We start from the raw sequence: 57,671 nt of genomic DNA on the forward strand, positions 1-57,671 counted from the left end.
TTTAATTGCAATGTCATCAATTGCAGGAGATCAGTTAATTGGTCTTACCAGCCGTGTTAAAGGCAAGGATATGTTTAGTGATGGAGTTTACCTGCATTTTGGAATTGGTATGCCACGGCTTGACTATTTAGGACGAGGTAAAATATACCAAGGATTACAACCTTCTTTCGAGTTTGGAAGTCAATTTTTATTCTCTAAGAAAAATAAAGTTGCTATTGGTGCAAACTTTAGTTGGGTGACTATAGCGACCAGTATTTGCGATGGGGAAGATATTTTTGGCTGGGATGTAAACTTTGGCCTCATAAGATTTGGGCCAATGCTTTCAGTTAAACTGGATGAAAATACAGCATTTGATTTATTCTTTAACCTTAGTCCAACTGCTAAATTTAATTTTTTTAACTATGATGATCAGGGATATGTGTATTTATATTATGGGGCCCTTTGGGTTCCGGGTATTAAATTCAGATATAACAAATTTGTAGCAGGTGTTGAAGTTAATTTCGGTACTCTTTTTATTGATGATCTTGATAGAGATGAAGATCCGGTTCATGATAGAGCATCGTATTTTAATCCAAGAGCTTTTGTAGGATTAAAATTTTAAAGCTTTCTGATTGCACGGAAGTATAGATTTTTATGGAGCCATAATAAAAAAGAGAAGCCTGTAATACTATAGCTTCTCTTTTTTGACTTTAGTTTTTAAACTTTAAGCTTTTTGCATTCCGCTTTAAGCTTATTTCTTCTTTGCTTCAGTATATCTTCTGTTTACTTCGTCCCAGTTTACAATGTTCCAGAATGCTGTGATATAATCAGGCCTTTTGTTCTGATACTTCAGGTAATAAGCATGTTCCCATACATCAAGCGCGAGTACTGGAGTTCCTTTAACTTTTACAATATCCATCAAAGGATTGTCCTGATTTGGAGTCGTTGTGATTTTTAATTTCCCATCTTGACCCACAATCAGCCAGGCCCATCCTGATCCAAATCTTGTCTTTGCTGAATCGCTGAATTGAGCTTTGAAATTGTCAAATGAACCAAAAGTCTTGTTGATATCTTCAGAAAGAGCTCCTGCAGGCGCTCCACCTTTTGGAGAAAGAACTGTCCAGAACAAGCTATGGTTATAATGCCCACCTCCATTGTTTCTTACTGCTGTGTTATACTTGCTTACATTCTTGCAAATATCTTCAATTGTTTTTCCATTGAGAGAAGGATTGGCCGTTACTTCCTTGTTTAAGTTTTTTACATATGCATCATGATGTTTGTCGTGATGTATTTGCATTGTCTGTGTATCGAAGCTTGGTTCCAGTGCTTCATAAGCATAAGGCAATGCAGGAAGGGTAAATTGTGCGAATGTTAATGTAGAAACGAACAATACTAAAACGCTTAACAATATTTTTTTCATAGGGATTGAGTTAGGGTTATTATTGGCTAAAAATAATAAGTTTTAGATTTATTTATATAAACTTAATGATACTATGTTGTAATGGTTTGATAATTATATGATTATTGTAACTCTTTAATTTATGATTTTTAAAAAAGATCAAAAAGAAAAATAGATTTAGTATATTTGTCACAAGTTTTGGTTTCCGGGTGGTCTACACCTTCGGAATTAAAAGGGAATCAGGTGGAAATCCTGAACAGTTCCCGCTGCTGTAAGCTTTGTAAAAACGATTGACATCCTCGCCACTGTCCTTTATGGATGGGAAGGCCGTCAAAAGTAAAGTGAGTCAGAAGACCTGCCAGAATCTGTACATTCGTAGCTTTCGGAGAAAGGGCAAAGGATATATGCTTCATTGATAGGGATACCTGTATTCACTCAAGGCCGTATTTTCATTGTTACGAATGATTGTTTAAATAATGATCATCTTGTAATGAAGTTAGTTAAGTTATTATTTCTGTCACTATTCTGCATACTGAGTCAGGGTTTGTCCGCTCAGACTATTGCAGATACAGCATCGCATCTGCAGGAGATTGTGATAGAAGGTAACAGGCTGAATACTTTTACTGCAGGAAACAAAGTACAAAAAATTGATTCTGCAACTATACAAAGGTATAAGGCCGGCAATTTAGGAGATCTTCTGGCTTTCAACGCTCATCTGTTTATTAAGTCTTATGGAATTGGAAATATGGCTTCCATATCTTCCAGAGGTACAAATGCCAGTCAGACAGCAGTGTTGTGGAATGGCTTTAATATTCAATCACCTACTCTTGGTCAGGCCGACTTTTCTTATATTCCGGTATCTTTCACAGATAATATTGAAATACAATATGGTGGTGCAGGTGCGCTATTCGGTAGCGGCGCTACTGGTGGAGTTATAAGTCTTAACTCTTCTCCCGGATTTAACAAGGGATTAACTATTGGTGCCTCTTTTAATGGAGGAAGTTTTAATTCCTATCAACAATCGGCTAATGCTTGCTTTTCAAAAAACAGATTTGTAAGTGTACTTAAAGTATTTAATTACAAAGCTCAGAATGATTTTCCATTTTATGTAGGAGATTACAAAGTTCGACAGATCAACGCTGCAGTGCGTCAGAATGGATTGATGTCAGAGAACTTTTTCAGAATAAAAAAAGATCAGGAACTGAATGTCAGGATCTGGTTGCAGGATAATTATCGAGAGATTCCGCCATCCATGGCTTCCAGATCCGGCAATCAGCCTAAGCTCTTAGTTAATGAGACTCTTGGTTCAGATTTTTTTAGAGTTAGCTCTGAATGGAAGAAATCGGGAAAGGTAGCTTCTTATTTTGTACGGACCGCTTATTTCAATGAGCGTATGAGTTATGAAGATACACTTGCACACATGCGTTCTGTGACGAGGTTCCATACATCAATTTCAGAAGCTGAGAGCAATGTACGGTTAGGAAAAAATCATTTATTGAATATAGGGTTGAATAATACTTTTAATCAGGCTATTTCCAATGGATATCCTGATTCTCCTTCACAGAATAGAATAGCATTGTTCGGATCATATAAATTTTCTTTCCTGGATGATCATTGGAGGACTGTAGTGAGTCTACGTCAGGAGATGGTCCTGGGAAAGCTAATACCTCTTACACCTTCAGCAGGTATTGAAGGAAGGCTTATTAAATTTTTGTCTGTAAAAGCGAATGTTTCAAGAACATACAGGGTACCAACTTTTAATGACTTGTACTGGACCCCCGGTGGAAACAGAAACCTTAAACCTGAATCGGGGTGGAGCGAGGAGGTAAGTTTAATAGCTTCGCAAATCACGGGAAGCGGAAGTAAAAATTCTATCATGCTGACATTCTTCAATAGCAATGTTGAAAACTGTATCATGTGGCTGCCCTCTGGTGGTACATGGAATGCACAGAATGTTCAATCTGTTTGGTCCAGAGGTTTGGAGAGCAATGTTTCCTTTAACAAAGAAATCAGGGATTTTAAATTAAGACTCACTGTACTATATAACTATGTTGTTGCTACCAACCAGAAAGCAAGAATGGCTAATGATAATATTGTAGGTAAGCAATTGATCTATGTACCTGTATATTCCAGTCAGGCCACTCTGGAGCTTATATACAAAGGTTTTTATGTGAATTATATTCATTGCTATACTGGAAACAGATACTATACTACAGACAATTCAAAGGTGGTAGAAGCCTATCAGCTTGGGAATATTATAGCAGGAAAGAATTTTAAAATGGGTAATTCATTTTTGAATGTAAATGTTAGAGTGAATAATCTCTGGAATGAATCCTATCAGGTAGTTTTAAATCAGGCCATGCCAATGAGGTATTTTCAGGCAGGTCTTTCATATGCCTTTAATAAACCAAATAAACATATAAACTAGAATAATATGATGAAAAAAGATTACAGTAAAGGGAGTATGCGAGCTTATAAATTGCTACGTTACCTTATGGTATCAGTAATATTGTGCAGTTCATTTAGTTTGACACAGGCTCAGAAAGTTTCTGATTTTGAAGATCTGACACTTGAAGAAAATTCTTATTGGGATGGCTCTGATGGTTCGAATGGATTCACAAGTGGTGATGCCTATTTTAATAATAGTAATTCTTCTGGTTACTTTTCGAATTTCATATACTCAAATAAATTTGATACAATAACAGCCGGTTACAAGAATTCTGTTACTGCAATTACCGGAATGGGATATGGAGGAAATGGCAACTATGCTGTAGCATTTGCTTCCAATCCTTATATCAAGCTTCAGTCGGATTTAAAGGGAAAGACTGTAAGTGGTTTCTTTGTTACCAATACTACTTATTCAGCGCTTTCAATGAGGAATGGTGATCTTTTCTCAAAGAAATTCGGAGGAGAATCAGGGGATGATGAAGACTGGTTTAAATTGACTGTTAAAGGCTATCTCAATGGTGAAGCCAAAGTTAATAACGTGGATTTCTTCCTTGCAGATTATCGTTCTCCTGATAATCTATTTGATTATATCGTAAATACCTGGCAGTGGGTGGATCTTACTCCGCTTGGGAATGTTGATAGTCTTTCATTTGAACTCACTTCATCTGATGTGGGAGAGTGGGGTATGAATACTCCTGCTTATTTTGCAATGGATAATTTTAACAATCCTCAGTTTCCTGGTAAGCCTGGCGTGGCAGGAAGCTCTGCTATTCACAAGGATAGTGAATTGTTTAAGGTATGGGCTTCTGGGGGGGGGATTTCCAGAGGATTTCAGAATATTTCAAACCAGGACCTAGGCAAAGCATCAACAGGAGATTTAACTGGTGCTTATGGAAAAGCTGGCGGAGGGTTAGTAAGTCTTGGTGATAGCGGATATGCTACACTTACATTTGACCTGCCAATTATAAATGGTGTGGGTCCTGACTTTGCAGTTTTTGAATACAGTTTTGCTCAAGAGTTTAAAGAGTTGGCCTTTGTGGAAGTGAGTTCTGATGGAGAGCATTTTTTCCGTTTCCCTGCTACTTCATATACAGACCCTGTAACGCATCAAATTGATCAGGCAGGAACGAATGCCTATCTTGTTGAAAACCTTTTGAGTAACTTAGCAGGAAAGTATAACGGAGAATATGGCACACCTTTCGATCTTGAGGAATTAAAAGATGTAGAAGGCCTGAATATATATGCAGTGACTCATATACGTATAGTAGACGTTGTCGGAAGTATTAATCCATTGTACGCTAGCAAAGATGCTGAAGGTAGAAATGTAAATGATCCTTGGCCTACTCCATTTGCGTCCAGTGGTTTTGATCTGGATGCTGTTGGTGTGATTAATACTGGTGTTCCTGCTGGTATTACTAATGCAGGGGAAAATCGTATCAGTGTTTATCCTAACCCTTCGCAAAAAAATCAGTTCGTAAATGTTACCCTAAATGTTCCTGTTAATCAGGAGTATGAAGTTCAAGTATATGATTTTGCAGGTCAGCTAGTGAAATCGCAGAAGGCGGATTCACAACAGTTCACTATTTCAACTGAAGGCTTTATCGCTGGCATTTACGTAGTAAAAGTAGTTGAGGAAGGTGAAGTAATTACAAGAAAATTTGTTGTTAACTAATTTAAAAATGAAATATATCACAGGATTTGTTTGCCTTGGTATTTTGCTATTAAGTGCTTGTGTAAGTGACAAAGCCAAAGATGTGAAACCTGAAATACCGGTAGCAGCGAAACCTGCTACCGGTGTATATATTACCAATGAAGGAAACTTCACTTGGGGAAATGCTTCTGTGAGTTATTATAACTTCTCAGATCAACAGGTGACTGAAGATGCATTTAAAGCAGCCAATAATCGTCAACTCGGAGATGTTTGTCAATCTATGGCTGTTATCAATGGAAAGGCTTACATTGTTGTGAATAATTCATTTAAAATTGAAGTTGTCACTCCAGATAGTCTCAAATCGGTGGGGGTGATAAGCGGTCTAAGTTCTCCAAGGTATATAATAGCTGTTGGTGAGAATAAGGCTTATGTTACTGATTACAAAAGAAATGCTATATACGTTGTGGATCTTTCAACCAACAATGTGATTAAAGAGATTCCTTGTAAAGGCTGGACAGAAGAACTGGTGCTTGCAGGTAACAAGGTCTTTATAACGAATGTAAGAAAGCAGTATTTATATGTTGTTAATCCTGTAAGTGATATCATAGAAGATAGCATCAAAATTGGGCTGAATGCTTATTCGATTAAAACAGATAAGAATAATAAGGTCTGGGTACTTGCAGGAAAGAATGGCTCAGTTGCTGCAACCTTGCACAAAATAAACCCTGTTAATAATGCAATTGAACAAACTTTTACATTTAGTACCTCAGACACCCCTGGCTCATTAGAGATTAATGGTACAAAAGATACATTATATTATCTGAATAAAGGAGTATGTCAATTGTCGATTTCGGGTGTCTCATTACCTGGCACAGTATTAATCCCACAAGGCGATATGTTGTTTTATGGGTTAGGCATTGACCCGGTTTCAGGGGTTATTTATGTTTCGAACGCAATCGATTATGTTCAGCAGGGGATAGTATACCGCCATCTTTCAAACGGAACTTTATTAAATAGTTTTAAAGTAGGCACAACCCCAGGAGATTTCTGTTTTTATTAACTTGTTTATCCCCCAGGTAAGAAGAGTAAAAGGCCATCTATTTTCTGTAGATGGCCTTTTTTATGGTAAGTTATTAGTCTTGGCAAAGAATGTTTGGATTATTGCTGAATTTTTTCTTTATTTTTGTTATATAAACCTTTTGCTTATTGGAATATAAAGTCGTACATAATTTGATAATCCATTGTGTAAAATGTTTTATATTTTTTTAGATTAATGCTAGATCGGAAAGGAGAGATTAAGAAGAAGAGCTCTCTAATAAGTAATGAATAAATGATATCCAGGGGTATAAAATTCGAAAGAATTACAATATGATGAAATATTTCTCGACACTTTTATTAGTGGTAGCTTTCTGTCACTTTTCATATAGTCAAACGAGTGATAGAATCAAGGTGATGAAGATTAGTTCGTCAGACTCGGTTTTATTGGACAAAGCATTCAATCAGTTAATAGAGGCTATTGAGAAGAAAAATGTCCCAACAATAAGAAGTTTATCTTTAAGTCAGATTAATTGCGCCGTTTGCATATTCGATTATCATAATGAACCACCGGCAGACTATATAGTTCCAATCGATACATTTATAAATCAATCATCCAAAATAATTTTAGAAACTCCACTGGAGACAGCAATCCACAATAGAGGGTACAATGCTACTTTAAGACTTATCAGAAATTACAAATCCAGAAATTTACCTCTTGATTATCCAAAAGACTTGAAAATATATGAACTTTGGATTCAGACATACTTGCCCAATGAATTGGCGAAAGGACATGAAGGAGGGTCTCACGGATTTCAGTTTGTAAAGGTTGGTGAACAATTTAAATTTTACGGATTAACATCAGTTCCCTGAATAATCTTGGGTTATTCATTTTTTACAAATCTTTTTTCTTCTATTATTTTCCAATTTACCGTTACTTATTGAGAATTTCAGCTGCTTTATAGTTAATCGTTTAACTGTAATTTCTGACTAATTGATTATCTCTGACTTTTTTTTGATATTTAATCTATATTAATATCTGATTACTCCTAAAGTTTATTTTTAAGTACAAATCCGCAATTAATGAAAAATGCAACTAAAGCCCTCATGTTAGTAATTATGGTTATTAATTATTTAACAGTAAGTGGACAAGGTATCACGGAAAAGCTCACTAGTAAAAATGTTATTGGCACAGGTAATAATTTGTTCAATGCATTTGACGGCAAGCTCGAGACCGTATTTGGTACTAATCAAAATAGTGGAGGCTGGGTTGGCTTGGACTTGGGTGAAAAATATGTAATTGAGAAGATTGCATATTGTCCTCTAAAGTCCCAGTCTTCCAAATTACAACTTGGGGTATTTGAAGGTGCAAATAATCCTGATTTCGGTGATGCTTTGCCACTTTTCATTATAAAGGACGTACCTCCAGAAAATATGCTTACCGAACAGGTTGTTAATTGTTCCAAAGGATTTCGGTATGTAAGATATGTTGGCCCCTCCGGTGCATATTGCAACATTGCAGAGCTTGAATTTTATGGATACAAAGGAGAGGGCGATAATAACAAACTTTTTCAACTGACAAATTTGCCAACAGTTACAATTCATACTAAAGATGCTGCTGAAATAGTTTCAAAAGATAATTATATAAAGGGAATAGTAACTATAATTTCTGATAATGGCACTCAGCTATTTACTGATAGTCTTGAGATAAAAGGCAGAGGAAACGCCAGCTGGACTTTTCCAAAGAAACCATATAAGATGAAGCTTTATAATAAGGCATCATTATTGAAATTACCTGCTAAAGAGAAAAACTGGACACTTATAAATAACTATGGAGACAAAACTCTGATGAGAAACCTGTTGGCTTTTGATTTAAGCCAACGTTTGGATATGTCTTATACTCCGGCAGGAAAAGCAGTGGATGTTATTTTAAACGGAGAATACAAAGGTACCTATCAATTGTGTGATCAGATTGAAGTTGCTAAACAAAGAATTGATATAGAGAAAATGGCGACGGAAGATGTTTCTCTGCCCAATTTATCAGGAGGGTACTTATTAGAAATAGACGCATATGCTAATGAGGGAATTTCGTGGTTTGTATCCACTAGAACTTATACACCGGTAACTATCCAATATCCGAAAGACGATGAGATCGTACCGGCCCAGAAAAGTTATATAACTGCTTATTTCAATTCAATGGAAACTGCATTGTTTTCACCCGACTACAAAGACAATATAAATGGATACTCAAAGTACATAGATAAAGGAAGCTTTATACGTCAATTCTTAGTGGGTGAGTTTAGTGGCAATACTGACACATATTGGAGTACTTACTTATACAAGAAAAGGAATGATGATCTCTTTAGATTTGGTCCGGTGTGGGATTTTGATATAGCATATGAAAATGATTATCGTACTTATCCTATCAATAATAATCCCGAGTGGGTTTATGCCTCTAAAGGAAGTGCTGCGGGAGGAGCACGCTCAATAGTGAATAGGTTACTTTCCGATTCAAGTCTATATGCTGATTTAAAATCTGTATATGCCACATATCGGGATCATGGAATATTGAGTGAATCAACTTTGTTAAATGTTGTTAATGATTATGCAGTTGAATTAGAGCAATCTCAGCAGTTAAATTTTATTCGTTGGAATACACTCAATTCTCCGGTTCACATGAATCCGAGAACCTATGGGAGTTATGTTGCTGAAGTAAATAATGTAAAAGAGTATATCAAAAAAAGATTAGTCTGGATGGATAAAAAATTGGAGTACATTCCTGCAGTTGTTGCTTCTACCGATCATAGAAAGAACTCGAAACTCTGGATACAAACTGATGAAAATAGTATACAAATAAATAACCCTGTACAACCACAGCAAGTCGATATTGTAGATGTTTTGGGAAGAACAAAATTTTCCAAAGTATTAACAGATTATACTGTAATCAATATTGAAAAAGGTATTTACCTGATACATGTAACCAGCTTATCAGGAGAATCAGAAGTTATAAAATGCATGGTCCCTTAAGGAAATTAAAGTATATAATAATTTGCCGGTAATAGAGCGAATGCCTGAAACTAATATAGATATCAAAAAGAGAAATGAAAAGCACCTTTGAAAAAATCGAAAAGTGGTTGAAAGAAAATGCCGATAAAATTATTGAGTTTTCATTGCAAGAACCTGCAACCGAAGTTGAAATTCATGAACTGGAAAGGGTAATAAACAAGAGCCTTCCGAAAGACTTTAAAGAGCTTTACTTATGGCATAATGGCCTGGGTGATAATGGAAACTTTGGAAGTCTTTTCTTTGGAATGGATTTTTATCCGATAGATAGAATACTTGAGGAATATAATAGCAAAGGAAGGTACACCGCTGAAAACATCTCTTTAAAGAATGCAGATAAAGAAATAGACAAGACAAATATTTACAATTTGGATTGGGTGAAGTTTGCTTTTGATGGTTCACATACGAGTTTATATCTTGATCTCAAGCCAACTAATGAAGGTAAGTATGGACAAATAATTTTTATTGATGATGAATATGAAATGGGAATATTGGTGGCTGATTCAACATCAGAATTAGTAGAAAATTTTGCAAAGGATTTAGAAAGTAATCTATATCATCTTAACGAAGACGCATTAGAAGATGACAATCATTATCTGGAAACTGATCAAACCATTGATGTAGTTAACTGGCAATCGAGCGAAAGGTGGAAGCGATGAGTATAAATAAGGCGATCATGAAGAGAATTTCAAATAAAGGGTTCAATAAAGCCGATAAACTTTTGTCCATCCGATGTCCATCTAGCTCCATGTCCAGTAGATATACGAACTTCAAATACCAACTGATGCTTGAAATGATAATAGACATTCCACCAGGTGGCATGGTGTAAAATGTGTTCAATAAAACTTATAGCTTTTCTATTTTTAAACTCATTATCTCCTTCAATCTTTCCCCAAAAAGAATCTTGCGAACGATTAGTATGTTTGGTCCATTCTCGTGCAGCAACAGTTAATGTTTGATCAAAAATTTTAGAAGCAGATTCTATAAGGGTTATTTGAAGTGGTGGTATAACGTCAGTGACACTTCCGGGAGTCAATCTCTGCCCCATCAGCAGCAATATGTTTTCGATACCAGCAGCTTCTATTGACCTTGCAAACTCTTTTGCTAATAGACCATTTGCTTTAATTTCTTTTTTCCAGTCATTCATTGAATTCTCAAAGAAAATATATGCATCTTGTAATGAAGGCGTACATTCCTTGTCAAAAAATGGAAGCCTCTCTTTACTTGCCAAACCTTCGTTTTGATATTGTATCAGTTTTTGACAAAAAGTAGTTAAATGTTCTTCGTTAAAAAAAAGACGATAGGTTTTGTAAAATTGATCTGAAACTAAAAAAGAGCTTTCTTTTAAAAGAGCGAAAAGATTAGACATATGTATATTCACCCTATATCATATTTAGATATTCTATCTATTTACAATCAACTGATATTGCAGCAAAAAGTATAATGGTTTTAATATATGAAGGTTTAATTATTAAGTTACTTTGCAGATATTACTGCCAGTTAAAGCCTAAAAATAGAATTGTATTTCAAGTTATTTGTAGTGGAGATTTTTTTTGATTAAATCTTCAGATTCAAAATCAAGCAATAATTCTTTCCTCACCGTGGAAAAATTCTTGGTGTTTTTTAGAGTGCTTTTATAAGTGTCTAATAAACAGAGTAAAATAGATGTTTTTTTAATGCTATTTCGATGTTTACCTTTTAGATCTGGATGTGTAGAACCCAAAATTTCCTTTAATTTATCCTAATTCTAAATCCGTAAAGGCATGAAAATAAAACTACCTCAAATGTTGTCCCGTGTCGTCTTTTCATTTGTGATGTTATATATAACATCACATACGTATGCACAGACCGTAACCACAAATACGCAAAGTACCCATAATGGTTTTTTTTATTCTTTCTGGAATGATAATAGCCAAGGATCAGCATCCATGACTCTGGGGGCAGCAGGTAATTATAGTACAACATGGAACAATGTTGGAAACTTCACTGCTGGAAAAGGCTGGGCTGTGGGAAAACCGGATAGGGTAGTTTGTTTTTCGGGTTCCTTTAATGGTGGAAGCAACGGTTTTTTGGCTTTATATGGATGGACAAAAAATGCTTTAATTGAATATTATGTCTGTGAAAACCATGGACAATGGACACCTCCGGGAAATACAAGTGATATTCAAAAAAAAGGCACCTATACAAGTGATGGTGGTACATATACTATATATACGGCTACTCGTACTAATCAGCCTTCTATTATAGGTACAGCGACATTTCAGCAATTCTGGAGCGTTCGTTCCGAAACAAGATCAAGCGGAACCATCACCTTTGCCAACCACGTTGCTGCATGGAAAGCAGCAGGGATGAACATGGGCTCAACATGGGATTACCAAATCATGGAGTCAGAAGGGTATCATAGTTCAGGAAGCTCAAATATAACTGTGAGTGAATGCGTGTCTTGCTCAACTCCTGCGCCGACAACGACAGCTTCGTTTGATTATGAAGTAGGGGAAACGGCTAAACAATTAACAGCAACAGGTACTAATCTAAAATGGTATACTGCATCATCCGGTGGTACAGCGTTATCTTCTGCTCCCACACCAAGCACTGCTACAGCTGGTACTACGAAGTATTATGTAGGACAAACACTGAACGGATGTGAAGGACCGCGAGCTGAAGTTACTATTCGCGTGTCACAGAAATATAAGATTTATAAAGTGCCAACACCGATAGCCATTGATGGAGCAATTGAGTCCACTTGGACGAATGCAAGTGTGCTGCCTGCATCTGCAGCCAAATTACTTACAGGAACCGTCACGAATAGCACAGACCTCTCGGGCAATTTTAAAGCCTTGTGGGATGACACCTATTTATATGTGCTGGCAGATGTGACAGATGATAAAAAGGTAAATGAAAGTAGCAATGTGTTCGATGATGACGCTGTAGAAGTCTATGTAGATATTAATAATGAAAAGGCTACGACTTATGGAGCGAACGATGTACAATATTCTTTTGGGTGGAACGATGGAACAACGGTAGGAGTATTGCCTTCAGGGCGTTCAACAACTAATGTTACCTATAAAGTTGTTGACAAAACAGGAGGTTATATTGTGGAAGCTCGTATTCCATGGACTACTTTGCAAGGTACACCGGCCATTGGTCAGCTAGTGGGTATGGACTTTATGATCAACGATGATGACGATAATGGAACGCGCGATGGTAAATTGTCCTGGAATGCTAGTGAAGATGATGCCTGGGAAAATCCTTCTTTATTTGGTACTGCTATCTTACAAGGGTTATTGCCATGCACGACGCCTGCAGCACCAACTGTTGTTTCACCGGTTACATATTGTCAGAATGAAACAGCAACAGCATTAACCGCAACAGGTACAAACTTATTATGGTATGCATCTTCAACAGGAGGTACAGGAACATCCACCGCCACACCTGTTACAACTGCAGCAGGAGAAGTCACTTATTATGTAACGCAGAATGTCGGAGGATGTGAAAGTTCACGTGCTCAGATTAAAGTGACTGTAAATGCTTTACCTACAGCAACTATCACCCCAGGTTCTGCAACTACATTCTGCTCTGGCGGTTCAGTAACATTAACTGCAAGTTCTGGTTCTTCATATGTTTGGAAAAATGGAGCAACCCAGGTTGGTACAGGAGCAACATATTCAGCAACAACAGCTGGTTCTTATACCGTTGAAGTTACCAATTCAAATAACTGCAAAGCTACATCTGTTGCAACAACTGTAACAGTTAATGTAGCACCATCTGAGCCAACGGTTACCGCATCCGTGGCTTATTGTCAGAACGCACCTGCAACACCATTAACTGCAACAGGTACATCATTGAAATGGTATGCAGACAATACAACAACTACCGTATTGTCATCAGCTCCAACGCCTTCAACGGCATCAGCAGGTACGATAAACTATTTTGTTTCGCAAACAACAAACGGTTGTGAGAGTGCGAGGTCAAAAATTTCAGTCACAGTAAATGCTTTACCAGCAGCAGTGATCACCACGGCCGGTTCAACAACTATCCCTTCAGGAAGTTCTGTTACCTTGAATGCGAATACTGGTTCAGGTTTAACATACAAATGGTTCAATGGCTCGGTGCAGGTAGGAACAGGCGAATCCTATACAGCTTCTACTGCCGGTGGTTATGCTGTTGAAGTAACAAATGCATCTGGCTGTAAGTCTACATCTCAGGCAACAAATGTGAGTGTCGTGGCCAATCAGCCATCAGTGATTGCAATTACTTCACCAGCAGCGAATGAAACGATTGAAGGAACAATTACTATTTCAGCAAACGTTTCGGACCCGGATGGAAGTGTTACATTGGTTGAATACTTAGATGGAAATACAGTACTTGGCACAAGCGCATCACAGCCGTATAGCTTTGCGTGGACGAACGCTAGCATAGGTTCTCATGTGATTTCTGTTCGTGTAACAGACAGTAACGGAGGCGTTACAACTTCAAGTCCAGTAACAGTTAATGCCGGTATAACTACAGGAATATCATCAGGTAATAATGTGTTTGCGAATGTATATCCAGTGCCTGCCAGAGATGAAGTTGTAATTGAGACAGAATTGAATCTGATCAATGCGTCTGTTAAAATGACAAATGCTTTAGGAACGGAAGTTTCATTACCTGTAAATATTCAAGGTGGTAATGTCATGCTAAATGTAAGCGAATTAGCTGAAGGACCTTATATTTTGATGGTAAGACAGGATTCAAAGATTGTAACAAAAAAGATTATCGTAGCACACTAATTAAAAACACATACATCTATTATTTGCTTCCTAAAACTCCAGTTGATGTAAATCGACTGGAGTTTTGTTTTTTATGAGATTTTTTGTTTTTGCTAAGTTGAAGTTCTTATTATGACTTTTTTATAGATAAAGTAAAATCATTTGAAAAATGAAATTTCAGCGAATAAAGAAAAAATAGCAGATAACAAAAGGTTTTTATTATATATTCAATAAGTTACGTTTACAAGTTTGTGTCTTTTGCAATATTTTAAATTAATTTAGTAGAGGATATCTATCCGGAATATTTTCGGACATACAAAAGCTAGTGGCAATTCAATATGAAAACAATTTTTACAATTTTTACAATTATTATTACACTCTTTATTTTTCAAAACAATTTGTTTGGACAGAAAAGGATTGATAGCCTAGTTGGAGAATGGAAGTTGGAAAAATACTTTAGCCCTCAAAAGAATAGTGAGGTGAAAAATTCGGAAGACAATGGATGTGAGAATTTTCTAATAATTAAAGTGAATGAAAATAAAAGGCTTAAATTAATTTTCACTAACAATAAGGATAGTTTTGTATTTTCAGGCAAGATAGTATTTCTCAAAAATGGCACAATTAAGCTGAAAAATAATATCCATGAAATAGTATATTTAGATGAACTTGAAAAATGTATTACTCCTTCATTACGAATGGAGATACGTGGAATTTTATATAGGACATACCAGTATTCAATCAAGGAGAATCAATTACATTTAATTTTTAATCTTCCGGAAGATATCCATAGTGTCAAACAGATGGTATTCCAGCGAATAAATTAGGGATAAGGAGCCACTAATATCATGTTAAACCCATAGCAGCTAAATCGGAAAATTTAAGTGCTGTGCTTGGCGTACATTTCTTTTGGTTGAAATAACTCTATTAGGTTACCGGAAGGATCAATCAGTAAAATTTGTGAGCCAGCGGGTCCGGGTAATATCTCATTTCGGAAATGAAGACCGTTAGCTTTTAATTGCGCCACTTCTGAAGCCAGATCTTTTACAACCAGCTCAATGCGATTCCAGCCTCCGGGAAAAGGTAATGTTCCGTCAGGCATAGGGCTGCCTCCTGAACTCTTTCTTCCACTAAGTAACAATCGCAAGTTTCCTCTTGTCACATCTGCGAATGCTGGTGAAGCGTTGATTCCGAGTGTAAAGCCTAGATGTTTTGTATAAAATTCAATTGAGGCATCAACATCTTCAACAATATATCGAACATTTACTTGATCTGATTTCATAAACTTTGCCTTGGATTAATTTGTAAAATTGTCACCCTTTTTACTTGTAACATTCATTTGCTCATTTGTGTAAAACCTATCAGGAATCAGAAATGTTATAGAACCTGTAAAAGTCAGGGGATAGCTATGAAGGTTTATGAAAACTAAATGCTTTATTCTAAATTCAGGGCAACAGCATAACATTAACGACAAGTCTAGGCGAATACACCCCGAAAATAAATGCAGCAAGTTCCGGGTTTCCAGATAGCGCATACCTTCCAATCTTTGCATGAGAAATTTAAAGTGAAAAAACAATGCAAAGATTTAAAAACAAATTCGCACTTATCACAGGCGGAACCAATGGTATAGGCTTAGCCACAGCTCAGCAATTCATCAAAGAAGGTGGCAAAGTAATCATCACAGGACGGTCATCGGAAACAGTAAATAAAGCACTGATACAATTAGAAGACAATGCGTTTGGTATTGTGTCCAATGCAGGTAATATGAAAGATATATTGTCTTTACAAGAGCAGGTAAAGCGACTTACGGAAAACATTGACTTCCTTTTTGTTAATGCAGGTTATGGGAAATTTGCTTCTATTGAAAATGCTGATGAAGCTCATATCGACGAGTTGTTCAATATGTTGGTAAAAGGGACTTTTTTTACTGTTCAGCAAATTCTTCCTTTAATGAAAGGAGGAAGTGCAATAGTACTCAATACGTCAGTAGTCACAGAAATGGGAATGCAAAATTTCTCTGTTTATTCGGCAGCAAAAGCCGCAGTTCAATCATTTATCAAAACCTTTGCGGCAGAGCTTACAGTAAAAGACATTCGTGTAAATGGTATCAGTCCTGGTTATATCAAAACAAACGGTTTTAATAATACAGGTTTAGATGCCAAACAAATTGAAGGAGCTATTCAAAGCATTATTCCTACGATACCATTCAAAAGATTTGGTGAGCCTGTTGAAATTGCGAATGCTGTATTATTCCTTGCTTCTCAGGAAGCTTCATATATACATGGAACAGAATTAACTGTGGACGCAGGAGTTTCAGTCTTAAAGTAATGAAGCAAAGGTTACAAAATATAGATTGGCCCTTTGTTGCAGATGAAATGAATCAAAAGGGTTTCGCCATTATTCCCAAGTTCTTAATGGATGATGAATGTGAGATTTTAAAAGCTGGTTATAAGAACCCTAATGCTTACAGGAAAACGATAGTTATGGAACGCTATCGTTTTGGCTTAGGCGAATACAAGTATTTTAATTATCCGCTTCCCAATACCATTCAGCAGATACGAACTGAGGTTTATGAGCAACTTGCCCCAATAGCCAACATGTGGTTTAAGGTGTTGGCTATTGATAAACAATTTCCGCCTACACATCAGCAATTATTGGATCAATGCAAAGTTAACAATCAACAAAAGGCAACTGTTTTGATATTGAAATACGGCAAAGGCGGCTATAATACGCTTCATCAGGATTTATATGGAGATGTTTATTTCCCAATACAAACTGTTTTGTTTTTGAGCGAGCCCGGCAAGGATTTCACGGGCGGAGAATTTGTGTTGACGCAACAAATACCAAGAGCACAATCCAAAGCTATTGTCTTAAATCCCAAGAAGGGAGATATGCTGATTTTTACCACTAACTTCAAGCCTGAGAAAGGAGCGAAAGGTTATTTTCGTGTCAATATGAAGCACGGTGTCAGTGAAGTTCACAGTGGAGAGCGCTACACATTGGGTATTATTTTTCACGATGCAATAAGTTAAAAAAATGATACGGCATAATGATATAACTGATAAGGATTTACGTAGTAAAATTAAGCATCAGGAAATACGTTTTGGTGGAAATAGCAAATTGAAAATTTACGGAACTTTGTCTTGTGCTTCAGGCAAAAAGATGAAGAGAGAAATAAGAGTATTCTTTTTTGAGGAAACATTAGCTATAAACAAAGGTTTTCGCCCTTGCGGCCTTTGTATGAAAGAAGCATATAAAAAGTGGAAGAATGAAACTATTTGAGGATATAATTGACAAATCACGGAATTGGTTGCCCAAAGATGGGACAGTAAATTATTATGGTAAGTTATTCAACCAGGAAAAAGCTGATCATTATTTGAAAATATTGCTTAACACGATTGAATGGCGAAATGATGAAGCGGTTCTTTTCGGAAAGAAAATTATTACCAAACGAAAAGTGGCGTGGTATGGTGACAAACCTTTTGAATATACTTATTCAAATACAACCAAATACGCATTGTCTTGGACGAAAGAACTTTTGGAAATCAAAAACATCATTGAAATAGAATCAGGCGAAACATATAATTCTTGTTTACTTAATCTGTATCACAACGGAGAAGAAGGAATGGCGTGGCACAGCGATGGTGAAACCGACTTGAAGAAAGATGGGGCAATAGGTTCGTTGAGCTTAGGAGCAGAGCGGAAATTTGCCTTCAAAAACAAAGCAACGAAAGAAAAAGTAGAATTAATTTTGGAACACGGAAGCCTGTTAGTGATGAAGGACACAACGCAAACACATTGGCTTCATAGGCTACCTTTGAGTAAAAAAATAAAGATGCCCCGAGTAAACCTTACATTTCGGACTATTATTGATTAACCCGTATAGAAAGTAGTATTAGCAAAATTTGAAATAGCCTCTTAAATTATTTAATATTATCTAATTGAAAATCTGTATATAGGTTATGGTTGACAATTTATGTTGGCTATAAAGGATTGTATAAAATTTTCAACCCCACACGGGCAGAACCGTTTGTCCTAATTTTAATAACTAGAAATACTAACAGCTCCGATCTGAATTTTAATTGCTTATAAATTTTTTGAAAACAAATTTGCGAAACCAAATAGTTGCGTATATATTTGCAACCAATTGGTTTCGTTATACTAAAAAATAATAATTATGAAAAGGAAAATTCTTTTTGTTTTATGTCTGCTGGCTGGCCTGATGTTTATTAATTCAGGTTTGGATAAATTCTTTCACTATATGCCAATGCCTGAGAATATGCCTGAGAAAATGGTGAAAGTTGGGAAGGCATTTACAGAAATAGGCTGGCTCATGCCACTTGTTGGTTTCGCAGAGATTCTCGGCGGTTTGTTATTGATCTTCAACAGGACGAGAGCCCTTGGCGCAATTGTTATCTTACCTGTTTTGATAGGTATTTTACTTTCTACCATCAGCATTTCTCCAGAAGCTTTACCTATCGTTTTTGTACTGTTTGCAATCATCGGTTGGGTAATGATTGACAATAGAGAAAAGTACTTACCAATAATAAGAAACTAATTTAGTTGCTATAATGTCTCTGATTCTCCTAGGTATATATTCCCGGCGAATTGAACCAATTAGAATGAATCAATAATCAAAACAACATGCCAATGAGGAGAGATATTTTTCAAGCTATCGCAGACCCGACAAGAAGAGCTATTATTGCTTTAATCGCAATACAAGCAATGACCCCTAATGCTATTGCTGAGCATTTTGATACAACGCGACAAGCAGTTTCAAAGCATTTGAAAATATTGACTGAATGTGAGCTTGTAAAACAAGAGCATCAGGGCCGAGAAATTTATTATCAACTTGAGATTGATAAAATGAAAGAAATAGACAAATGGTTGGAACAATTCAGAAAGATTTGGGAAAGCCGTTTTGAACAACTTGACATACTTTTATCAACTATTAAAAAACAAAAAAAATGAAACATAATTTACAATTCGACTTTCTAGTAGACAAGAAAAAAAATACACTGACAATAAGACGGGAGTTTTTAGCCGATCGAGAATTAGTTTGGGACTGTTATACCAAGAGAGAGCTTCTTGATCAATGGTTTGCACCAAAGCCATTAACAACAAAGACAAAGTCAATGGACTTTCGTGAAGGCGGACATTGGCATTATGCAATGGTAGAACCTAATGGCACGGAATACTGGGGATGGACTGATTATCTAAAGATCAAACCAATTGATTATTATACTTCATTGGATGCTTTCTGTAATGCAGAAGGTGAAATTAATAAAGATTTACCTCGTGCAGAGTGGCTGGTAACTTTTACAGACAAAGGAGAAAATGCTTTAGTTGAAACTATAGTAACCTACAAATCTCTGGCAGATTTAGAAGCAGTGATACAAATGAATATGGAGCAAGGTATGATAGCAACCCTTGAGAAACTTGACGAATTGTTGTTAACATTAAACAAATAAGTTAATGTGTGTATATGGATATAATTCAATTTCCATATGAATAATTTTAACTTCAAAATTTAGGGAAATGAAAAATTTCAATAGTAAGGTAGATGATTACATCGCAAAATCGGCCGAATTTGCTCAACCAATTCTCACTTATTTAAGAGAACTTGTTCACAATACCTGTCCTGATGTAGAAGAAGATATTAAATGGGGAACTCCTCATTATTCTTACAAAGGCGATCATTTGTGTATGATGGCAGGTTTTAAAAATCATTGTTCTTTTAGCTTATATAAAGCTGAACTGATGAAAGACAAGGCCATTCAGGACAGCGTGCTGGCTGGTAAAAAATTTGGGTATATGGATAAGTTGAAAGACATATCTGAATTACCGGCAAAAAAGGTTTTAGTTGCTTACCTTAAAGAAGCTATGGAACTTAATGCAAGCGGAACTGCAAAACCAAAAGCTGTAAAAGAAAAATCAACGGAAGAAGTTGTTGCACCGCAGGCATTTATCGACGCATTAAAGAAAAATAAAAAAGCAAGCTCCATCTTTGAAAGTAAATCTGCATCGTTCCAGAAAGAATACGTCAAATGGATTGCCGAGGCCAAAACAGACGAGACGAGAGATAAAAGAATAGAGCAAGCACTTGAATGGATAGCAGAGGGTAAAGGTAGATTTTGGCAGTATGCAAAAAAGTGAATAACCTCTGATATGGGATTGCTGCTAGTTGGGTTGAGATAGTAAATCAAACCTCGCGTAGTTTTATTATCTGACCCTAGCTGGCAGCATTCATCTATTGATCGTGTTTCATTAATGAAGGATAAGCATTTTCAGTATGATAATAAATCGTTGCGTCCTTCATCTTCTTTATTTTCTTTAAAGGGTGTTGTTTTTTAAATTGGTTCTCACTTGTGTTAAGATAAAGCAGTCGCTCTCCATTGGTCCATTCCACAAAATAAAAATCTTTTCCTTGAGTGTCTTTGTAATCCATAGAATATGCTGTTGCGTTATTGATAAGGATAATGGGGATTGGATTATTAGAGATGATCAAATTTTTAGATAATTTACTTACTTCATTAAGAACCTCATTATTTTTCCAGTTCACTGTATTGTAGCCAACCCCCTTGTGCCATTGCAGAGCATTTTTGTATGTCCTGTATGCAGGATAGATAAGCCATAGACAAAGAACAGATATCAGGTATTTTTTATATTTAAAATTTTCAATTGTCCTATCGATTATAATAAAGGTAAAAATCATAACAGGGATATATACAGGAGAAAGATATCTGTCGTCGAAATCACATATATCCTTAATGGTATTGATAAGGATGAAAAATCCAAGATAAGCAAAGATGAAAGAGATAAGTGCATTGAAAGCCGGCGGTATATGTTTTCTTAGTTTCAAACTAAAAATAACACAAGCTAGAATTAGAATGCTGATGAATGCTAATTTAAATGATGAGCTTAATGTGTTTGGAATAAAGTATGTTGATATAATCTCCAATGCATCTGTAATGTTTCTGAAAATAGATTTGCTACCTTTATCGTATTTTATTGAGAGGCTTCCACTTACAATATAATTTCTTATAAGCCATAGGCCCAAAAAGAAGCCTGAGTATATTACATAAGAGATGATGTTTTTTATTTTTTCACCAAAACTAAAATTTTCTGAAACTATAAGTGCAATGACAGTACTGAAAATAAAGGTGATTCCAATGTATCGGACATAAAACCCAGCTACTGAATAAAGGACCAGTAAGAAAAGAGATATCCCATTTTTGTTTTCCAGAAATGCTATAAGTGTTGAAAGATATGCAACTGAGAAAACTATAAATAAGTGGTCCGACCAGAGAAATACTCCATTCTGGACTAATACTGTTGAAAGTCCTATAGATATAAAAGTTATAAGCCGGATGATAGGATTCTTAATTGCTTTTTTTAGAATGAATATTGAACTGATGAGTATGCATAAAAGAAATATCGCATTGCTCCACATGGCAAAGATAAGTATGTCTAACCCGGTGTATTGGTAAAAAGATAACCATAATGCATATCCCGGAGGATATAGGGTTAATCTGTTGCCATGAATATCAAGGAAGAGGTCTGAGTTGGTAAAAGACCTTGCAGCCTGCACGTAATAACCAGAATCATGAGTCAGTTCAATTCCATTTGATCCAGCAATCAAAGGGATAAGTGCTGTAAAAAATAATGTGAGTATAAAATAAATAGTAAAAGTTATTTTACTTGACATAGTTATTTAAATCTTAATTATTATGTGAAAGTAAATCACACATTAGTAAAAATAGAAAAAGCTGCCATAAAACACAGCAGCCTTTCCTGATCATGAAAATAAACTAATTACTGTTTATTAACTTTCAGCTTTGAGCTTTCCGCTTTAAACTTTCCGCTTTAAACTAATGTTAGTTCAACACTTCTTTTAATGAAGCTTGTAAGGTCATTACCTTTAAGCATTCCCTGAGAAAGCAATGCCAGGTCAAATGCTTGTTTTGCAATTCTTGATTTAGCCTCATCTCCATCAGCCTGAAGGATTTTCTGTATCGTTTTGTGGTTAGCATTAACGATTACATTGAATTGATCAGGAAATTCTCCAAAGCCAGTTCTTCCGCCCATTGCCATGTCTTTCATTCTTCTCATAAACTCAGGCATGGTCAGAGATACAGGAAGTTCATCAACAGGAAGCGACTCAACTGTTACAGTCATGTTTGGCTTGCTGATTACCTTTTCGAAAATCTCTTTAACTGATTTCTGCTGATCTTCGCTTAGTACACTTTCAAGCTTTTCATCTTTATCTATAAGCTTTTCAACAGTATCAGCATCGACTCTCTTCAGATGGAATTTTTCATTTTTTCTCTCTGCAAGACCAATGAAATGGCTGTCAATAAGAGTGTCTAGCAAAAGAACATCATAGCCTTTTCTTTCTGCAGACTGAATGTAAGCGTCCTGTTTACCAGGGTCAGAACTGTAAAGTGCAACAATGTCCTGATTCTTGTCCGTCTGACTATCCTTGATGCGTTCTTTGTATTCGTTTACTGTGAAGAATTCATTCTTAAGGTTTTTTAACAGACAGAAGTCTTTAGCTTTTTCATAGAATTTATCTTCACTGATCATTCCATATTTTATGAACACGCCAATGTCATTCCATTTTTCTTCAAAGCCTTTTCTGTCATTGTTAAATAGCTCTGATAGTTTGTCAGCTACTTTTTTAGTTATGTAAGTATTGATTTTCTTAACATTTCCATCTGCCTGAAGATAACTTCTTGATACGTTCAGAGGAATGTCCGGAGAATCAATAACACCATGAAGTAACATCAGAAATTCAGGAACAACATCTTTTACTTCGTCGGTAATGAATACCTGACGACTGTAAAGCTGAATTTTGTTCTTTTGTACTTCGAATTCACCTTTCAATTTAGGGAAATATAATATACCAGTTAGGTTGAAAGGATAATCAACATTCAGATGGATCCAGAATAATGGGTCTTCAGTGAATGGATAAAGTTCTTTATAGAAGTTAATGTAATCTTCGTCTTTCAGTTCAGAAGGTTGTTTGGTCCAGATAGGGTTTGGATTGTTTACAACCTTTGCATCAAACTCAATTTGAACTGGAAGGAATTTACAATACTTGTCGAGTATATTCTGAAGCCTGTATTTGTCAAGGAACTCCTTGCTGTCTTCAGCTACATGAAGGATGATGTCTGTACCTCTTGTAGCTTTATCTGCTGCTGAAATTTCGAACTCAGTGCTACCGTCACATATCCATCTCGCAGGTTCAGAACCTTCTCTGAATGATTTAGTAACGATTTCTACTTTTGAAGCTACCATGAAGGCGCTGTAAAAGCCTAATCCAAAGTGTCCGATGATTTGCTTGTCTTCACCTTTGTCTTTGTATTTTTCAAGAAATTCAGTCGCACCGGAAAAAGCTATCTGGTTGATGTATTTTTTGATTTCATCTGCTGTCATACCGATACCATTGTCGCTAATGGTAATGGTTTTAGCATTTTCGTCCAATGATACGGTAACTTTTAAGTCACCAACTTCTTCTTTGCATTCCCCGAATGATGCAAGTTTTTTTAATTTTTGGCTGGCGTCTACAGCGTTGGAAACCAGTTCTCTAAGAAAAATTTCATGGTCCGAATAAAGAAATTTCTTGATTATCGGGAAAATATTTTCGGTGTGAATGGATAAAGTACCTTTTTCTTCTGCCATTGTATTTTTATATTTAATTAATTTTCTGTTCGATAATTTTCAAAAACCATTCCATTGGAGGGAGAAACTGTCAAACTGACAGTAATTTAATGTAAACATTATCGTCAATACTTTTTTGTAGTTTAAATTATATCTATCAATTTTGACGTTTGATATTTTAGTATGGAATTATATCCTTTAAAATTTAACCCGATTTTTAAAGAAAAAATTTGGGGAGGGCAAAAGATTAAGACTATCCTTGGAAAAGATTTTAGTCCCTTACCAAACTGCGGAGAAACATGGGAGATTTCCGGTGTAAAAGGAAATGTATCCAAAGTAAGTGAAGGGTTACTAAAGGGCTGTGGCCTGGATGTGCTGATCGAAGAGTATAAGGGGAAACTTGTCGGGGAAAGAATTTATAAGGAATTCGGCAATGAATTTCCTTTGCTTGTAAAATTTATTGATGCCAATGAAGACTTGAGTATTCAGGTGCATCCTGATGATAAAATTGCGAAAGCTAAACATAGCTGTTTTGGAAAAACTGAAATGTGGTATGTTTTTCAGGCAGAGGAAGGGGCGAGACTCAATACTGGTTTTCAGAAAGGCGTAACGAAGGAGAAGTACCTTGAATACCTGGAAAATAAGAAACTTGAAGAGGTTTTGAATTTTGAAGAGGTAAAATCCGGAGATGTATTTTATCTCCCTGCCGGCAGGGTTCATTTTATCGGCAAAGGTATTCTGCTTGCTGAAATTCAGCAAACATCTGACATTACTTACCGTATTTACGATTTTGACAGGGTTGATGATAAGGGACAAAAAAGAGAATTGCATACGGAGCAGGCTCTCGATGTCATCGATTTTAACTATTATTCCGATTACAAAACCCGATATAGTGATAGGGTGAATACTCCGGTTCAGCTTGTTCAGAGTGTTTGCTTTACAACAAATTTGCTGCATGTAAACGGAGTAATCTCAAGATCTTATAAAGGTCTGGATTGTTTTGTGATCTATGTTTGCTTTGAAGGTGAGGCTGTTATTAAGTATGGAAAAGAATCGGTTGATATTCAGAAGGGAGATTCGGTTTTGATTCCGGCAACTATTGATGAGGTGACAGTGGAAAGCATTTCTGAAACCAAACTTTTGGAATCTTATATAGATTAAGTAAGAAATAGATATTTAAATTGGAATCCTTCTCTTCTTTAAAAGGGAGGGATTTTTTATTTTCAGCATCAAGGTAAATATGTTTTTTGTAGGGCAGGATTAGAAGAAAAAGGGGAACAAAATAAAAAAACAGGAATCGATGCAAAACCTCGCAAGCAATTCCTGGTAAAAGACAAACCTCAGCTTGCCATTTTTTGCTTTTGTACCGGCGACACTGCTTTGGGATTTATTTTTGCTGCCTGTACCGTTGTTCTTTTAATTTTATTCTTTGCTCCTGCTGTATTTCCTGATTTCCAGATGAGATAGTAAACAAATATTGACAATACGATAGTGCCAATAGAAGCAAGCATTGTTATTCTATAGGTGTTCACATCTTCAACAGCTTCAGCATGCGTAACAGGTATTACAAGTATATATGTTATAAGAATTAATAGAATCTTCTTCATATGTTGTTGGAGTAAATGTTCCTCTTATTTGAAGAACAGGAGCGAGAAATGATATGTTTGTGATAGCGCTAGAGGTATTGATTTTATTGGTGGTTTGGAGGAGTTGTAATTTTGTGAACAGTGGAAATGCCGGTTTGGTAGTCTGTACAGCTAATATGAGAAGTTAAAAAAAAGAGGCAACCTTGATGAGGTTGCCTCTGCATATTTGTAGTAACTATTACTAGGCCTTGTTGCTTTTATAGTAGTTGATCAATCCGTTGGTGGAAGCGTCATGTGATGTTACTTTGGCATCACCAGGAAGCTCAGCAAGGATCTTCTTTGCAAGTTGTTTTCCAAGTTCTACACCCCATTGATCATAAGGGTTAACGCCCCAGATCATCCCTTGTACAAAAATCTTGTGCTCATACATTGCCACAAGTGCACCAAGTGTTTCAGGTGTCAGTTTCTTGAAGAATATAGAGTTTGTTGGTCTGTTACCTGGAAATACTTTATGAGGAAGTAACTTTTCAAGAGCTTCTCCTTTTAATCCTTCTTTCTCCAATTCAGCTTTTGCTTCAGCTTCAGTTTTACCTTTCATCAAAGCTTCAGTCTGAGCGAAGAAGTTCGCCAGAAGTTTTTCATGATGATCGCTAACAGGATTCTGAGTTTGAACAGGAGCAAGGAAGTCAGAAGGGATAAGTTTTGTTCCCTGATGTATTAATTGGTAGAAAGCGTGTTGACCGTTAGTTCCAGGCTCTCCCCAAATGATAGGACCTGTCTGATAAGCACCTTCAATAACATCGCCATCTCTTGTAACTCTCTTACCGTTGCTTTCCATATCACCTTGCTGGAAGTATGCTGCAAAACGGTGCATGTACTGGTCGTATGGTAAGATTGCATGAGATTCAGCTCCATAGAAATTATTGTACCAAACACCTAGCAATGCTAATATAGCAGGGATGTTTTTCTCTAGAGGCTCATTTCTGAAATGGTTATCCATTGCATGAGCACCGGCAAGAAGCTTTTCGAAATTCTCAAATCCGATGTATACTGCAATGGACAAGCCTATTGCAGACCATAAAGAATATCTTCCTCCAACCCAATCCCAGAACTCGAACATGTTTTCAGTATCTATACCAAATGCAGAAACTTCTTTTGCATTCGTAGAAAGAGCCGCAAAGTGTTTAGCTACAGCCTTCTGATCCTTTGCTGTTGCAAGGAACCAGCTTTTTGCAGACTCAGCATTGGTAATAGTTTCTTGAGTAGTAAAAGTCTTAGATGCTATGATAAATAGTGTAGTCTCCGGATTTACTGCTTTAAGCGTTTCAGCTATATGAGTTCCGTCTACGTTGGAAACAAAGTGAACATTAAGACCTGCCTTTGCATATGGTTTTAAAGCTTCCGTAACCATATACGGGCCAAGGTCAGAGCCTCCGATACCGATGTTTACTACATCAGTGATAGATTTGCCAGTATATCCTTTCCATGCGCCGCTTCTAACCTGTTCACAGAATTTTTTCATTTTGTCAAGCACCTTGTTTACTTCAGGCATCACATCTTTGCCATCAACTATTACAGGAGTGTTTGATCTGTTTCTCAATGCCACGTGCAATACAGCTCTGCCTTCGGTGTTATTGATCTTTTCACCTTTGAACATCGCTTCAGTCCATCCTTTTACATCTCTTTCTTTTGCAAGATCAAAAAGGAGTTTTAGAGTTTCTTCCGTGATTCTGTTTTTTGAATAGTCAACAAGTATGTTATTAAACTTTAATGAAAACTTGTCAAAACGAGATGGATCTTTCTCAAACAAGTCGCGCATCTGCAGAGAACTGGTTTGGTCAAAATGCGTTTTTAGTTTCTGCCAGGAAGCAAGCTCTGTTAATTTTTTCATAAGTGTGTTTAATTCTGTTTTTCCCGATGAGAATCAATTTCCTCCATAACTAATGGCGGTAAATAGATTTTCACTATTTCGATTTTATTCGAAAAATCCGCCAAATATAAGAAAATGATAGAAAATATCGGGATTTTCCCAGATCCATTATGGTTGTCAACTACAAAATCTTGAACTCCGTACGCCTGTTCTTTTGCCTGCCTTCCTCTGTGGCATTGTCGGCAATTGGTTTTGCACTACCGTATCCTTTGTATATCAATCTGTTATTGGATATGCCGGAAGAAGAGAGGTATTCAGAGACTTTTTGAGCCCTGGTTTTGGATAGAGCGATGTTTGCGTCAGCATTTCCTGTGTTGTCAGTATGACCGGAAATTTCAATTTTTATGGAAGGGTTTTCTTGTAATAGTTTAACAAGTTTCTGTAATTCAATGGTTGACTCTGGTCTCAAGTCTGATTTACCAGAATCAAAAAAAATGTTTTTCAGAACCACTGTAGCACCCGATTTTGCGCTTTGAAGCTGAACATCATTTTTTAATTCTTTATATCCGTCTTTTTCTGAGAGGAAGACATTGTCAGAATAAAATAACTTCCCTTTTTTCTCAATGGTGATTCCGTAATTTTTTCCGGATGGAAGGGCAACCATATATTTTCCGTTTGCACTGTTAGAGGAGAATTTAGCAACTACCTCTCTGCTCGAGTTGTCAGTAATTGTAATATCAGCATCCAAAGGTTTTCCTGTTTCGTCTTTTACAGTTCCTTTAAGCAATGCAAGCTCTGGCTCTTCGCTTACCGGCATTCTTACCGAATATAGATCCTGCCTTCCTTGTCCGCCTTCTTTATCAGAAGAATAATAACCGATTTTACCATTAGCAGAAAGCACAAAATAAACATCTTCTCCCGCCGTGTTAAGAGGATATCCGAGGTTTACAGGAGCTGACCATCCGCCTGAAGCAGTTTTCTCAGATTTAAATATGTCAAATCCTCCCATAGTAGAGTGACCTTTGGAGCTGAAATAAAGGGTTTTTCCATCAGGGTGAATGAATGGAGCATCTTCATCAAACGGAGTATTGATACCTTCAAGCTTTTTGGGGACTGACCATTTACCGCCTAAAGTTCTTGAACAATAATAGATATCTCTGTTAGCCTGAAAGTTTTCAGCTCTTACAAAATACAAAGTCCGCTCATCAGGAGAAAGACATGCTGAGGTTTCGAAAAATGGAGTATTAATAGAGAGGGGTTCTGGTTTCGTCCATTGATTACCTTTCTTTTCAGACATATAGATATCCCCTCCATTGCTGCTTTTGTAAATGAACATTGTTTCCCCGGAAGGAGCTATGCCTATGCAGGCATCATGCAAATCCGAGTTTATAGGTGTGCCCATATTTTGAGGGGTATCCCATGCGCCACCCTTGTTCTGACTTACATAAATATCTTCAAAATAAAGACCGTCATATTCTTTTTTTCCACCTGTAGAACCTGTTCTGCGGGAAGTAAAATAAAGTTCAGATAAGTCAGGAGTGATGTAAGGAAGATATTCCTGGAACTGTGTATTTACAATAGGTCCGGCATTTGAAATTTTAAAATCCACAGGATTTTTTAAATACCCCTTTCCGTATTCGCACTCTGTAATTAGTTTGGAAATTGCTCTCTTATTTTTGTTACCTGGGTCTGATTTTTTGTAGTTTTCAATTGCCTTGTCAAAGTTGTGATTGAGCTGATAAGATTGAGCAAGAAGGAAATACATTTCACTGGTAGGAGCCTCTGAGTTTGCCACTGCGTCTGCTGCAAATTTCAGAGCCTTGGTTTTAGGAGACGTGAATAGGTAACACTGTGCAATCCTGAAATTAACGTACGGGTCTGTTTTCTTCTGTTCTAGGGCCTGCTCATATATTCCTAGCGCCTGAAAGAAATTTTTTTCTTCAAAAAACTTGTCTGCTTTTTTGATAAGCTTTTCGTCCTGACTAAAACTTTTTAAGGAGAAAAAAAGAAAGAAGGAAAGGATAAGTATGTTTCTTGTGAATTGCATAGGACTCCGGGATTTAGAGGGTTTTAATCGCAGTAGAAGTGTTTTACAATTTAGCATGGATTGCTGCGGCTTAAAAACAAAGAATGTCAGAAAACTTAAAATGCTCCCTGACATTCTTCTGATAAAGAAAACGAAAATGATTTTGAAATATTGAACTATCTCAGTCTGTCCACTGATCTTACAAGTTCTTCATCTTTTCTGATAAATCTGTTTGCAAGCATATTCAGGATAATACCAGCTATCGGTAAAAAGAAAGCAATGTCAAAGCTTTCCTCATAAAGAGTAAAGCCTATTTTTTTAACTTCGTGAATAGCATAAACATTAGCACCGATAAGCGCAGACATTAGCAGGGAATTAACCAGACCAAGTTTCATCTGGAACAGTCTGTTTTTGTATTTGAAAATGGAAATCAAAGCTGTAACTGCGGCCACTATGGCAATAGCTGCTATATAAGAGGAAGCGTATACCGCGTCGCCAGGGTTGGTCGTCTCATATGCCTTAAAGGAATTAACAATGATTTTTAGGCCAGTTTGTGGTTCCGTTTTCTCCCAAATAGGGAAAAACAAGGTAAGTACCATCACTACTGCCACAAAAAAGAGAAGGACTGATTGGATTCTTTGAATCATCTTAGGATCGTTTTTAAATTGCGAAAAGCAAAAATAATATCATTTTGTTTTAAATTACAACTTTCTTTGAGTGGAGGTAAAGTGAAACGTTATTTTCTAGAGGTTGCCTATAAAGGGACAAATTACAGTGGCTGGCAGATACAGAAAAATGCTGTTTCGGTGCAGGAAGAGTTAAATAAGGTACTAAAGGTACTATTCGGAGATAAAATAAATACCCTTGGAAGTGGTCGGACAGATACGGGAGTGCATGCAGAACAACAATTCGTACAAATAGATCTGGAGAAAGACCTTACAATTGATTATCTGTACAAAATCAACAGAATGCTTCCCGAAGATATTTCTGTAAGGGAATATTTTGTGGTGAATTCTGAATCGAATGCGCGATTCGATGCCATTTCAAGAAGATACGAATATAGAATTACTCGTGTAAAAAATCCTTTTTTGTTTGGACTAACCTACTTTTACCCTCGTCCTATGGATGTGGCTCTCTTAAACAATGCATCCGCTTTGTTGTATAATTATTTTGACTTTCAAAGTTTTAGTAAGGTTAAAACATCTGTAGAGAATTTCCTTTGCACCATTTACAGAGCTGAATGGGAAGAAAGAGGAGATCTTTTGATTTTTCATGTGGAAGCTAACAGGTTTTTAAGGGGAATGGTAAGAGCGCTGGTTGGTACTCTTATTGAGGTTGGCTTGGGTAAAATGTCTATCGAAGAATTTAAAGAAATTCTGGATAAAAAAGACCGTAAAGCTGCAGGGCGCGCAGCACCTCCGGAAGGGCTATTTCTTTGTGAAGTAAAATATCCCAAAGAAATCTTTTTCAAAGAATAATTTTAAAGAACAAAATTTTAATCAAAGCATTAGTAATTAGGTTCTTTAAGTGAATGAGGAAAAAATGGGATTTAACTTTCTTTCGCTCCTCTTAGTTTTTAGATTACTTTTGCTCAAAATAATTGAAGCATTGTGAAAGATAAGAAAACGATCAGCGGGAATTTATTTGATCTAAAGATCCTTAATAGACTTTTTCAATACCTGAAGCCTTACAAAGGATCCTTTCTGTTTTTGATTTTCCTTACTGTTCTCTCAGCCATTCTGGGACCAGCTAAGCCTTTGATCATCAAGTATACGCTCGATACTTATGTTCAAAGCAGTGATGCATTAGGACTTAGAAATATGGTCTTATTGCTTTTGGGGCTTCTGGCCTTGCATTCGGTTGTTGAATATTCTCACACATATATTGCCAGCTGGCTAGGACAAAGTGTAATCAAAGACATCAGAATAAAATTATTTTCTCACCTTGTCAGATTCCGTCTGAAGTTTTTTGACCGCACACCTATTGGTACGCTGGTGACGAGAAACGTGTCAGATGTGGAAACTCTATCCAACGTATTCAGCGAAGGTTTGGCTTCAATCGTTGCCGATTTATTGCAGCTTGCAACGATTCTTGGTGTAATGTTTTATATCAACTGGAGGCTTACTTTGTACAGTCTTTCAATGCTGCCTTTGTTGTTACTTTCTACCTATATTTTTAAAGAAAAAATAAAAAGTTCATTCAACGAAGTGCGAACTGCTGTGGCCCGCCTTAATGCTTTTGTACAAGAGCATATAACGGGTATGAGCATCGTTCAGATCTTTAACAGTGAGTCAAGAGAATTTGAGAAGTTTAAAAAGATCAACGAAGAGCATAAGGTTTCCAATTTAAAGTCTGTCCTTTATTATTCCATTTATATGCCCGTGGCTGAGATTATGGCAGCAATCGGAACTGGACTTTTGATATGGTATGGCGCCAATTCTGTCATGAAAGAAACGGTGAGTCTTGGGGATTTGGTAGCATTTATTTTGTATATCTCCATGTTTTTCCGTCCTATCAGAATGATCGCAGACCGTTTTAATACTCTGCAAATGGGTATTGTGAGTTCAGACAGGATATTCAAATTATTGGACAACGATGAAGATATTATTCCTAATGGTACATATAAAGCTCAAGAATTTAAAGGCGAAGTAAAGTTTGACAAAGTCTGGTTTGCCTATTCTGAAGAAGACTATGTTTTAAAAGATATTTCTTTTAATGTGAAAGCAGGAGAGAAGGTAGCCTTCGTCGGGGCTACAGGTGCGGGTAAATCATCAATCATTAATATTTTAAATAGATTTTATGACATCAACAAGGGAACGATCCTGGTCGATGGTGTTGATTTAAAAACATATGATTTAAATTATCTGAGATCTCAGATTTCAATGGTGTTGCAGGATGTATTTCTTTTCAGCGACAGCATCAGAAATAATATTACTTTGAGAAATGAAGCGATAAGTGACGCAAAAATTTGGGAAGCTGCCGAGTTGGTAGGTGCAAGGGGCTTTATTGAAAGACTTCCCGGAGGTCTGGATTATAACGTTCAGGAAAGGGGCGCAACACTTTCTGTTGGTCAGAGACAATTGATTTCCTTCATCCGCGCAATGGTTTATGATCCTAAAATTATAGTTTTGGATGAAGCGACTTCTTCTATAGACTCAGAAACGGAAGAGTTAATTCAAAAGGCAATAGAGAAGCTTATGTTGGGAAGAACATCCATCATAATAGCACACAGGCTTTCAACAATAAGAAATTCCGATAAAATTATAGTCATGGATAAAGGAGAAATTAAAGAAACCGGTAGACATGAAGAGTTGATTGCAAAAGGCGGGCTATACGCTCAACTTAACAAACTTCAATATAAAAATCTTTTGGAAGCATAATGAATAAAAAACTGTTAATCTGGATTGGTGTAATATTTTTTACAGCTGTACTTGGAAGCTTTGCATACCAAAAGCTTGGCGGATTTAACGAACCTGTTTATAAGGTAAAAGTAGCTCCTACTTTTTTTATGTTGGGTAAGCCATATCATGGCATACTTGCGGATAAAGCTTTTGGCCAGCTTTTTAATGATGCTGAGAATCTGAAATCCGGCAGGTTTAAAAATGGATTAGTGGCAGGTTACTTTTATAATGAAACAGAAAAGGGAACAGATACTATTAAAGCTTTCATAGGATTATTGTTTGAAGATTCTCTTACTCCTATCAAAGGTTATTCAGTATTAAGGATTGATCAGAGGAAGGTAATTGAGGCTACAGTAAATGCTCATTTTCTGGTAGCTCCAGCAAATATTTATGAAAAAATTAAAGCTTTTGGGAAAGATCAAAATCTAACAGTGAAAGCTTCTCCGGCACTGGAAATTTATCCAAAAGAAAGGCAGTTTGTAATACAGATTCCTGTCGTAGAATGATTTTTAAAAACTTAAAGCGAAACCTCGTTGAGACGCCATGCTGGCGTCTCCCTATCCACCTGAGCAGTTTTTTATTTTTGAATAATCTAGAGATTGATAAATAACAGTTTCGTTGCTATGTTTATATAAAATCCCAATTTTTAAATATTCATATTTTTATTTTTTTTTATCTTTATTTAATGGCTTTGTAGTCTACAATGCTTATATTTCTTTTTATTAGAATAAATTAAAGCCAATTAGGCGCTTCGAATAAAATTTCTATCAAATCAATTTTACATAAATTCATCTATTAACTCAAACCCATATGAAGATTTATACAAAACATCTTTCATTTTTAATTTTATCTCTGATGTTTGGGCATTTGCTCTACGCTCAGCCAGAATCGAATACAGAATATTATAAAGCTCCTAAAGCCGATACTGCTCCTGTTATTGATGGAAATGCTAATGATGCTGTATGGAATGATGCTGCGTGGGTTCCAATTAGCAATGTTTATATTGGCAATCCTGTGACCGCAGATGATTTCAGTGGCAGGTACAAAATCGTTTGGACTAGCGATAGGTTATATATCCTTGCTGAAATTACAGACGACATTTTAAGAGATGTTAATTCTCCTGCACTTACTAATTACTGGGATGATGATTGTCTGGAGTTGTTCCTGGATGAAAATAAATCGGGTGGGCCCCATGAGTTTAGTTATAATGCATTCGCCTATCATATGGCGATCAATAATATTGATGTTGCAGACAATGGGACAGATGGGAAGCCTCATTTATTTAATGATCACATCACTTCTGCTAAAATTCAGTCTGGGACAAAATACACCTGGGAAGTTTCAGTAAAGGTTTTCGGTGAAAATTTTGTTTATGGTCAAAACAATACTCCTTTAACTTTGAATGAGGGCAAGATTATGGGTTTTAACCTGGCTTACTGTGATAACGACAAAGCCCAAACAAGGGAAAATTTCATAGGGTCCCGCTATCTTGACAAATCTATTGCAAATAATGGATACATCAATGCAGATGTTTTTGCCAAGTTAGAGTTGGTTGCTGGTTCTGTTACAACTGGCATAGACGCATCAAATGATCAAAATGCTTTTTTGATTTACCCTAACCCTGCTGAAGAAGGTGTTATATATTTAAATCAAACCTCTAACATAGAGATCTATAATGCTCTTGGTAATCTTGTTTCTTCTGCAAAGGCTGTTTCAGTAGTAGATATATCTTCTTATTCTAAAGGACCTTATCTTCTGAAAACTGATAAGGGTGAAGTTTTAAGGTTTGTGAAGAAGTAAGTTATTAATGTATCTTTTTATAAGGTAAGGTATAGAGGATAAACTTATAAATGGAAGATAGTATAAAATAAAAAGAGCTAAGCATCTAAAATGCTTAGCTCTTTTTATGAAGTCTATCTGTCTGGATTATTAAACCTTACTTTCTTCTTCCAGCTGTTTGGTATATAAAGTCTTATAAATTCCGTCGAGTTTCATCAGGTTTTCATGATTTCCCCTTTCTGCGACTTCACCATTTTCCAGAACTATGATCTGGTCTGCCAGCTTCACTGAAGATGCCCTGTGAGAAATAATGATTGTTGTTCTGTCTTTCATTATTTTCTTAAGATTGTTAAGAATAGTGTTTTCTGTCTTCGTATCAACAGCAGAAAGGCAATCGTCAAGAATCAATATTTTAGGGGACCTTGAAATCGCTCTTGCAATGGACAATCGCTGCTTTTGCCCACCTGAAAGGGTGATTCCTCTTTCACCGAGGATAGTATCAAATTTATCAGGAAACTCTACTATGTTTTGGTACAGATCAGCATCTTTAGCAGCTTGCACGATCTGGTCTTCTCCTATAAATAGTGATCCAAATGCAATATTATTTCTAATGGAATCACTAAACAAAAAGACATCCTGAGGAACGTATCCGCATTGCGCTCTTAGTGACTGGATATCATAATCCCTGATTGCAACATTATCAACCTTGATAGTGCCTTGAGAAGTATCATAAAGTCTTACCATAAGATTTGCAATGGTAGATTTACCAGAGCCTGTGCCTCCTATGATGGCTAGAGATTCTCCCGCTTTTACTTTAAAAGAAACTCCATTAAGAGCTTTTATTCCTGTGTCAGGATAAACAAGGGAAACATTATCAAATTCAACTTCACCTTGAATATTTTTGCTGAAATTCTTTTGTGAAACAATATCAGTCTTGGTTTTCAGGAATTCATTAATTCTTCCCTGAGAAGCTTCTGCTTTCTGCACCAGGCTGGTTGTCCAGCCAAGAGAAGCAACTGGCCAGGTCAGACGGTTGATGTATAAAAAGAATTCCGGAATATTTCCATAGTGTAATCTTCCTTCGATCAATTCATTTCCTCCGACATATAGAACCATGATTGTACTTAATCCTATTAAGGCAAGAATAACAGGAAAGAAGAATGCATTTACTCTGGCAAGTTCAAGGGATTTGGCTTTATAAACCTCGCTAGCATCTGCAAAACCCTGAGAAATTTTATCCTCTCTTACAAATGATTTGGCTACCCTTATTCCGGAAAAAGATTCCTGAGAATAGGTTGAAAGCGCCGAAAGCTCTTTTTGTATGGCTAAAGATTTTTTAACTATAAGGTTTTCAATCAGGAATATTGAAAGGGCAAGTATGGGCAGAGGAAGAAGTACATATAATGTAAGTTTTGCATTGGCAAAAAACATAATGGGGACAGTGACAGCAAAAAGCACAATTAGATCCAAAATGTACATTATAGCTGGTCCCAGGTACATTCTGACGTTACTTACATCTTCCGAAACTCTAGCAAGTAAATCTCCAGTATTGTTTTTTCTGTAAAAACTAAGAGGGAGCGTCTGATAATGTTCATAGATTTCATTTTTCAGATCGAACTCGATAAGTCTTGAAGTACCGATTATTGTCTGTCTCTGGAAATAAAGGAAAAGCCCACTGAGTATTGCCATGCCAATAATGGCAAGCCCTGCCATTGCGATGTTATAGGCAAAATTATCAGTCTGGAAAAAGATTTTTTCCATTCCTTTGGTATCTGTTCTGTTGTAACTTTCAGTAACATAGTTGATTGCCCAACGGACAATTACAGCAGGTACTGTAGCGAAAATTTTTGATAAAATTATAAAGCCAAGTCCCAGTAAAAATTTTGTCCTGTACTTGTAGAAATATTTATTGAGGTAATTTAACTCCTTCACAACGAATTAATGCTTAATTTTAAAATCCACTTCTTCTTAAAATTGAAAAGGAGTGAAAAAAAAACTAATATTGCTCCCGAGATTTAAGAAGGTATTCGACCCAAAGATAAACTAAATAAAGTTTAAAAAGTTGAAGTCCGGAAGAATCTGAAATTTTAATTAAAATACAAAACGTTCTTTACAATTCTGCGATGTTAAACAGGAGGCTATTACGAGTAAAAGTGATGCAAACGCTCTATGCGCTAAGTCAGTCTGAGGTGTCAAATTTTGAGCTGGGAAAAGATTACATGGATGAAAAATTTGCTCCGGATCTTAATGCACCGGAAAGGCCAGATTACGAGAAACTTCATAAGCAAAAGGAGCACGCCAAAAAAGTATACGAAAGAAGTTTTTTACACCAGAGTGTTATTGATACTGAGTCAGATCCTGAAGTAAAAGTTGCAGTCCTAAATGCAAGAAATGAATTCAAAAAGCAGGTCGACAAAGACCGCAAGTATTTCAGGGTTTTGCTGGGGGAAAACGTTAATTCAATCTATGAGAGATACATCAAATTCTTGATGTTGCCATATAAAATCGCAGAAGAGGCAGAATTTAACTTTAACAAGAATAAAAATAAATTTATCATTACTCCTGAAGATGCCCTCAACGAAATCAAACTGAAACAAAATAAATTAGTTGAGGCTTTAGCTTTGAATAAACATATTGAGGCAGCAAGAATCAAAAAGAACATCAGCTGGAGAGAAGGGGAAATAGCAAGTATTTATAGAGATATTGTACGTCCTGATAAGGAATATCGCGATTATCTTATGAAACCTTCTGATTTTGAAACTGATAAAGCGTTTATTCTTTACCTATTAAAAACTCTTATATTCAAAAGTAAAATTGTTGATGGCTTTTTTGAAGAGGGAGATATTTATTGGACAGAAGATAAATCTATCATAAAAAGTCTGGTAATTAAAACTCTTAAAGAAATAGAGGAGGACAAATCAGAAGATTTCGAGCTTCTGGAAATTTCCGGAAACTGGGAAGAAGATCAGGAGTTTTACAGAGAACTTTATGATAAAACAGTTGCTGATGAAGAGGAGTTAGAGAAACTGGTTGAGGATAAAATTAAAAACTGGGATATCGAAAGACTAGCCGCTACAGATAAAATTATCCTTAAACTGGCAATCGGTGAAATGATACATTTTCCTAGTATTCCTGTGAAAGTAACCATTAATGAGTATATTGAAATATCAAAAGAATACAGTACTCCTAAAAGCAAGCAATTTGTAAACGGTGTACTTGATAAGGTTTCCGAAGAGTTGGTAAAGTCAGGAGTGATTAAGAAAAGCGGAAGAGGTTTGATAGACAATAAATAAGTTTTAAGTGGTAAGTTTTAAGTAAAAAGCTAAAAGCTAAAAGCGTAAAGCTTAAAGTTTTATTTAAGCCCCTTAGGGGGTGATATTCTGTCAGCATAGGGTGGAGCCCTATGCATGATTTAAGCTCGGCTAAAGTTGAAGTATTTAGGGAAATCTTTTAAGCTTTCTGTTTTTTGCTTTTAGCTTTCTGCTTTCCACTTTTAGCTTTTAGAAGAAGACAAAAAATTTCAAATAATAAATTTGTATTGACATGAGCAAAAGTTCTAAAACCTTCCTGGCTTTTCTGGCCGGTGCTACAGCAGGCGCAATCATTGGTATCCTTTACGCTCCCGACAAAGGAAAAAATACCAGAGATAAATTAAGTTTTCAGCTTGATAAGTATAAAACCAAACTTCAGGAACTTATTGCTCAATTAATGGAAGAAAAAGATTTGCCTCATACTGCGGCAAGAGCTGAAGGGCAAAAGGTAATCAATGATACAAAAGTTAGAGCGGAGGAGCTTCTGGGAGATGTGGAAAGTCTGATTGATCAGATAAAAGGTCGTAAGTAATTTTTAATAAGGTCCCTAAATTTTTAATTTATGAAGAAGCTGGTTACTCTAATTCCGGGCGATGGAATAGGCCCGGAAATCGTTGAATCCGTTAAGGATATTTTCAGTGCAGCTGGCGCCCCGATTGACTGGGAGGAAATCAACGCAGGCCAAATTTCTGTCGACAAAGGCGGAAAATTAATACCTGATGAGTTGATTGCTTCTTTAAAAAAGAATAAGATCGGTTTGAAAGGTCCGATTACAACTCCCGTAGGGAAAGGTTTTAAAAGTATCAATGTTCAGCTTCGTCAGCTGTTTGATCTTTATGCCAATATCAGACCTTGCAAAAACATTCCAGGATTGGTTACCAAATTCTCCAATGTAGATTTAGTCATTGTTAGAGAAAATACAGAAGGACTTTATTCAGGGTTGGAATTTTACGACGAACGTCTGGGGATCTCAGATTCAATCGCTCGAGTAACTAAAGCAGGGTGTTATCAGATTGTGAAAGAGGCTTTTGAATACGCTAAAAATAACGGGCGTAAAAAAGTTACTTTAGTACATAAAGCAAATATCCTTAAACATGCTGGTGCGCTCTTCCTTCAGGCTGGCGAAGAGATTGCCAAACAATATCCAGATATTCAAAAAGACGAAGTTATTATCGATAACATGTGTATGCAGCTGGTTGTAAGACCAGAGAAGTTTGACGTTATTGTTACCACCAATCTTTTTGGAGATATCCTTTCAGATCTTTGTGCTGGTCTGGTCGGTGGTCTGGGAATTGTTGCAGGATCTAATATCGGCAAAGAAGCTTCAATTTTTGAAGCTGTTCATGGTTCGGCTCCGGATATAGCCGGTAAAGGCATCGCTAATCCTACTGCAATTCTTAAGTCAGCTGTGATGATGCTTGAACACATGGGTGAACAAACCATCGCCAAAAAAATCGACAAAGCTCTTGATCTTACACTTTCTGTTAAAGAGCAGTGTACCGGTGATCTTGGTGGAAAAGCTTCGACCAAAGAATTTACTAAAAATGTCATAAAGAACCTTTAATACATTTTAATAACCAACACACCTAATATGAAACGCGCTTTTAAACTAATTTTTTCTTTGAGTCTGGCAGGAGCGTTAATGCTTTCTGCATGCGAAAAGAAAGGTGAAGAATCAACAGGAACTTCTGAATCAACTGAATCTTCTGCAAACGGAGATTCTACTGAAGGAAAAAAGGAGGAACAACTTGCTACTACTCAAATATCTTTTGCTGAAAGCAGCCATAATTTCGGTAAAATCAATGAAGGAGAAATTGTAGAACACACATTTATTTTCAAAAATACCGGAACAGCACCTCTTATCATTAGAGACGCCAAGGCTTCTTGCGGATGCACTATTCCTGAATGGACAAAAGAACCAGTACAGCCAGGACAAGAAGGAAAATTGGAAGTGAAATACAATAGCTCTGGAAAAGAAGGAAAAATCAATAAAACAGTAACTGTATTTGCCAATACAGAGCCTGCAGAAACAAAGCTTGAAATCGAGGCAGAAGTACTTACCAAGAAGAATTTGTCTGGTCCGTTTAAAAACCAATAAAACCTAAATATTACATTACAAATTTAATTATGAACCTAAACATTTTATTGCAAGCGCAACAAGGAGGAGATCAGTGGGTATCTCTTGTTTTTTTCGGCGTTATCATTGTGGTATTTTATTTCTTTATGATCAGACCGCAACAGAAAAAGTCAAAAGAACAAAAGGAATTTAGAGACAGCGTAAAGAAAGGCGATGATGTTGTTACAATTGGCGGCCTTCATGGTAAAGTTTCCAGTGTTGAAAGTGACGATACAATCATTCTGGAAGTAGATAAAGGAGTGAAACTTAAATTTGAAAGATCAGCAATCTCAGCTGAGGCAACTAAAAGAACTCAGGCTCCTGCTGCCAAATCTTAATTCGATTGAGTAAAGGTAAGTTCATATTGGGTATAAAAGCTGACTGGCGAGCAGTAATACTATGTATTGTAGCAGCTAGTACATTCTGGTTTTTAAACGCTATGAATGATGATTACACTTCCAATATTACTTATCCTGTAATATTTGACTATCCAGAGGACAAACTGGTAGCTGTCGAGAAACTTCCATCCAAAATCAGAATCAATGCATCTGGTTATGGATGGAATTTTTTTAGAAAAACTTTTTGGTTTAAAACGACTCCCATTCATATTGAAATCAAGAGAGTGCCTAAGAAGAAATATATGTCTTCTGAGCAGCTCTATCAGGTAGTGAGCCAACAGCTGGATGATCTGAAGGTTAATTATGTTCTTACTGATTCTTTGTACTTGCCATTTGAAAAACTGAGAAAAAAGAAAGTTGTAATAACTGCGGATACTTCAAAAATATCTATGGCTCCAGGCTATATGATTGTTGGTCCTATAAAAATTTTTCCCGATACTCTAACTGTACGCGGCGGCTATTCTCAGGTAAAAGAGTTTCCTGACACTTTAAACCTCTTTATCCCTCAAACAAATATTTCATCTTCTTATGATGAGGATGTGAAAACCGAAATTTCTTATTCTCCTGAGATTGTTCTCAGCGTACCTAAGGTTAAAGTCAAATTTGAAGTAGAAAAGGTTCACAAAGAGAATATTGTTCTTTCACTCCAGAAAGTAAATTTTCCGGAAGGAAAAAAGTTGTCTGAGAAAACTATCATTTTGTCTTACTTCGTTAATAAAAATTCCAGAAACCAAGCTAAAGAAGAAGATTTTAAAGTGATCATAGATTATAATAAATTGAATAAGGATAAGACGATTAAAGCGAAACTTATTAAGAAACCTTCTTTTGTTTACCGCTATTATTTCACTCCCGCTTTTATTAAAGTAAGCGATGAAGAATAAGCAGATTCTAAAAATAGGAATTACCGGTGGCATAGGCAGCGGCAAAACAACCGTAAGCAAGGTGTTTTCTGTATTAGGTATTCCAATTTATTATGCCGATGATAGAGCTAAATGGTTGATGGAAAACAAAACGGAAGTGATTGAAGGTATATCATCGCTTTTCGGAAAAGAAGCTTATACATCTGGAAAACTTAATAGGTCATTTATTTCTTCAAAAGCATTTCATAATCCTGCTTTGCTTGAACAACTCAATGCAATTGTGCATCCAGCTGTAGGAAAAGATTATGCTGAATGGCATTCGTCACAAACAAACGTTCCTTATACCCTTAAAGAAGCAGCATTACTTTTTGAAGCAGGCTCTTACAAAGATCTTGATAAAACCATTCTGGTATTGTCACCAGAAAATCTTAGAATAAGAAGGATAATAAAAAGAGATCCTTTCAGAACACAGGAAGATATCAAAGCTATTCTTGAAAGACAGATGAAAGATGAGGAAAAGCAAAAGCTGGCAGATTTTTATATTCTGAACGATGAAGTTCATCTGGTTATTCCACAAGTTGTTAAGATTCACGGAGAACTAAGCTAAATCATTTTTTCAAAACCAGGATTTGGTTAAATTTGTCAACCATTTAACCAATTTACTATGAGATTTTTATTAACGATCCTGATACTATTGTCAGGACTAACTTTACAAGTGCATTCACAAACCCTTTTATTAAACAAGGAATTCGGGTTAGGAAGCCCATACAGCGAGCCAGATGGAAGAAATGATATTGTCCGTATTTCCGAAACGGATTTTATTACACTTGCAAAAGTCAAAGGAAACCAGTCTGGGAAATCTGAATTTTCTCTTGAAAGATATAATCAGGAATTAAATTCTATATGGAAGATAAATCTGAATGTGGAGACTTATGAAGATTATAAAGACCTTTATTATAATGGTAAAGACTTGGTTTTACTTTCTGTAATTCATAATGAAGCAGAGAAGAAGACCAAAATGGAAGCTTATGGTTTTGACATTTCCAATGGTTCCAGAATTTGGACTAAAGAACTGGAATCATTTGAGGTGGGGGATTGGGAAATGCATCCGCATAAGGGAAGAGTTAAAGAATCATTCCTTGATGTAGTATGCGAGCATGCAAATCATAATTTTGTCACTCCTTTTGAATACAAGCATAACGTTCATTTTTCTCCCGACAATAAAAAGTTCGTTTCCTATGTATTTAATTACGGAGAAAAAAATCTCACGGCAAGTGTGAGCGTTTACGACAGTCAATGCAATCTTTTGTCAAGAGGAAAGGTTGGCATAGATAATGATTTCGTTAACAATGGTATTTATGTAGACAATGAAGGCTTAGTTTATCTGATCAATGTAAACAACTTTGGGAAAGTTAATTTTATCAGATACAGTCTTGTTACCAAAGATTTTGATATCATAGAGTTTCCAGGATCAAATCATCAGAAGGATGATTTCCACATTTCCTTTCAGGATGACGGTATTTACATTGCCAACCTGGAGCTTTCCCAGGAGAAATTGACAGGCGTGAAATATACTAAATGCAATTTCACAGATAAGAGTGTTGATATGATCATCTATGAAGAGTTGACGGATGACATGAAAAATGTCATAACAAAGGAGCGTAAGAAAAATAAAGACTTGAAAGGTGAGGAGAACTGGATGGATTACGACTTGACTCATTTTATTATTAATCCTGACAAATCAGTCATGATTGCTCTTGAGAAAAGAGATTTGTATGCAGACGGATATCCTCATATCAAAAAGGATGCATTTGATAAATCTCACAATGTTGAAATCCTTGGTCATGTGCAGACAGAGGGGATTATCCTTTATTCTTTCAATAAGGATGGCGATAAACAATGGAGCAGTTACCTGGCAAAGAATCAGGTATATCCTGCAAATGACGGTTTGAATACAATTTCATTCGTTCTTGATAATTCTCCCAAAGATCATATTCGCATCCTTTATGCCTCAACAGAGGGAATGGATGCAGCTCCCCACTCTATCAATATGGTTTCATTTGACCGGAAGTCTGGCAAGATCATAAAAAATATTGTATTGCCTAATCAGGATAAATTGGTTCTGGTGAGGGATTATACACTCTTTTTGGATGAGTCTAATATAGTATTGGTAGGGAAGAAAGGTTTATTGGGTAAATCATCTTCCATAGCTAAATTTAAGCTTTAGACAGTATTGGGAATTGCGTCGGTGGAAAGTTGTTCATGATTGAACGAATTCACGAAAATCCTTTGTTTCCTAGATATTAACGTATATAACAATTTGACTTTCTTGAGGGTTAGATATTTAAATACGTTTTTTGAAAATTTGAAAAAGGAGGATGAGATGACGCTTAAAATTAACCATGATCAGCAGTATAAAAAATTTTACATAGATATAGCTGGCCGCAGCGCAACACTTAAATATGAAAGATTTGACGGCATAATTGACCTACGTGTTTTATTTGTTCCTCAGAATTTGAGAGGCAAAGGCATCGCAAAGAAAGTGATAGAACATGTAGTGAAGTTTGCCAAAAAGAATAATTTAAAAATTAAAACGTCCTGTTCTTACATAGCCAATTACCTGATAGAGCATCCTGAGTTGAATGAGATGGTGTTGAAAAGAGAGGAATTACAAAATATTGTTTTAAGCGATAATTGATTTTAATAGTTAATGTGTTTTAAGGGAAAGAAGCTTAGTCCAGATTAAGGGATTTAAGCTTCTTTGCTTTTATACGGGTTACTGCAACAACAAGCAAAGTCATACAGCCACCGAAAATTACTGAAGGTACTACTCCTAAAAACCTTGCAGCTACTCCTGATTCAAATGCGCCCAGTTCATTAGATGATCCTATGAAAATATTGTTAACTGCTGATACTCTCCCCTTCATACTTTCTGGAGTAAGTGTGTGAACTAGCGTTGACCGGATGATTACACTGATGCTGTCAAAAACTCCGCTCATAAGCAGTGCTGCAAAAGATAGCCAGAAGTTTTTGGAAACAGCAAATACAATCATTGCCAATCCAAAGCCTGCCACAGCACCTAGCATTTTTAATCCTGCCTGTTGTTTGATTGGCTTGTATGCCATGATCACTGCCATGGTCACAGCTCCCAATGCTGGAGCTGCTCTTAGATAACCCAATGCCTGTGGACCTTCATGTAAAATGTCTTTAGCAAAAACAGGAAGTAGTGCTACTGCTCCTCCAAACAGAACGGCAAAGAGATCCAGACTGATGGCACTTAGAATAAGTTGATTGGTAAATACGAATTTGATCCCTACTTTAATTCTTTCAAATATTGAACTTGCACTTTCATCGGATGGTGGTACAGGCCTGCTTTTTACAAAACTCATAAGAGCTATTGCAATAATCATAAGTGAAAGATCTGTAAAATAGGATATACTGATGCCGTGAAATCCATATATAAGTCCTCCTAGGGCTGGTCCTCCCACTGCAGCTGCCTGCCATGTACTGGAGTTCCAGGTGATGGCATTGGCGTAAATCTCTCTTGAAACCAACTGAGGCATAAATGAGAAAAGTGCTGGTCCGATAAATCCTCTTGCAAATCCGCTTATGAAGATTACTATATAAATTGGCAAGGCATTATATCTGGCAAGGAATGTCGAAAGATCAGTTGTGAAATAAAACAATGAGCCGGTACAGAAAAGTAATAAAGCCATACAGGCCACAATAATCCTTTTTCTAGGGACAATATCCGCTACGTGTCCGGCAATCAATGAAACTGAGATAGAAGGAAGAAATTCTGCAAGTCCTATCAATCCAAGTGCAAGCGGATCTTTTGTCAGGTCATAAATCTGCCATCCTACAACTACGGTCTGCATTTGTACAGATAAAGTCAGAAATAATCTTGAAAAAATAAATAATCTGAAATCTGCTATCCTGAGGGCAGCGTAAGGGTCGTGAGTTATAACTTTCATATTCCGATAGCAAATGTACTCAAGTTACTCTTAGAATTTACCGAAAAAGCAGGATAGAAAATATTTGTTAAAGCTGGCTGCTCTATACATATAAGGGAGAAATATTTAATTGTTATTTCAAGAAATGTATTGTTTTTCTAATAAAAGAACGTAAAATTGCGATATAAAATTTTTTCATATGGCTATTACAAAAAGGAATGAATTTCAGGCGCATCAGGTAAAAATTTCTGTATTGGCAAAAGCTCTTGCTCATCCGGCCAGAGTTGCTATTATGGAGTTATTAGCTGCAAAAGGGCCTTGTTTGTGCGGAAGTATCGTAAATGAACTTCCATTGTCCCAGTCAACTATCAGTCAGCATCTTAAAGACCTTAAGGAAGCTGGCCTTATCAAAGGTGCGATAGATGGGCCAAGGGTGTATTATTCTCTAGATGAAGAACAATTCAGATTGTCTAAGATTTTCATGGACAGATTTTACAATGAATCTTTCAGAGCAATAGAGAATACTAAGAAAGTTTTACAGAATTAACTCTAAAAATAATCTGATTTAAAAAGCGAAAGTTCTAAAGAGGGCTTTCGCTTTTTTATTTATTAAATGATTGATGTCTCCTTTAAAAAGTGGCTTCAATGATTTGCTATTGTTAAAAGGAGAGTGAGTTTGCTATTCTCGTATTTCTGTAGTATAAAGTTTATGTTAAGAAATTGTTAAGACGCAATTCGGTTGTATCAGGTAAGATGTATCCTTTATTTGCATGGTTTTAACATTTGCTTAACATTGGATATGATTTGTTAATATTTCCTTAACTGCTTGTTGAGGTCTTATCAGTTCGGTTCTACTTAATTTTGTTGCCGATAAAGAAAAACAAATCTAAACTGATATGAATAAGTATTATTCTATTTTATTTTTTCTCTTCTCCACTCTTGTTTTTGCACAAAGCAATGTATTCGCACAAACGGGGAATGTTTCCGGAATTGTTAAAGACTCTCTTGGAGAATCTTTGATCGGAGCTACAGTTTTTGTTGAGGGCGCAGGACTAGGAACCGCAACAGGTATTGATGGTGATTATCTGATAAAAGGCATAAAGCCTGGAACTTACACTATCAAAGTTGAATACCTCGGTTATGAAAATAAGTTTGTACACAATGTAGTTATTAAAGCGGACGAAACTACAAAGCTAAATATAGAGATGAAAACTGATCCGGAGCAAATTGCTGAAGTAGTTGTTACCGGAACAAAAGTAACCAATAGTGAAAAAGCTGTTGTGCAGGAAATTAAAGAAAGTGAGGAGGTTGTTACCGGTGTTTCCGCAGAACAGATAAGTAAATCACAGGACAGAACTACTGCTGATGTAATGCGAAGAATACCCGGAGTAACTGTTGTAGATAATAGATTCGTTGTAGTAAGAGGATTAAGTGAAAGATACAATGCCGTAATGCTGAATGATATGATGGCCCCGAGCACAGAGATTGACAGAAGAAGCTTTTCATTCGATGTGATACCAAGCGGACTTTTAGACAGACTTTTAATATATAAATCCGGTGCTGCAGATCTTCCTGGAGATTTCGCCGGAGCTGTTATCAAAGTTTACACTAGAAACATTGTAGATACCAATGCTACACAAATTGGATTCTCTTTGTCTGACAGGATTGGAACAACTTTTAATAACCTTCATCTTGAAAAAGGCAGCGGAACGGATTTTATTGGAGTAGATTCAAAAAGAGGCCTTCCTTCAAACTTTCCAAATGACAATTTAAGAAACTACTATAGCAACCAGCTGTTTGATGTGAGTAAGTCGTTCAAGAATTCATGGAGTACACAATCAACGACTGCATTGCCTGATATGAGATTCAATATTAACCTTTCAAGGAAATTCTTTGTGAAAGGTGTTAAGGTATCAAACATATCTTCAGTAAACTATACTAATGCTTATACTTATTTCAAAATTTCAAGAGCTTCGTATGATGCTTTCGATGAAAGCGCGCAGAATACACCTATGAGAACAAGTGTAACAGATGCTCAGTATTCAAGAAATGTTAACATTGGACTTATTTCCAACTGGACATTTGAGTACAATTCAAGAAATAAAATTTTATTCAGAAATCTTTATACTAGATTAGGAACCAGTCAGACAACAGAAAGAAATGGAGTTGATTTGATGAATAAATATGATCTGCAGAATCTGGCTATTTGGTATTTAAGCAGAGGAATCTATATGGGACAATTACAGGGAGAGCATAATCTTACTAATGATAAGACTAAATTTAACTGGACTGTCGGCTATAGTAATATAAACAGAAATGAACCTGATTACAGAAGAGTAAGATCTCAGAGACCTACTGGATCAAATGAGGCTTTTCAAGTACAGATCCCATCTTCAGCTTCCACATTTGATGCAGCAAGATTTTATTCCAATATGAATGAAAACCTTGTGATGACTAGCGGAGATCTTGAACATAATTTCAGAGATTCTGATACGGCAAAGCCATTCATTGTAAAAGGTGGTTATTATTTTGAATATAAGAAAAGAGATTTTGAAGCAAGGTGGTTATCTTATAAATGGGCAGATTTTGAAAATCCATCATTACCGGAAAATCAGAATTTTAATTCTCAGCCCGTTGACCAGATATTTGATCCGGGAAATATAGCACCAAACAAGCTGGTAATAGAAGAGGGAACCAACTTGACTGATGCTTATCAAGCCAATAGCTTTTTATCTGCAGGATATGTCGGAACTTCTTTTGGGTTTCTTAATAATTTCAATCTTTCAACAGGATTACGTTTAGAAAACTATCATCAGGAATTAACAACACCATCGTTCAACGTAGGAGACAAAGTTAATACTACCAATACCAACCTACTGCCATTTGCGAATCTTAGCTATACCTTCAGTGAAAAAATGCTTATAAGAGCTGCATACAGCAGAACTGTTAACAGAGGTAATTTCAGAGAGCTTGCACCTTTCTCCTATTATGACTTTGAATATAACGTGAACTATGTCGGTAATCCTAAGTTGAAAATTGCGAACATTAATAACTATGATCTTAGATGGGAACTATATCCTACACCTGCTGAGAATATAGTTTTGGGTGTTTTCTATAAAAGCTTTATAAATCCAATTGAGATATATAATGAGCAAGGTGCTTCTTTACCTGTATTCACTTATGGAAATGCACCGAAATCAAGCAGTGTAGGAGCAGAGTTGGAGTTGAGAAAATCGTTGTCATTTATTTCCAATAGTAAATTTTTAGAAAACCTTAGTCTTGTATCAAATGCTTCTGTTATAAGAAGCCGTGTAGATCTTGGAAATACAGATATCAAAGAAAAGTCAAGACCAATGCAAGGACAATCTCCATATGTTATCAATGCAGGGCTTTATTATAACAACCCTGATGCCCGTTGGCAAGTGACATTACTTTATAACGTAATTGGTAAGAGGATATTCCTTGTTGGAAATAACAATACTCCAACCATTTATGAAATGCCAAGAAATGTTGTGGATTTAACTGTAACTAAAGGTATCACTGATAGATTCCTTGTGAGGTTTGGTATACAGGATTTGTTTAATCAACAGTATAAATTGATGTATGATTCAAACTTTGATTCAAAGATCACTTCTGTTGACGGGTATTTTCAGAAGAACAGAAGAGGTCAGTATATAACAGCTGGTATATCTTATTCTTTTTAATTGAAATTAATTCGTTGAATAAAAAAGGGCCTTTGTCGATTAACGACAAAGGCCCTTTGATTTTAACATTTACTAACAAGTGCTTAACATTTGCTTAATACTGGAAGGTTAGCTTTGTGAAGCTTTAAAGGTTAAAACAAACAATAAATTAAATTATGAAAAGATTATCATCTATTTTTCTTGCTGCATTAATGGCGGTAAATTTTGCATGTAAAAAAGACAAAGACGATGCTAAAGTAACTCCTTCAAATGAAGTTACCCTTGAAGGTACAATAACTCAAAACATGACTCTTGAAGCAGGAAAAAAATATATCCTGAGAAGTAATGTTTATGTTGCTGCTCCAGCTGAGCTGACTATTCCTGCAGGAACTGTTATTTATGGTGATAAAGTAACCAAAGGTGCTCTTATAATTGACAGAGGTGCAAAAATCCATGCGGTCGGAACAGCATCTAATCCTATAATCTTTACTTCTGCTGCGCCATCAGGTTATAAAAACTATGGTGACTGGGGCGGTATAGTATTGCTTGGAAAGGCTCCTAATAATGGTGGTGCTAGCGTTAAAATTGAAGGTGTTTCTGCTTCTACTGGAGATAATGGTTTCCATGGCGGTACTGATGCTGATGATAATTCGGGTGAATTCCAGTATGTAAGAGTTGAGTTCGCTGGTATAGCTCTTTCTCCTGATAACGAATTAAACGGAGTGACATTCGGAAGTGTTGGTCGTTCAACTAAAGTTGATCACGTTCAGGTGTCTTTCTCTGGTGATGATGCCTTCGAATGGTTCGGTGGAACTGTAAATGCCAAATATCTTGTAGCTTTCAGAAGCTGGGATGATGATTTCGATACAGATAACGGATTCTCTGGAAATGTTCAGTATGGTATTGTGGTAAGAGATCCTTCTATCGCTGATATATCTCTTTCAAATGGTTTTGAATCTGATAATGATAAAGATGGTTCTTCTAATCAACCTCTAACAGCTGCTCAGTTTTCTAATATAACAGTTCTTGGTCCTTATGCTTTCAAAGTTAAATCTGTAGCTGCAAAAAGTGGAAAAATTTACAACTATACATTCGGTGATATCAGCGGAAGCTACGGTCAGGGAGCTCACCTAAGAAGAAACACTGCACAAGCAATTTATAACAGTGTTATCATCGGTTTCCCAACTGCAGTAAACTTTGAGAAAACTAATTCTGGTTCAAAATTCTCTGGTAACTTCTTAAGCAGATACAAAACGCTTGCTGCTATCACTTCTTTCGATACAACTGGTTTTACTGCTAACAACAGAATTCTTGCAGGATTTAACTTGTCAGATTACTTTGCTGGTGTTGTTAATCAGAAAATAGATTCAACTTCAAATGTTGCTAACATCTTCGAACTTTCAAATATAAACCCACTATTGAAAGCTGGTTCACCTCTTCTTACAGGTTCTTCTACAGTATCTGCTGGTCTTGAGCAAACTTCTTTCGTAGGTGCATTTGATGCTTCAAATAACTGGATGCAAGGATGGACTAACTTCGATCCTAAGAACATAGCTTATTAATACCAAATCAAATAATTCCCTAAAGCCGGAGTCGCTAGTCTCCGGCTTTTTTATAACAAAATTATCTATAGCATTTTAAACAGGAGAGATCATGCTAAAGAAATCAATAATATTTATCTTATTAACCAGTGTATTTCTTTCTTGTAAGAAGTCTTATGATCCGGAAAACCTTCTTACAGCTAGGCAAAAAGATAGTTTGCTTACCACGCTTATTATTCAAATGGATAAACTTCAGGCTGGGGCTAATATGGAAACTCGCTTTGAAGAAAAATTCAGAGAGGGATATGAACAACGTAAAAAACTTTTTTCATTAGATCAATACTACATTGATAAAGATGGTTTTCATTATTTTATGGTAATAAGAAGGGTGCCGAGCCTTTATGAAGCCAATAAAAGAGCGGAAGCTGGAAGGTTTAGAAAAGATGCAAACGGCAAAATTACGGACTTTGAAGAAATTTTCCTGACACCTATTTTGTCAGATGAAGAAGCGCACGATAAAGGAGTAACCTTGCTTCATGAATATATCTCAACAGGCAATATCGAAAAATATAAAAATGATATTACTTATGTGGAATTTCCAAATCTCACTTGGACTTATAATAAAAAGAAGCAGGCCTGGATTAATGCCGGTCTGGATAGTCTTCTAAGAAAAAACTGATTTCGATTAATTTTCTTTGTTCTTAAAGCCCGTTGATCAGCGGGCTTTTTGTTTTTTCAGTCTATTGTCGTTTGTTTTTACTAGCAGTTTTCCGATTTTTAATATTAAATTTTTCAAATGGAGAGCCTGTTCAAAAGAATAGACAATAGTGGCATTGTTGCTTTCAGAATTGTATTCGGGATTATCATTTTTATTGAAACTTCCGGAGCATTAATCACCGGATGGGTTTATGATATTTTTATCGAGCCAAAATATGTATTCAATTATATTAGCATAGAATGGTTGAAACCCTTGCAAGGCAATGGAATGTATTTCTATTACGCAACCATGGCCCTTCTTGGCCTTGCAATAGCATCCGGATTATTTTACAGATTAAGCTCAGTACTCTTTGCATTTATGTGGTGGGGAAGTTATCTCATGCAGAAAGCTCATTATAATAATCACTACTACCTGATGCTCTTGCTTGCCTTCTTATTGATATTTATTCCTTCTCATAAAAGGTTATCATTGGATGTTAAAATAGGAATGGTCACTGAAGAAAAAACTTGTTCGGCTTGGTGTCATTATATTCTTGTATTTCAGATTTCTATTGTATTTATATTCGCAGGTATAGCAAAGGTCAACCCGGATTGGCTTGCTATGAAACCACTTTCATATAAATTTGATGAGTGTAGTAGTTGGCCAACGGTAGGGGCCTTGTTCAGATCTGACTTAATGAAGTACCTTATTTTTTATGGTGGATTATGTTTTGACCTTTTTATAGTGCCACTTTTACTTTGGTCAAAAACAAGAAAGTATGCCGTAGTACTGGCTATTTTCTTTAACCTTTTTAATGCAATTGTATTTCAGGTTGGTACATTTCCTTTCTTAATGATCGGTGCATTAGTTCTGTATTTCCCGCCTTCTGCAATTACTCAGATTTTATTTAACACCCATACTGAAAATATTTCCTCATTAAAGGTGGAAGAGAAAGGAACTGCAATCGCATACATCCTAATGGTATATGCATTGATTCAAATATATTTACCACTAAGGCACTGGCATTATGAAGGTGATGTAAACTGGAATGAAGAAGGCTATTCTATGGCTTGGAGAATGATGCTGAATTCCAAGCATGGTGATTTGTCGTTTATCATTAAAGATGCTAAGGGGAGAATGCTTATGCACGATTATCCTCAGAATAAAATATCTATAGGACAATATAATTCTATGTGTTCTGATCCCGATATGATTTGGCAATATGTACAGTATTTGAAGCAGGAGATGGAGGAAAAAGGAGAGAAGTCTGTGCAGATATTTGCAGATTCTCATTTAAGTCTGAATGGAAGAGACCTTGAAGTCTTTATTGACCCCAAGGCCGATCTCGCTCAGGTAACCTGGCATCATTTCAAACATTCAGACTGGATTATTCCTTTAAGATATTAGTTCGGATTAAAAGGAACATCCTCAAAACTTTTTTATTCTTTATTTTTAAAGAATAAAAACTTCTTTCTCCTTTTTGTCTTTTTAGTCGTCTCCATTTCTTGAAATTCAGTATCGCCAGTTTCTACTTTTGTCCAAATGGTATCCATAGCAGGCTTTATAAGTGGCAGAACAGTATCCTTAATGATAATAGGTTTAATAGGTTTGATTTCAGCTCTGACAGCTTCATCAAGCTTTGGTTCGTTCGACAAAACTACTTCTTTGATATCAGTCTTTACCTTTTTGATTGCTGGTGCTGAAGTGGTAATATTAACTGTTTTAATTTCATAAGTTGGTCTTTGTATCAGCAGGATATTATCAGAATGTTTGATTGTCGGTTCAATTTTAACTGACTTTATAGTCAACATAAAGTCAGCTTCTGAACGCGCAAGTCTTTGAAACAATTTATCATAATTGATGCTGTCTTTGGCAAGTACTAATCCTTCGCTGGCTTCGTAAGCAATTCCGTTTTTTACTTTAAGACTATCAAGACATGATGTTAAAGCAGATAACAATAATAAAATGTATTTCATCTTGATTGAATAGTAGCTATGTATATTTAAGCTTTACAAAATGAAATTTGTTTTTAGCTGTATTAATCTCCCTGCTGAGGCTCTTTATCTGCGGTAGTATTATGAGGATAAAGAAAAAGTGAATAGGGAAGAAGGGGATATAAAAATAAAAAGAGACTGCCTGACAAGGCAGCCTCTTTTTATTTTATGAAAATCATTTTTTAATTACAAATGAGCTTCAATTTTTTGACTTAGAACATTTTTAGGAACAGCGCCAACTTGTTTTTCGACAATCTTTCCGTTTTTAATAACCAGAAGAGTAGGAATACTTCTGATACCAAATTTTGCCGAAGTGTTAGGGTTGTTGTCTACATCTACTTTTCCTATTATAGCTTTTCCTTCATAGTCAGCAGCAAGTTCTTCTACAACCGGACCGATCATTTTGCAGGGTCCGCACCATTCAGCCCAGAAATCAACTAGCACAGGTTTGTCTGTGTTGGTTATATCTTCAAAATTAGCGTCTGTGATTTCTATTGCTTTTCCCATATTTTTAAAATAAAAAGAGGTTTATTAATTATTACCAGACCGTAAACTTACTATTTTTTTAAATATTTAGTTTCTATCAAAATAGAATTTTATACTCCACCTCATTAAGATTTTTTAACTGGTCGAGTAATGTATTGTTTGGGTCTACTTTGAATTTTCGCGAAAATAGCTCAACGTGAATGTTTTCTATGTCATCGGAGAGCGTAAATTTCAATTCCGTATTGCCAAGGTTGCCAGTGATTACTTCTTCAAGACTATTTAATGTCTCTGGTTTTAATCCCTGGATATTTAATTTTACAGATACTCCTTTTACCATTTTTTGCCTAATATCAGCCAGTAGACTAATATTAAGCGGTTTGAATTCCCATTGATCGCCGTTATATCTTTGTTGCACTTTCCCTCGAATGTGTAAAAACTCTCCCGGTTTTATCCAATGCGCAAACTTCAGATAATCTTCTCCGAAGAGCGCCATTTCGATTTTACCGTCAAAATCTTCCAGACTGAAAACGATGAATGATTTACCGTTTTTCATCTGTCTTACATTCGCAGTTCCCACTATTCCAGCTACAGAAACTTCCCTGTTTTTGTAGTCAAAAACTTTATCTGCAGGGCAAGTACAGAAATTGTCAATTTCCATTCTATACTGATCCAGAGGGTGTCCTGAAATATAAAATCCTACAACATCTCGCTCAAATTTTAATTTCTCAATTTCACTCCATGGCTCGCAATCCGGAATTTTTGGCTTGGCGACCTCAACACTACTAGAACTACCAAACAGGCTCTGTTGGTTCGCATCTTTATCCTGCTGATAAGCAGATCCGTACCTGATGATTTTCTCTATTGTGCTTGTATTGTCTTTGTCTGCAGTTACAAAGAAATATTGTCCCCGATGTAGCCCGAACGAATCAAACGCACCAGCATAAGCAAAACATTCGAAAGTCTTCTTATTCATGGTACGAAGGTTTACTCTTTGAACCAGATTAAACAGGTCTGTATAAGGACCGTTTTCTTCTCTTTCTGAGATAATTGCTGCGATAGCAGCTTCTCCAGCTCCCTTGATCGCTCCAAGTCCAAAACGGATTTTACCTTCCTTGTTAACGTCAAAGGTCATGGAACTTTCATTGATGTCCGGCCCAAGAACTGTTAACCCTATCTTCTTACATTCATCCATGAAGAAGGAGATCTTATCGATGTTACTCATGTTATGAGTAAGTACCGATGCCATATATTCCGCCGGATGGTGTGCTTTTAAGAACGCAGTCTGGAATGCAACAAAGGCATAACAGGTTGAGTGAGATTTGTTGAAGGCATAAGATGCAAATGCTTCCCAGTCAGTCCAGACTTTATCGGCAACTTTAAGATCATGGCCATTTGCTCCGCAACCATCCATAAACTTACTCTTCATTTTATCCAGGGTAGCTTTATCTTTCTTACCCATGGCCTTACGCAGAACGTCGGCATCTCCCTTGCTGAAGTTGGCAAGCTTCTGAGACAGAAGCATAACCTGCTCCTGATAAACGTTAATACCATAGGTATCCTTCAGGTATTGCTCCATTTCCGCTATATCGTAAGTGATAGGCTCTTTGCCATGCTTACGGCGGATATAGTTAGGGATGTATTCGAGAGGACCCGGACGGTAAAGGGCGTTCATCGCAATAAGGTCAGAAAACTTATCGGGTTTTAGTTCCTTCAGGTATTTCTGCATACCCACGGACTCGAACTGGAATGTTCCGTTTGTCTCGCCTCTTTGGTATAGTTCAAATGTTTTTTGATCTTCCAGATCAATTTCGTCAATCTCTATCTCAAGTCCCTTGTTCTTCTTTATTAGGGCAAGTGCGTCCTTTATAATTGTCAGGGTTTTTAAGCCCAGAAAGTCCATCTTGATTACTCCCGCATCCTCGATTACTTTTCCATCATATTGTGTAAGCAGAAGATCGGAATCTTTGGAAGTTGCTACCGGCATCAGGTCGGAAAGGTCCTGTGGTGCAATGATGATACCTGCAGCATGAACACCTGTGCCTCTTACAGATCCTTCAAGTACCAGTGCTTCTTTTAGTACATTAGCCTGAAGATCTTTTCCATTCATGATCTCACGGAGTTTTTTTACTCCTTCCAGATCATCGGGATTAAGTCCTTCTTTTTCACTTAAGCTGCCTGCGCCATCAATAGGTGCAGTCAGAACTCTGTTGAGCTCAATACCAGGTTTTTCAGGAACGAGTTTGGCAAGCGCATTTGAGTCACTAAGCGGAAGATCAAGTACCCTGGCAACGTCCTTGATACTCATTTTCGCTGCCATCGAACCGTAAGTTACGATTTGAGCTACTTGAGTTTTTCCATATTTTTCAACAACATAATCAATTACTTTCTGGCGTCCTGTGTCGTCAAAGTCTGTATCAATATCGGGCATGCTCTTTCTGTCCGGATTCAGAAAACGCTCAAAAAGCAGATCGTACTTGATCGGGTCTATATTGGTAATACCAACACAATATGCAACAGCAGATCCTGCCGCCGAACCCCTTCCTGGTCCAACGAATACACCTATCTCTTTCCCTTTATTGATGAAATCTTGTACGATAAGGAAGTAACCCGCAAATCCCATCGTTTTGATGGTAAATAGCTCAAAGTTGAGGCGCTCTTCGATTTCAGGTGTTATTTCCCTATATTTTTTTCTTGCCCCCTCAAAGGTTAAATGTTTTAGAAACTCCCACTGATTCAGTACATCGGCATCTGGTCCGGTATTCACTTTAAAGGAATCAGGAATAGGGAAGTTGGGAAGCAGAATATCTCTTTTGAGTTTCAGACTTTCTACTTTATCAACGATTTCAATTGTATTATCTACTGCTGAAGGGATATCGTGAAAAAGTTTTCCCATTTCAGCTTTAGTTTTGAAATAAAACTGATCGTTGTAAAAAGCAAAACGGGTTCCTTTAGTAAAGGCTCCGTCGTCAGAAAACTCTTTGTTAGTAGGGGTGCTTTGTTTTTCTCCGGTATTAATGCATAGCAGAATGTCGTGTGCATTGGAATCTTCCTGATCTACATAGTGAGAATCGTTGGATGCAATAATTTTCACCTTGTGTTTCAGTGCAAATTTTATAAGCACTTCATTTACTATATTCTGTTCCGGTATATCGTGACGCTGAAGTTCTACATAATAATCTTCCCCAAAAAGATCCAGCCACCATTTAAAGACTTTTTCACCTTCTTCTTCTCCTTTTTTAAGAATTGTTTGTGGTACTTCAGCTCCTATGCAACATGTGGTTGCAATAAGTCCTTTATGGTATTTTAAGATTAGTTCCTTATCAATTCTCGGATACTTTCCGTAAAGTCCTTCCATGTATCCCAGAGAGCAGAGCTTGGCTAGGTTCTTATATCCTTCAGGATTTTTAGCAAGCAGGAGCTGATGGCGGCGGACGTCCTTATCCGTTTTGGTAAACGATTTTTTATGACGGTCTTCTACAAGATAAAATTCACATCCGACTATAGGTTTTACATTGTATTTGTTTGCTTCTGCAACAAATTTGAAAACTCCAAACATGTTTCCATGGTCGGTAATTGCAACAGCCTTCATCTCGTCTTTCTGAGCCTTTTTCATCAGGTCAGTTATGTTGGCTGCTCCGTCAAGAAGGGAAAATTGGGTATGTACGTGTAAATGTGCGAAATCCGGCATTTCGGGTATTTGACAATAAAGTTGAATTCTAAAATTAATTGATATTCTTCAAAAGTTTTCAACAATATTGTGAACAAAAATAACCTGCTGTCGGATTCCTGCTATTTACTATTTTTGGTTTGATTCCTCATATTTATGGAGTGCTTCAATAAGCTTTTGCTTATTAAGGGTTTCAAAATCTTTGATCTTCCTTAATTCGGCTCTTTTTCTGAGTTCTTGAATAGGAAGCATTTCCAGATTTTGCCTTTTTCTTCCAAACTTAGGATCCTCAATATCACCTAGTTCCTCTCCGTCTGGTC

Annotated in this window: 51 protein-coding genes and 1 riboswitch (1 of these 52 running past the window's edge); of the genes, 36 read left to right on the forward strand and 15 right to left on the reverse strand. The window is 36.4% G+C overall.

Translation table 11 applies throughout. From position 1 onward, the window contains the following. Positions 1-10: 10 nt before the first annotated feature. Positions 11-601 (forward strand): hypothetical protein, encoded by a 591-nt coding sequence (locus tag J7604_RS07930; RefSeq protein ID WP_293893734.1) that lies wholly within the window; start codon positions 11-13, stop codon positions 599-601. A 129-nt stretch (positions 602-730) separates the two neighbouring features. On the opposite strand, the gene J7604_RS07935 is transcribed toward J7604_RS07930, so the two are convergent. After that, positions 731-1,399 (reverse strand): superoxide dismutase, encoded by a 669-nt coding sequence (locus tag J7604_RS07935; RefSeq protein ID WP_293893737.1) that lies wholly within the window; start codon positions 1,397-1,399, stop codon positions 731-733. Positions 1,400-1,560: 161 nt separating this feature from the next. After that, a riboswitch (cobalamin riboswitch) is annotated at positions 1,561-1,756 on the forward strand. A 112-nt stretch (positions 1,757-1,868) separates the two neighbouring features. On the opposite strand from J7604_RS07935, the gene J7604_RS07940 reads away from it, so the two are divergent. From J7604_RS07940 to J7604_RS07965, 6 genes are all read left to right on the forward strand, one after another. Further along, positions 1,869-3,806, forward strand: coding sequence for a TonB-dependent receptor (locus J7604_RS07940; RefSeq protein ID WP_293893740.1), 1,938 nt, complete (start codon positions 1,869-1,871; stop codon positions 3,804-3,806). A 6-nt stretch (positions 3,807-3,812) separates the two neighbouring features. Then, on the forward strand, positions 3,813-5,498 hold the full coding sequence (locus tag J7604_RS07945) for a DUF4465 domain-containing protein (RefSeq protein ID WP_293893743.1): 1,686 nt from the start codon (positions 3,813-3,815) through the stop codon (positions 5,496-5,498). A gap of 7 nt (positions 5,499-5,505) precedes the next feature. Next, complete coding sequence (locus tag J7604_RS07950) at positions 5,506-6,537, forward strand: YncE family protein (RefSeq protein WP_293893746.1); 1,032 nt, start codon at positions 5,506-5,508, stop codon at positions 6,535-6,537. Positions 6,538-6,845: 308 nt separating this feature from the next. Next, a complete protein-coding gene (locus J7604_RS07955; RefSeq protein WP_293893749.1) occupies positions 6,846-7,385 on the forward strand; it encodes a hypothetical protein in 540 nt (179 codons plus the stop codon). A gap of 210 nt (positions 7,386-7,595) precedes the next feature. Then, positions 7,596-9,539: a CotH kinase family protein gene (locus J7604_RS07960; RefSeq protein ID WP_293893752.1), complete on the forward strand. Its 1,944-nt coding sequence runs from the start codon at positions 7,596-7,598 to the stop codon at positions 9,537-9,539. 74 nt (positions 9,540-9,613) lie between these two features. After that, on the forward strand, positions 9,614-10,234 hold the full coding sequence (locus J7604_RS07965) for an SMI1/KNR4 family protein (protein WP_293893755.1): 621 nt from the start codon (positions 9,614-9,616) through the stop codon (positions 10,232-10,234). A 29-nt stretch (positions 10,235-10,263) separates the two neighbouring features. Here the strand turns inward: J7604_RS07965 and J7604_RS07970 are convergent, their stop codons facing one another. Beyond that, complete coding sequence (locus J7604_RS07970; RefSeq protein ID WP_293893758.1) at positions 10,264-10,944, reverse strand: hypothetical protein; 681 nt, start codon at positions 10,942-10,944, stop codon at positions 10,264-10,266. A gap of 394 nt (positions 10,945-11,338) precedes the next feature. On the opposite strand from J7604_RS07970, the gene J7604_RS07975 reads away from it, so the two are divergent. Further along, positions 11,339-14,344 (forward strand): glycoside hydrolase family 11 protein, encoded by a 3,006-nt coding sequence (locus J7604_RS07975; RefSeq protein ID WP_293893761.1) that lies wholly within the window; start codon positions 11,339-11,341, stop codon positions 14,342-14,344. Between the two features lie 317 nt (positions 14,345-14,661). After that, positions 14,662-15,147, forward strand: coding sequence for a hypothetical protein (locus tag J7604_RS07980; RefSeq protein ID WP_293893764.1), 486 nt, complete (start codon positions 14,662-14,664; stop codon positions 15,145-15,147). A 53-nt stretch (positions 15,148-15,200) separates the two neighbouring features. On the opposite strand, the gene J7604_RS07985 is transcribed toward J7604_RS07980, so the two are convergent. Continuing rightward, positions 15,201-15,602 carry a VOC family protein gene (locus J7604_RS07985; RefSeq protein WP_293893767.1) on the reverse strand — a complete coding sequence of 134 codons (402 nt, stop codon included), beginning with the start codon at positions 15,600-15,602 and terminating at the stop codon, positions 15,201-15,203. Between the two features lie 293 nt (positions 15,603-15,895). On the opposite strand from J7604_RS07985, the gene J7604_RS07990 reads away from it, so the two are divergent. From J7604_RS07990 to J7604_RS08025, 8 genes are all read left to right on the forward strand, one after another. After that, on the forward strand, positions 15,896-16,648 hold the full coding sequence (locus tag J7604_RS07990) for an SDR family oxidoreductase (RefSeq protein ID WP_293893770.1): 753 nt from the start codon (positions 15,896-15,898) through the stop codon (positions 16,646-16,648). Next, positions 16,648-17,352 (forward strand): 2OG-Fe(II) oxygenase, encoded by a 705-nt coding sequence (locus J7604_RS07995; RefSeq protein WP_293893773.1) that lies wholly within the window; start codon positions 16,648-16,650, stop codon positions 17,350-17,352. Before J7604_RS07990 ends, J7604_RS07995 begins: the two co-directional genes overlap by 1 nt. 4 nt (positions 17,353-17,356) lie before the next feature. Next, on the forward strand, positions 17,357-17,602 hold the full coding sequence (locus J7604_RS08000) for an Ada metal-binding domain-containing protein (protein ID WP_293893776.1): 246 nt from the start codon (positions 17,357-17,359) through the stop codon (positions 17,600-17,602). Further along, a complete protein-coding gene (locus J7604_RS08005) occupies positions 17,589-18,197 on the forward strand; it encodes an alpha-ketoglutarate-dependent dioxygenase AlkB (RefSeq protein ID WP_293893779.1) in 609 nt (202 codons plus the stop codon). Before J7604_RS08000 ends, J7604_RS08005 begins: the two co-directional genes overlap by 14 nt. 300 nt (positions 18,198-18,497) lie before the next feature. Continuing rightward, the gene (locus J7604_RS08010; RefSeq protein WP_293893782.1) at positions 18,498-18,878 is read left to right on the forward strand and encodes a DoxX family protein; all 381 of its coding nucleotides are present in this window, start codon (positions 18,498-18,500) and stop codon (positions 18,876-18,878) included. Positions 18,879-18,970: 92 nt separating this feature from the next. Continuing rightward, positions 18,971-19,291 carry a helix-turn-helix transcriptional regulator gene (locus tag J7604_RS08015; protein WP_293893785.1) on the forward strand — a complete coding sequence of 107 codons (321 nt, stop codon included), beginning with the start codon at positions 18,971-18,973 and terminating at the stop codon, positions 19,289-19,291. After that, positions 19,288-19,791 carry an SRPBCC domain-containing protein gene (locus J7604_RS08020; RefSeq protein WP_293893788.1) on the forward strand — a complete coding sequence of 168 codons (504 nt, stop codon included), beginning with the start codon at positions 19,288-19,290 and terminating at the stop codon, positions 19,789-19,791. The genes J7604_RS08015 and J7604_RS08020 overlap by 4 nt, the downstream gene beginning before the upstream one ends. Positions 19,792-19,858: 67 nt before the next feature. Beyond that, positions 19,859-20,476: a YdeI family protein gene (locus J7604_RS08025; protein ID WP_293893791.1), complete on the forward strand. Its 618-nt coding sequence runs from the start codon at positions 19,859-19,861 to the stop codon at positions 20,474-20,476. A 94-nt stretch (positions 20,477-20,570) separates the two neighbouring features. On the opposite strand, the gene J7604_RS08030 is transcribed toward J7604_RS08025, so the two are convergent. Continuing rightward, positions 20,571-22,028 carry a hypothetical protein gene (locus J7604_RS08030; protein WP_293893794.1) on the reverse strand — a complete coding sequence of 486 codons (1,458 nt, stop codon included), beginning with the start codon at positions 22,026-22,028 and terminating at the stop codon, positions 20,571-20,573. A gap of 158 nt (positions 22,029-22,186) precedes the next feature. Next, on the reverse strand, positions 22,187-24,004 hold the full coding sequence (gene htpG / locus J7604_RS08035; protein WP_293893797.1) for a molecular chaperone HtpG: 1,818 nt from the start codon (positions 24,002-24,004) through the stop codon (positions 22,187-22,189). 162 nt (positions 24,005-24,166) lie between these two features. On the opposite strand from htpG, the gene J7604_RS08040 reads away from it, so the two are divergent. After that, positions 24,167-25,144 (forward strand): type I phosphomannose isomerase catalytic subunit, encoded by a 978-nt coding sequence (locus J7604_RS08040; RefSeq protein ID WP_293893800.1) that lies wholly within the window; start codon positions 24,167-24,169, stop codon positions 25,142-25,144. Between the two features lie 179 nt (positions 25,145-25,323). Here J7604_RS08040 and J7604_RS08045 read toward each other — a convergent pair whose 3' ends face one another. The 4 genes from J7604_RS08045 to J7604_RS08060 all read right to left on the reverse strand — a co-directional run bounded on the left by J7604_RS08045 (position 25,324) and on the right by J7604_RS08060 (position 30,112). After that, entirely contained in the window at positions 25,324-25,590 is a 267-nt protein-coding gene (locus tag J7604_RS08045) for a hypothetical protein (protein ID WP_028979703.1), read from the reverse strand. A gap of 220 nt (positions 25,591-25,810) precedes the next feature. Continuing rightward, positions 25,811-27,460 carry a glucose-6-phosphate isomerase gene (gene pgi, locus J7604_RS08050; protein WP_293893806.1) on the reverse strand — a complete coding sequence of 550 codons (1,650 nt, stop codon included), beginning with the start codon at positions 27,458-27,460 and terminating at the stop codon, positions 25,811-25,813. Positions 27,461-27,620: 160 nt separating this feature from the next. Then, positions 27,621-29,486: an OmpA family protein gene (locus J7604_RS08055; protein WP_293893809.1), complete on the reverse strand. Its 1,866-nt coding sequence runs from the start codon at positions 29,484-29,486 to the stop codon at positions 27,621-27,623. A 155-nt stretch (positions 29,487-29,641) separates the two neighbouring features. Further along, a complete protein-coding gene (locus J7604_RS08060; protein WP_028979700.1) occupies positions 29,642-30,112 on the reverse strand; it encodes a DUF4293 domain-containing protein in 471 nt (156 codons plus the stop codon). Positions 30,113-30,193: 81 nt separating this feature from the next. Between J7604_RS08060 and truA the strand changes: the two genes are divergently transcribed. The 4 genes from truA (at position 30,194) to J7604_RS08080 (ending at position 34,666) form a co-directional block, all read left to right on the forward strand. Beyond that, complete coding sequence (gene truA / locus J7604_RS08065; protein WP_293893814.1) at positions 30,194-30,943, forward strand: tRNA pseudouridine(38-40) synthase TruA; 750 nt, start codon at positions 30,194-30,196, stop codon at positions 30,941-30,943. Positions 30,944-31,075: 132 nt separating this feature from the next. Then, complete coding sequence (locus J7604_RS08070; RefSeq protein ID WP_293893817.1) at positions 31,076-32,845, forward strand: ABC transporter ATP-binding protein; 1,770 nt, start codon at positions 31,076-31,078, stop codon at positions 32,843-32,845. After that, on the forward strand, positions 32,845-33,372 hold the full coding sequence (locus J7604_RS08075) for a hypothetical protein (protein WP_293893820.1): 528 nt from the start codon (positions 32,845-32,847) through the stop codon (positions 33,370-33,372). Before J7604_RS08070 ends, J7604_RS08075 begins: the two co-directional genes overlap by 1 nt. A 304-nt stretch (positions 33,373-33,676) precedes the next feature. Then, the gene (locus J7604_RS08080; RefSeq protein ID WP_293893823.1) at positions 33,677-34,666 is read left to right on the forward strand and encodes a sugar-binding protein; all 990 of its coding nucleotides are present in this window, start codon (positions 33,677-33,679) and stop codon (positions 34,664-34,666) included. Positions 34,667-34,795: 129 nt separating this feature from the next. Here J7604_RS08080 and J7604_RS08085 read toward each other — a convergent pair whose 3' ends face one another. Beyond that, entirely contained in the window at positions 34,796-36,577 is a 1,782-nt protein-coding gene (locus J7604_RS08085; RefSeq protein WP_293893826.1) for an ABC transporter ATP-binding protein, read from the reverse strand. Positions 36,578-36,801: 224 nt separating this feature from the next. On the opposite strand from J7604_RS08085, the gene nusB reads away from it, so the two are divergent. The 9 genes from nusB (at position 36,802) to J7604_RS08130 (ending at position 44,028) form a co-directional block, all read left to right on the forward strand. After that, positions 36,802-37,938, forward strand: a complete 1,137-nt coding sequence (nusB, locus tag J7604_RS08090) for a transcription antitermination factor NusB (protein ID WP_293893829.1) — start codon at positions 36,802-36,804, stop codon at positions 37,936-37,938. Positions 37,939-38,188: 250 nt separating this feature from the next. After that, a complete protein-coding gene (locus tag J7604_RS08095; RefSeq protein WP_028979694.1) occupies positions 38,189-38,488 on the forward strand; it encodes a YtxH domain-containing protein in 300 nt (99 codons plus the stop codon). A 30-nt stretch (positions 38,489-38,518) separates the two neighbouring features. Beyond that, on the forward strand, positions 38,519-39,520 hold the full coding sequence (locus tag J7604_RS08100) for an isocitrate/isopropylmalate family dehydrogenase (RefSeq protein ID WP_293893838.1): 1,002 nt from the start codon (positions 38,519-38,521) through the stop codon (positions 39,518-39,520). Positions 39,521-39,547: 27 nt separating this feature from the next. Continuing rightward, positions 39,548-40,054 (forward strand): DUF1573 domain-containing protein, encoded by a 507-nt coding sequence (locus J7604_RS08105; RefSeq protein WP_293893841.1) that lies wholly within the window; start codon positions 39,548-39,550, stop codon positions 40,052-40,054. Positions 40,055-40,083: 29 nt separating this feature from the next. Further along, complete coding sequence (gene yajC / locus J7604_RS08110; RefSeq protein ID WP_293893844.1) at positions 40,084-40,410, forward strand: preprotein translocase subunit YajC; 327 nt, start codon at positions 40,084-40,086, stop codon at positions 40,408-40,410. A 5-nt stretch (positions 40,411-40,415) separates the two neighbouring features. Continuing rightward, positions 40,416-41,351: a hypothetical protein gene (locus J7604_RS08115; RefSeq protein WP_293893847.1), complete on the forward strand. Its 936-nt coding sequence runs from the start codon at positions 40,416-40,418 to the stop codon at positions 41,349-41,351. Further along, a complete protein-coding gene (coaE, locus tag J7604_RS08120; protein ID WP_293893850.1) occupies positions 41,341-41,937 on the forward strand; it encodes a dephospho-CoA kinase in 597 nt (198 codons plus the stop codon). Before J7604_RS08115 ends, coaE begins: the two co-directional genes overlap by 11 nt. A gap of 57 nt (positions 41,938-41,994) precedes the next feature. Next, positions 41,995-43,557 carry a hypothetical protein gene (locus J7604_RS08125; RefSeq protein ID WP_293893853.1) on the forward strand — a complete coding sequence of 521 codons (1,563 nt, stop codon included), beginning with the start codon at positions 41,995-41,997 and terminating at the stop codon, positions 43,555-43,557. Positions 43,558-43,695: 138 nt separating this feature from the next. Beyond that, positions 43,696-44,028 (forward strand): GNAT family N-acetyltransferase, encoded by a 333-nt coding sequence (locus tag J7604_RS08130; RefSeq protein WP_051313009.1) that lies wholly within the window; start codon positions 43,696-43,698, stop codon positions 44,026-44,028. Positions 44,029-44,062: 34 nt separating this feature from the next. Here the strand turns inward: J7604_RS08130 and J7604_RS08135 are convergent, their stop codons facing one another. After that, a complete protein-coding gene (locus tag J7604_RS08135; protein ID WP_293893862.1) occupies positions 44,063-45,304 on the reverse strand; it encodes an MFS transporter in 1,242 nt (413 codons plus the stop codon). A 178-nt stretch (positions 45,305-45,482) separates the two neighbouring features. Between J7604_RS08135 and J7604_RS08140 the strand changes: the two genes are divergently transcribed. The 5 genes from J7604_RS08140 (at position 45,483) to J7604_RS08160 (ending at position 52,611) form a co-directional block, all read left to right on the forward strand. Beyond that, positions 45,483-45,830 carry a helix-turn-helix transcriptional regulator gene (locus tag J7604_RS08140; protein ID WP_045467490.1) on the forward strand — a complete coding sequence of 116 codons (348 nt, stop codon included), beginning with the start codon at positions 45,483-45,485 and terminating at the stop codon, positions 45,828-45,830. Between the two features lie 349 nt (positions 45,831-46,179). Continuing rightward, positions 46,180-48,987 carry a TonB-dependent receptor gene (locus J7604_RS08145; RefSeq protein WP_293893868.1) on the forward strand — a complete coding sequence of 936 codons (2,808 nt, stop codon included), beginning with the start codon at positions 46,180-46,182 and terminating at the stop codon, positions 48,985-48,987. Between the two features lie 155 nt (positions 48,988-49,142). Beyond that, positions 49,143-50,528, forward strand: a complete 1,386-nt coding sequence (locus J7604_RS08150; RefSeq protein ID WP_293893871.1) for a T9SS C-terminal target domain-containing protein — start codon at positions 49,143-49,145, stop codon at positions 50,526-50,528. 91 nt (positions 50,529-50,619) lie between these two features. Then, positions 50,620-51,186, forward strand: a complete 567-nt coding sequence (locus tag J7604_RS08155; protein ID WP_293893874.1) for a hypothetical protein — start codon at positions 50,620-50,622, stop codon at positions 51,184-51,186. A gap of 117 nt (positions 51,187-51,303) precedes the next feature. Then, positions 51,304-52,611 (forward strand): HTTM domain-containing protein, encoded by a 1,308-nt coding sequence (locus J7604_RS08160; RefSeq protein WP_293893877.1) that lies wholly within the window; start codon positions 51,304-51,306, stop codon positions 52,609-52,611. A 32-nt stretch (positions 52,612-52,643) separates the two neighbouring features. Here the strand turns inward: J7604_RS08160 and J7604_RS08165 are convergent, their stop codons facing one another. The 4 genes from J7604_RS08165 to J7604_RS08180 form a co-directional block, all read right to left on the reverse strand. Then, a complete protein-coding gene (locus tag J7604_RS08165) occupies positions 52,644-53,180 on the reverse strand; it encodes a hypothetical protein (protein WP_293893880.1) in 537 nt (178 codons plus the stop codon). Between the two features lie 204 nt (positions 53,181-53,384). Beyond that, positions 53,385-53,705 (reverse strand): thioredoxin, encoded by a 321-nt coding sequence (trxA, locus tag J7604_RS08170; protein WP_028979679.1) that lies wholly within the window; start codon positions 53,703-53,705, stop codon positions 53,385-53,387. A 76-nt stretch (positions 53,706-53,781) separates the two neighbouring features. Next, the gene (dnaE, locus tag J7604_RS08175; RefSeq protein ID WP_293893885.1) at positions 53,782-57,372 is read right to left on the reverse strand and encodes a DNA polymerase III subunit alpha; all 3,591 of its coding nucleotides are present in this window, start codon (positions 57,370-57,372) and stop codon (positions 53,782-53,784) included. 108 nt (positions 57,373-57,480) lie between these two features. Then, a protein-coding gene (locus J7604_RS08180; protein WP_293893888.1) for a hypothetical protein crosses the window boundary here: on the reverse strand, positions 57,481-57,671 show its 3' portion. 25 nt of this gene lie beyond the right edge of the window; 191 of the gene's 216 nt are visible here — the last part of the coding sequence; its start codon lies beyond the right edge, outside the window — the gene reads right to left on this strand; the stop codon is at positions 57,481-57,483.

Origin of the sequence: Sporocytophaga sp. (genome assembly GCF_017745095.1) — a bacterium.
GTDB lineage: Bacteria > Bacteroidota > Bacteroidia > Cytophagales > Cytophagaceae > Sporocytophaga.

What these genes read in the sequence shown, in the direction of transcription:
- J7604_RS07930 (WP_293893734.1), top strand. Translation starts at nt 11, where the DNA reads ATGTCATCAATTGCAGGAGATCAGTTAATTGGTCTTACCAGCCGTGTT.
- J7604_RS07935 (WP_293893737.1), bottom strand. Translation starts at nt 1,399, where the DNA reads ATGAAAAAAATATTGTTAAGCGTTTTAGTATTGTTCGTTTCTACATTA.
- J7604_RS07940 (WP_293893740.1), top strand. Translation starts at nt 1,869, where the DNA reads ATGAAGTTAGTTAAGTTATTATTTCTGTCACTATTCTGCATACTGAGT.
- J7604_RS07945 (WP_293893743.1), top strand. Translation starts at nt 3,813, where the DNA reads ATGATGAAAAAAGATTACAGTAAAGGGAGTATGCGAGCTTATAAATTG.
- J7604_RS07950 (WP_293893746.1), top strand. Translation starts at nt 5,506, where the DNA reads ATGAAATATATCACAGGATTTGTTTGCCTTGGTATTTTGCTATTAAGT.
- J7604_RS07955 (WP_293893749.1), top strand. Translation starts at nt 6,846, where the DNA reads ATGATGAAATATTTCTCGACACTTTTATTAGTGGTAGCTTTCTGTCAC.
- J7604_RS07960 (WP_293893752.1), top strand. Translation starts at nt 7,596, where the DNA reads ATGAAAAATGCAACTAAAGCCCTCATGTTAGTAATTATGGTTATTAAT.
- J7604_RS07965 (WP_293893755.1), top strand. Translation starts at nt 9,614, where the DNA reads ATGAAAAGCACCTTTGAAAAAATCGAAAAGTGGTTGAAAGAAAATGCC.
- J7604_RS07970 (WP_293893758.1), bottom strand. Translation starts at nt 10,944, where the DNA reads ATGTCTAATCTTTTCGCTCTTTTAAAAGAAAGCTCTTTTTTAGTTTCA.
- J7604_RS07975 (WP_293893761.1), top strand. Translation starts at nt 11,339, where the DNA reads ATGAAAATAAAACTACCTCAAATGTTGTCCCGTGTCGTCTTTTCATTT.
- J7604_RS07980 (WP_293893764.1), top strand. Translation starts at nt 14,662, where the DNA reads ATGAAAACAATTTTTACAATTTTTACAATTATTATTACACTCTTTATT.
- J7604_RS07985 (WP_293893767.1), bottom strand. Translation starts at nt 15,602, where the DNA reads ATGAAATCAGATCAAGTAAATGTTCGATATATTGTTGAAGATGTTGAT.
- J7604_RS07990 (WP_293893770.1), top strand. Translation starts at nt 15,896, where the DNA reads ATGCAAAGATTTAAAAACAAATTCGCACTTATCACAGGCGGAACCAAT.
- J7604_RS07995 (WP_293893773.1), top strand. Translation starts at nt 16,648, where the DNA reads ATGAAGCAAAGGTTACAAAATATAGATTGGCCCTTTGTTGCAGATGAA.
- J7604_RS08000 (WP_293893776.1), top strand. Translation starts at nt 17,357, where the DNA reads ATGATACGGCATAATGATATAACTGATAAGGATTTACGTAGTAAAATT.
- J7604_RS08005 (WP_293893779.1), top strand. Translation starts at nt 17,589, where the DNA reads ATGAAACTATTTGAGGATATAATTGACAAATCACGGAATTGGTTGCCC.
- J7604_RS08010 (WP_293893782.1), top strand. Translation starts at nt 18,498, where the DNA reads ATGAAAAGGAAAATTCTTTTTGTTTTATGTCTGCTGGCTGGCCTGATG.
- J7604_RS08015 (WP_293893785.1), top strand. Translation starts at nt 18,971, where the DNA reads ATGAGGAGAGATATTTTTCAAGCTATCGCAGACCCGACAAGAAGAGCT.
- J7604_RS08020 (WP_293893788.1), top strand. Translation starts at nt 19,288, where the DNA reads ATGAAACATAATTTACAATTCGACTTTCTAGTAGACAAGAAAAAAAAT.
- J7604_RS08025 (WP_293893791.1), top strand. Translation starts at nt 19,859, where the DNA reads ATGAAAAATTTCAATAGTAAGGTAGATGATTACATCGCAAAATCGGCC.
- J7604_RS08030 (WP_293893794.1), bottom strand. Translation starts at nt 22,028, where the DNA reads ATGTCAAGTAAAATAACTTTTACTATTTATTTTATACTCACATTATTT.
- htpG (WP_293893797.1), bottom strand. Translation starts at nt 24,004, where the DNA reads ATGGCAGAAGAAAAAGGTACTTTATCCATTCACACCGAAAATATTTTC.
- J7604_RS08040 (WP_293893800.1), top strand. Translation starts at nt 24,167, where the DNA reads ATGGAATTATATCCTTTAAAATTTAACCCGATTTTTAAAGAAAAAATT.
- J7604_RS08045 (WP_028979703.1), bottom strand. Translation starts at nt 25,590, where the DNA reads ATGAAGAAGATTCTATTAATTCTTATAACATATATACTTGTAATACCT.
- pgi (WP_293893806.1), bottom strand. Translation starts at nt 27,460, where the DNA reads ATGAAAAAATTAACAGAGCTTGCTTCCTGGCAGAAACTAAAAACGCAT.
- J7604_RS08055 (WP_293893809.1), bottom strand. Translation starts at nt 29,486, where the DNA reads ATGCAATTCACAAGAAACATACTTATCCTTTCCTTCTTTCTTTTTTTC.
- J7604_RS08060 (WP_028979700.1), bottom strand. Translation starts at nt 30,112, where the DNA reads ATGATTCAAAGAATCCAATCAGTCCTTCTCTTTTTTGTGGCAGTAGTG.
- J7604_RS08075 (WP_293893820.1), top strand. Translation starts at nt 32,845, where the DNA reads ATGAATAAAAAACTGTTAATCTGGATTGGTGTAATATTTTTTACAGCT.
- J7604_RS08080 (WP_293893823.1), top strand. Translation starts at nt 33,677, where the DNA reads ATGAAGATTTATACAAAACATCTTTCATTTTTAATTTTATCTCTGATG.
- nusB (WP_293893829.1), top strand. Translation starts at nt 36,802, where the DNA reads ATGCAAACGCTCTATGCGCTAAGTCAGTCTGAGGTGTCAAATTTTGAG.
- J7604_RS08095 (WP_028979694.1), top strand. Translation starts at nt 38,189, where the DNA reads ATGAGCAAAAGTTCTAAAACCTTCCTGGCTTTTCTGGCCGGTGCTACA.
- J7604_RS08100 (WP_293893838.1), top strand. Translation starts at nt 38,519, where the DNA reads ATGAAGAAGCTGGTTACTCTAATTCCGGGCGATGGAATAGGCCCGGAA.
- J7604_RS08105 (WP_293893841.1), top strand. Translation starts at nt 39,548, where the DNA reads ATGAAACGCGCTTTTAAACTAATTTTTTCTTTGAGTCTGGCAGGAGCG.
- yajC (WP_293893844.1), top strand. Translation starts at nt 40,084, where the DNA reads ATGAACCTAAACATTTTATTGCAAGCGCAACAAGGAGGAGATCAGTGG.
- coaE (WP_293893850.1), top strand. Translation starts at nt 41,341, where the DNA reads ATGAAGAATAAGCAGATTCTAAAAATAGGAATTACCGGTGGCATAGGC.
- J7604_RS08125 (WP_293893853.1), top strand. Translation starts at nt 41,995, where the DNA reads ATGAGATTTTTATTAACGATCCTGATACTATTGTCAGGACTAACTTTA.
- J7604_RS08135 (WP_293893862.1), bottom strand. Translation starts at nt 45,304, where the DNA reads ATGAAAGTTATAACTCACGACCCTTACGCTGCCCTCAGGATAGCAGAT.
- J7604_RS08140 (WP_045467490.1), top strand. Translation starts at nt 45,483, where the DNA reads ATGGCTATTACAAAAAGGAATGAATTTCAGGCGCATCAGGTAAAAATT.
- J7604_RS08145 (WP_293893868.1), top strand. Translation starts at nt 46,180, where the DNA reads ATGAATAAGTATTATTCTATTTTATTTTTTCTCTTCTCCACTCTTGTT.
- J7604_RS08150 (WP_293893871.1), top strand. Translation starts at nt 49,143, where the DNA reads ATGAAAAGATTATCATCTATTTTTCTTGCTGCATTAATGGCGGTAAAT.
- J7604_RS08155 (WP_293893874.1), top strand. Translation starts at nt 50,620, where the DNA reads ATGCTAAAGAAATCAATAATATTTATCTTATTAACCAGTGTATTTCTT.
- J7604_RS08160 (WP_293893877.1), top strand. Translation starts at nt 51,304, where the DNA reads ATGGAGAGCCTGTTCAAAAGAATAGACAATAGTGGCATTGTTGCTTTC.
- J7604_RS08165 (WP_293893880.1), bottom strand. Translation starts at nt 53,180, where the DNA reads ATGAAATACATTTTATTATTGTTATCTGCTTTAACATCATGTCTTGAT.
- trxA (WP_028979679.1), bottom strand. Translation starts at nt 53,705, where the DNA reads ATGGGAAAAGCAATAGAAATCACAGACGCTAATTTTGAAGATATAACC.
- dnaE (WP_293893885.1), bottom strand. Translation starts at nt 57,372, where the DNA reads ATGCCGGATTTCGCACATTTACACGTACATACCCAATTTTCCCTTCTT.